This window comes from Candidatus Cloacimonadota bacterium, from assembly GCA_016932035.1.
GTDB lineage: Bacteria > Cloacimonadota > Cloacimonadia > JGIOTU-2 > JGIOTU-2 > Celaenobacter.
Map to the genome: position 1 here is coordinate 1 of JAFGDR010000059.1, position 54,442 is coordinate 54,442.

Genomic DNA, 54,442 nt, shown 5'->3' on the forward strand with positions numbered 1-54,442 from the left:
ATTTCATTTCTGGCAGAAGCATAACTGAAATCTTTTACAACACCGATAACCTGTCCGTATTGTGTTTTTTTTCCAATCGGATCTTTCCAGCCAAAGAGTTTTACAAGAGCTTCATTCACGATGAAATCGATTGAACCTTCCGGAGTTCGATCAATGATAAAATTTGTGCCAGCTACAATCGGGATACCCATTGTTTCCAGGAAATTTTTGTCAGCATAAAGCATTCGATTGGCATGAATTTCCATTTCTCCGTTTTCGGTTTCCCATTCGAAAGCCAGCCCGGAAAGTCCTCTGCCAATTGTTGAACCGGAAAATCCTGCGCTAACGACGTTATGATGGTCCAAAATTGCATCTCGGAAAGCGGGAAACTTCTGCATAAGTTCTTCATTAGATGAGTAGATCATCAGAACATTTTCCTTCTGGAAACCCAGATCGAGTCTTTGCATGAATTCGATCTGCTGTCGCATGAAAAGAGTTAGAATAACCGCAGCAATGGAAACTATGAATTGAAATGAGACCAGGGCATTACGGAAAAATTGACCAGCTTTGTCTTTCTTTAAACTACCTTTCAAAGATGAGATCGGTTTCAAATGAGAAAGATAGAAGGCCGGGTATAAACCGGAAAGAAATCCCACCAGAAGTGTGATGAGAATCGAACCTCCCAACAGGATCGGGTTATGTAAAAGATCAATCTGCAGATTTTTATTTATCAATTCATTGAATGGAGTTATCTTGAGTACAAGCTCCACTAAAATAAAGCCAATGATCAAAGCCAGGAAAGAAAGAATGATAGATTCACCCAGAAATTGGCTGATCAATTGTTTTTTCTCTGCGCCCAGAACCTTTTTCATGCCGATCTCGCGAGTTCTGTTGCCAGCTCTGGAAGTTGCCATGTTGACATAATTTATACATGCGAGGATCAGGATAAATAGACCTATCGAAGCAAAACCAAACAGGAATCTGCGATTGGCATCCGAAAATCTTTGATTGATGGTAGATTTGAGATAAATATCAGTGAGCGGCTCTACTACTGCAACATATTCGATTCTGTCAATATCGATCATTTCTCTCTGGTAGAAATTCTTAAATTTTTGAGAGAACTCCTCGGGAGTGAAGTTTTCTGCGAACAGAAAATAGGTAAAAAACGACATACCCCCGCCCAGAACGCGCGGTGAGTAGATCTCTTCCAGGTTCTTAGTATGCAAATATGAATTCAAAGAAATGAGTCCGGAAAATTTGAGATGAGAATTATCCGGTAAATTTTTGATGACCCCGGTAATTTCGTAGATTTCGTTATCAATTTCCATCTCTTTTCCTATCGGATTTTGTTTGCCAAAGTATTTACTGGCTAAATCTTCTGTGAGTACAATAGTATTAGGCCTTTCCAGAGCATCTGTGCTGTTGCCGTATAAGAAAGGATATGTAAATACACGGAACACACTGTTATCAATCATCAACAGGTTATCTTCATATAAGGTTTTTTCATTGGCTTTCACCAGCATATTCCCGGCATAAACACAGCGGACATACTCTTCAATTTCCTGCATTTCATGTTGAAAAAGCGGACCCACTGCTAAATTGCAGGTGGTTTGAGTGCTATTGATACCACCGATGGTCATGTTCACGCCATAACGATAGATCCTGTCAGCATTTTCGTGGTGTCTGTCGCAGGAAAGCTCATTTTGCACAAACAGCAAAACCAGAATACTGCAACACAAACCGAGTGCTAGGCCGGTAATGTTCAAAATAGAATGAAATTTGTCCTTCAATATGATCCTGATTGCCTGCTTTATATTTTGTTTGATCATGCATTCTCCTTATTCGTATTTTATAACTTCTGCTGGGTTCGTATGTGCTGCTCGTATTGTTTGGAAACTGACGGTGAGTAATGAGATAAGCAACGTTATCACCATAGTCAAAATAAAAGAAGATACACCGACATTAATTCTGTACGCAAAGTTCTGTAGCCACTTATTCATTACAAACCATGCAATGGGCCAGGCAATGACGTTTGCGATCAGTACCCAACGGGTAAATTGATTGAAAAGACGGAAAGTAATGTTGCTTACACTCGCCCCAAGTACTTTTCGTATTCCGATCTCTCTTATCTTCTGCTGAGCCGTAAATGTGGCAAGTCCGTACAACCCAAGGCAAGCAATGACGATCGCAAGGAAAGAGAATATCTTGAAAAGCATTCCTGAACGGATCTCAGTTTGATGAAGATTCTCGAAATGTTCATCCAGGAAAAAGTATTGGAATGGCTGATTTACTGCAAGCTCTTCCCAAAGGTTCTTGATTTGATCAATTGTTTGCTGGATGGTACCCGTTTTTGCCCTGACCACCATGAAATGACTGTAATGTGAGAATGGTGGAAGTAGTAAAATATTTGGTATTTCCTGCCTTAGAGAATTGAAATGATAGTCACCCACAACACCTATAACGGTTCGATACTCACTTTCTGCCACGTAATAAAGTTTTGTACCAATAGGTTTGTCAAGACCTAAATTCTTCACTGCAGACTCATTGATGACACAAGCTGCAGAATCTCCAAGAAAATCTCGTGTATAATACCTGCCCTCTTTCAACTGAATTCCCATTGCTTCCAGATACTCATAATCACCAGAAATTTGTCGAAAATGAACCATATCCTGTGGACCAGCACCTTCCTTTTGAAGAGTATTCCCACTTGAACCTGTTCCCGGAATATGGCTTGTTATTGATGCAGCTACAACACCGGGAAATTTTCCTACTTCTTCCTTGAATGTTCCAAGTTTATCCCACAGGCTATATACTCTTTTGATCACAAAAGTTTGTTCTTTATGAAATCCCAATTCTTTATTCTGGATATAATGAAGCTGATGTGAGATGACAAATGTGCAGATTATGATCATAATGGATATTGCAAACTGGAAAAGCACAAGTCCATTACGCAGCCATGATTTTTTTCCTTTCTGAAGAATATTTCCCTTCAGCACTATTATGACTTTAAAAGATGAGATTACAAGAGCTGAATAGATTCCTGAAATGAAACCCACAAGTAGAACGATAAGAAGTGAAAAGGGGATGATCGACAGTTGATTAAAGTAATGCTCAAGAGGAATGCTTGAAAGATGCGAGAAATATGGAAGAACAATTTCAATGATAATGAGAGCGAGTACCATAGAAAGGAAGCTATATACGATCGATTCAAACAGCAGTTGTCTGAATATCTGCAAGCGGTATGAGCCCACAACCTTTCGGAGCCCAATCTCTTTAGCACGAGTTGCTGCTCGTGCAGTTGTCAGGTTCATGAAATTGACGCAGGCGATCAGCAGGATGAATATTGCAACGATCATAAAAACGATCACATACGTCATGCTGCCCCGAGGACCGTCAGATTCAGTTGTTCTCGGTTGTAAATAGATATTTTTTACCGGATCAAGAATGTATCGGTAACGATTTCCTGTATTTTCCCATTCCTCAAATCCCATCCCAATTTCTTGCTCGACGATTGGACCTACATGTCTGTTTCTAAAATCAATGAGCTTTTTCTCGAAATCTTTCCAATCTGTTCCTTCTTTCAGAAGAATATATGTCGTAAGATTGTCATTGAGCCAGTAAGCATTACGAAAACTTCCAACTGCATCAGAACTTGTAATAAAATCATATTGCCAGTGAGAAGTTAGAGGTGCATCTTCTATAACACCAACTATTTCATAATCCCAGTGACCGTCATAATTCAGAATTTTTCCTATAGCAGATTCATTTCCGAAGTATCTTCGTGCAGTAGATTCAGTAATGAATAGGGTATAGGGACGTGACAGATTTTCACTTGGATCGCCGGTGATCACAGGAATAGTGAAAAGATCAAAAATTGTTGAATCTGCATAATATACTCGATCTTCAGTATGGTGCACATCACCTTCCACCCAGCTGACAAGTTTATTTATTCCCTTGTAGAAGCGTGCCATATTAAGTACTTCGGGATAGTCTTCAACCAATGCAGGTCCCATGAGCCCGGAAGTGCTTGATCCCTTTCCTTCTGTATCACCCATTTTTATGTCCAGGCCTAATCTGTAGAGATTTTCATAATGCTCATTATGTTTATCATAACTTGTTTCGTGATGTACCCAGAGCATGATGAGAATAAAGCATGCCATCCCGATTGCAAGTCCGGTAATATTCAGAAACGCATAAATCTTATGACGTTTAATATTACGCCAAGTGAGCAATAAGTATTGTTTAAACATTATCTCCCCTTTGTTTATTCATATTTTATGACATCCGAAGGATTAGTATTTGCAGCTCTAAAAGTTTGAAAACTTACTGTTAAAGTTGAGATGAGTAATGCAATCAATCCCGAAATAATAAATATCCAGACGTCGATCCCTGTTTTATACGCAAATCCTTCTAGCCACTTTTTCATGACTAAATATGCAAGAGGACTTGCAATAATTACCGAAAGGAGCACCCATTTTAAAAAATTGCCTGAAAGCAGTATGATGATTTGATTGATGGATGAACCAAGGACTTTGCGAATACCGATCTCTCTTGTTCGCTGTTCAATCATAAACAATGAAAGACCAAACATGCCCATACAGGAAAGGATTATAGCGAGAATGGTAAAATATTCGAAGATCTTACCAAAACGCATTTCAGCCCTATAGAGTAATGCTAAGTCGTCTTCTAAAAAAGCAATAGAAAATGGTTCGTTTGGGACAAAGTCTTTGAAGGTTTTCTCAATAAATTCTAAAGTTTGTTCAATGTTATAGGGGGCTAATTTTACATTCACAATATGTGTTTCGAGAGGAGAGTTATGAACAACAATTGGTTCGATGCGATATTGCAGTTTTCTGAACGAGAAATCTTTCATGATACCTACAATTTCAAACCCTTCAAGTTCAAGTCCGATCGGATCGCGACCTTGCCAGTCCAGTTCACGGACTGCAGTCTCATTGATAAGAATTGCGTTTGAATCTGCAATACTGTGTTTCAAAAAATCTCTTCCGCGGACGATCTCAATGCCGTATGTGTCAACAAAATCCTCGTCAGCAGTGTAAAATTTGTAGGTTCCGATATCAAGACCATGCTGAAGGATCACATAGCCCAATTTTGTATAGGTATAAGAGACGGACCTAATATTGCTGTTTTTCAGGAGAGCATCTTTGAACACACCCTGCTTATCTTTTATTTCACCGGTTTGCTTAAAGGTCACGATAAAATCTTTATCAAATCCCAGGTCTTTATGGGAGATAAAATGCAGCTGCTTGTAGATAATAATAGTTCCGATAATGAGAAAAACTGCCACGACAAATTGTATGACGGTCAAAATTTTTCGTATCACAGCTCCTTTGCTGCCCTTGAGCTGTTCTCTTCGTAAAGCGCTGATTGGAAGTATGGAATTGTAGTATATCGCTGGATATAACCCTGCTAAGATACCGAGTAGAAAAACAAAAATAAAGTAGAGTAATATATTGATTGGAGTTACAATCGATGAGTGAATTTTAAACAAATTTTTCAGTCCGGGAAAGAGCAATGAAATTATTACTAATGCGAGCAACGATGCAATAAAACAAATGATAACCGATTCACCTAAAAACTGAAACAATATATTGCTTCTTCGCGCTCCAAGTGTTTTTCTCATCCCGATTTCTTTTGCTCTTTTCGTTGCTTTTGCTGTGGATAGGTTAACAAAATTGATACATGCGATAAGAATGATAAAGATTCCCGAAGCAAAGAAGATTTTTACTGTTTGTTCATTGCCATGAAGACTATAATCAAATTTGCTATCGTCAAAATAAATGTCTTTGAGCGGTGAAATAAAAAAGGTCGTGGTTCGTTGTCCTTCATCAATCCAGCTTGTATGTTCATCATTGAGAAAGAAGTTTTCCATTTTTTTTATCAACGTTGAATGATCCACGTGTTCATTTACCAACAGATAGGTCACGTAGTTGCTGAAATACCAGTTTTGATTATCCCATCCCCAGCTTTGGATTGTGAAATCGAAGGATATGATACCATCATTAAAAACCAGAGAACTCCTTGTGGGTAGATCTTTGATAATCGCTGTTACCGTAAGACCATATTCGTCTTCAATGTCCAGTATCTGCCCGATGGGATCGTCGTTGCCAAACAATTTCTTGCTGAATGATTCGGATAATACAATTGAGTTTGGATCAGACAATGCAGTTTGAAGATTGCCAGAAACAGGCTGAAGAGAGAAGATGTCGAAGATCGAGGGATCTGCAACACAGAATGTGCTGTTAATAGACTCATTATTATGAACGATATATGTTCTTAAGTAAGGGTAGAGTCGTGCAGTTGTTTCAATCTCAGGAATTTGTTCTTTGAGATATGCAGCAAGAGCAAGAGGTGTGACACCATATTTGTCGTTTACGTTTGGGCGATAGATTCGTTCGTAATTTTCATTGTATCTATCAGCATTCGTTTCGTACGAAACATAGAATATTATCAAAGAAAACACAGCGATTCCAACAGCTAATCCGATTATGTTTATGAGCGAGAAACTTTTGTGTTTCCAAATTGTACGCAGTGTCGTCTTAAGATAATTTATTAGCAGATTGACCACCTATTCATACTTCAAAGATTTCACCGGATTTGAGTTTGCCGCGTTGATCGTTTTAAAGCTAATCGTAAGAAGGGCAATAAGCAAACTAATAAAACCTGAGAAAATAAAGATCAATGGATTGATAGAGGTGCTATAAGCAAATCCTTGCAACCATTTGCTCATGAAATACCAGGAAGCAGGCCATGCGATAATATTTGCGATGATTATCCATCGAACGAACTGACGGGACAGCAACCATATGATACCAGTAACAGTGGATCCCATTGCTCTGCGGATTCCTATTTCGAGCTTTTTCTGTTCTGCAAGGAAAGATACAAGTCCAAAAAGTCCAAGACATGCAATAAAAATTCCAAGCCCTGCAAAGACGCGGAAAAGCACACCAGCTTTGATCTCCTCCTTGTATATTATGTTGAATGTTTCATCAAGAAATCTGTACTCAAAAGGAAAGTCGGGACATATATCATTCCAAACTTGCTTAATCGAATGAATTGCATTTTGTACATTGATATTTGATAGCTTTATAAGTGTAAAATAGAAATAATCTGGTATATTTACTACGATCAAGGGTTCGCGTTCATACGTTAAAGGAAGAGAATTGAAATTATTTATTACTCCAATTATTGTCCATCCTTCGTCACCAAATTTCAGTCCGATCGGATCCTCAATCTGCATCATTTCGAGCGCAGCTTGATTGATAAGTACTGCATTCTCATCAGTTTGCATATCGTCTGAAAAACCTCTGCCATCAAGAATTTTCAGGTCAAGCGTCTCTAAAATATTTTTATCTGCAGAAAGAAAAGCAAAGGCAGAACCCTCATCTGTTTGCTTACCCTCCCAGGTAATACCTCTCATGATAGACCACACTTCAGTGGGAATGCTGGAAACTCGTGAGACTTGATAAATTCCTGATATCTGTTTGCAGGATTGCGTGAATACATCAAACTTTTCTTCCAGATCTCGGTTCAATCTAAGATAGAGAAGGTTGTCTTTATCAAAACCAAGATCCTTATTTTTCATATAATCGAGTTGAGAGTAGATTATGCCTGTACCGATAATAAGGGCAACAGCAAGGGTGAACTGTACTACAACGATAACTGTGCGAAGTGAAATTCCTTTGATAAAGGATTTTGTACCGGATTTAAAGATCTTTGTCGGTGCAAAAGAGGAAAGAGCAAAAGCAGGATAGCTTCCGGCAATAATTCCCACTCCGAATAGAATAATTGCATAGAGCAGTAAGATATTTGAATTGAAAACAGAAAATACAATTTTCCTGCCTACGATCTGTTCAAAGACCGGTAGAGACAGCTCTATCAGAATAAACGATAACAAACAGGCAATGAACGTATAGAAAACTGACTCTCCAATGAATTGAAACATCAATGAACTTTTCTTTGCCCCTGAAATTTTCCTCACACCCACCTCACGCGCACGTTTTGTGGCTTGCGCAGTTGCAAGGTTCATGAAGTTTATGCATGCGATGATAAGAATCAACACAGCGATACTGATAAAAATATAAATATATTTCTGGGTTGTTGGTTTACCATCAACTGAGTACAAATGAATGTTTCTTAAAGATTGTAATCTTGCACCGGATTGCTCTTCAAGGTTGTCCTTGAAGAGCTGATCGATTTTTGTCTGCAAGGCATCAATGTCTGTTCCCGGTTCGACGAGAATAAAAGTTTCCATCCAATGGGAGTACCAATTATTATAATCTTCCGTTTCAGCAGCAGTATCCAGATGTACAATGAAATTGAAGTTATAATCAGAAAGCAGGGGAATATCTTCATACACTGCAGTGACCTGCATCTCGTCAGCATTGTTCAGGATCAAAATCTTGCCGATAGGGGCTTCATCACCGAAATACTTTTGTGCTGAGGATTGAGAAATTGCAATCGAATGAACATCTCTGATCGGTTGTATCTTGTCTCCATCTATGATATTGATCGTAAAGATACTAAATATAGAAGGTGAAGCTCTGCACACATGTCTTTCGCGAAATACTTTTTCACCATATTTTATGATTGCTGAAGATTCATACAGGTGCGTTGCCTGGATTACTTCGGGGAAACCCTCACGAATAGCTTGTTCAAGAGGATATGGGGTGGAATAATTAATATTCTCCTCACCATTCATTGTATATACTTTATTTATCCTGTAAATGTCATCGACAAGTTCATTGTGCGTATTGAAATTCTTCTCTTCCTGAGTTATCACAAAGATCATTACTGCACAGGCTATGCCGACAGCAAGTCCAAGAATATTTATCAGAGAATATGTTTTATATCGTTTTATGTTTCTTAGGGCTGTTTTGAGATAGTTTCTTAACATGAAGTTCCTTATTCATATTTCAAAGATTTTACTGGGTTTGAATTTGCAGCTTTGATGGTTTTAAAGCTGACTGTGAGGAAAGCAATAACAAGTGCTATCAAACCCGATAAAAGAAAGACACCAATTGTGATATTTGTTCTGTATGCAAAGGTCTGTAGCCATTTATTCATGGCATACCAGGCAAGAGGCCAGGCAACGATATTTGCTATGAGTACAAGTTTAGAAAAGTCTTTTGTGAGTAGGAATATGACCTGTCCTACTGAAGAGCCCATTACTTTACGTATACCAATCTCCTTGATGCGTCTTTCTGTTGCGTATGAGGCAAGCCCGAATAATCCCAAACAGGCAATGACAATCGCAAGAACAGTGAAATACATGAACGTTCGTGCAAGATTTCTCTCTGTCCTATGGATACGATCAAACTGAGCATCAAGGAAGAAATAATCATAAGGCATCGTGGGATTGATCTCTTTCCATTTTGTTTCAATTATGTCGATCATATGATAGATATTTCCAGGTTCCAGACGCATGCTTATATAGTTTCGATTGGGTGGATTGTAATACATGATCATTGGTTCGATTTTATCATGAAGGGGATTTACATGAAAATCTCCTACTACACCCACAACAGTAATTGGGATCATATCTTCTCCTTCAGTTATGAAGGGATCATGGAACGTTTTGCCAATGGGCTCATCCCAGCCAACATTTTTCACAAGTGTTTCGTTCACCAGTATGTTCATTGATTCATTTTCATATTCAGAACTGAAAGCTCTTCCTTGGGTTATATGTAATTTGAACGTTTCGATGAAGTCCTCATCAATATTGAATGTTTTCATAAGCCATGGTTGCCCTTCTGTATATCCTTCCGGAAAGAATCCATGACCTTGCGATGCTCCTGAGCCAGGGTAATTAGATGATACACACACATCAACTATGCCGGAAGTATTCTTAAGGTCTTCCTTGAGAACCAGTGCTTGCTCTCTTGCTTCATTGCTTCGTAGAGGAAGGATAAGAACATGCTCTTTATCAAAACCTAGCTTCTTTCGCTGAATATGTTGCAACTGTTTTATAATAATTCCAGTACTCCCAATAAGCGCAATGGAAATGATAAACTGAAATACCACAAGAATATTTCGCAATGTTGATCTCTTGGATTTTCCTACAAATCTGCCTTTAATGGTCTGTATGGGATCATTAGAAGAAAGGTGAAACGCAGGATAGATGCCAGATACTATTGCAAGTAAGAGTAAAACTAAGATACCGATAAAAATGTATGACCCCTGGGTTAAAAGTTGTAATTCTATCTCAAGACCACTTAATTGTTTAAAAACAGGCTGCAGGAGTTCAACGAGAATAAAGGAAATCAATGTTGCGATAATAGTTATCACAACTGATTCTATGAGGAACTGCGTAACAAGATTTTTCCTGCTTGCACCGATAACCTTACGCATACCTACTTCTTTAGCCCTGATCAGATAATGTGCTGTAGTAAGATTTACAAAATTGATGTACGCAATGACCAGAATAAAGAATGCGATTATCGAGAAAACATATACATAAGTGATATTGCCATCATTACCCAGATTGTATGAGTAGTGCGATCTGAGGTGAATATCTTTGATCGGTTCGAGGAAAAGGAGAAATTCCATGCCTGTTTCTTCCTTTGTGATACCCATCTTATCCATTGCGAGATTCTCAATCTTTTTTTGGAACGCATCAGGATCTGTTCCATTTTTAAGTCGTATATAATTATGAGCACTAAAAGAACCCCAGTATTGAGGAATATCATCGGTATATTCGACAGAAGTAAGGGCGTTCATATGGAGGTGTGAATTGGATGGAAAATCTTTGAATACACCCGTAACAGTATGGTCAGTTGTTTCATTGAGGGATATTGTTTCCCCAACCGGATCTGCATTCTCGAAGTACTTGTGTGCTAAAGATTCGGAAAGTACAATTGAATTTGGCTGCTCGAGAACGGTCTCCTTATCTCCCCTGATAAGCTCATAATCAAACACTTTGAAAAAACTTTTCGTAGCACCAGATATATTTGTCTCATAAAAACTTCTATCATCGTACGTTACTAACTGTTTTGATGGATGAGAAAAAACACTCGCAGCAGCTTCTACTTCAGGAAATTCATCTTCTAACACAATTGGTAAAGGTACCATGGATACTGCATATTCAATAGGTTGCGTTGCGATTTCTCCTTTTATTGTAATCCTGAATAAATCCTCTGGATTGTTATGAAACGTATCGAAACTCAGTTCATGAATTATGAACAGTGCAATAAGGAAACACACTGCGATACTCACTGAAAGACCAAGTATGTTTATCAACGAGAGGGACTTGTTCTTCCATAAATTTCTAAATGCTATTTTAAGATAATTAAGTAACATATATTCCTACTTTCATAAACTATACATTTAATATTTTGGAATTGCCTGCATAATTTTCTCACCGAGTGTGATTTGATAGCCATGCATACAGCAATTTGATAACAATATAACACCTGTTTTGGTTGCGTTGTTAAATGCCAAATATGACGAATGCCCTGCTGTATCACCACCCGTCCATATGATTTGTTGCCCATCATCCAGTTCAAGAATGTACCAGGCAATTCCCACATCGCTCGGAGACCCCTGTATTATTGGTTGATGTGCAAGTTCCATTGCCGGATATAATTGCGTGTCATACAATCCCATATTTGCTTTAAGATAGATGAGTAAATCATTAAGGCAGGATTTAATAAAACCGCACCCATGGAAGATATCATGTGCAGTATAATAGGGAACTTGTTCGAACTGTGATGAATATCCAAGAGAATAATTAGTCATTTGTTCATCAGTTAGAAACAGTGAACTTCTGCTCATATTGAGTTCGTTAAAAATAGTACTTTCGAGTACTGTCTGGTAGGATGTTCCATCGACTAATCCAATGATATGTCCAAGCAATCCATATCCTGTATTTGAGTAACTGTATCCGCCACCAGGTTTAAATTCAAGAACACAGTAGTTCGTAAGATAATCATACACGTCTTCAGTTGTATAGATCCAATATGGATTTAAAGGATCGAAGCCACTGGGAATTGGATAAGACTGACCGTCTTCATGAGGAGTGCGAGGTAATCCGGATGTGTGTGTAGCAAGATCACCAATGGTTATCTCAGTTCCTTTGAATGTGGGTAATGTAACATCTTCTGGGAGATAATGACTTACTGTGTCATCAATAAAGGTTCCCTGGAGATAGGTGTTCGCAAGCAATGTAGCCGTGAATGTTTTAGTCATCGATCCGATATCAAATATTGTGTTGATATCTGGAGCATCTTTTGATTCGAGAGATTTTACTCCATAAGCATAGACTATTTCATTTTGTTCTGCATCGATTATTCCGATGATCATACCGACTTCAAGGTGTGGTTCTACTATAGAATCCACCTCTTCATGTAATGTGTTAATTTCAGGAATGGTTACTTTGGAGCTATCACAACTACAAAGCACTATTAATAAAGAAATGATGATTAAAGCCAAAGAGATGTTTTTTTTATTCATATTTTATGACCTCCGATGGATTTGTGTGAGCGGTTCTCAATGTTTGAAAACTCAGTACAATTAATGATAGTAATATGGTAATCACGCCTGATAGAAGGAAGATCAAAGGATCGATGCTGCTTCTATATGCGAAATTTAAGAGCCATTTTTGTATGATATAATACGAAATGGGCCAGGCAATGGCATTCGCGATGATGACCCAGAGCAAGAAATTTTTATTTAGCAATGTTATTAAAGTAGTTACTGAAGCACCCAGGACTTTCCTGATACCGATCTCTTTTGTTCGAAGCTGGAATATGAATAATGAAATACCAATCAATCCTGAACAGGCAATGAATATTGCGAGGATGCTGAAGTATCGCATGAGAGTTATTGCTTTCATTTCATTTTGATATTTTTCATTGAATGCTTCATCAACAAAGAAGTATTCTATTGGGATATGAGGGAAATTTTTCTGCCATACATTATTGATCTCATTTATGACTTGTGACAGGTTGTTCGATTGGATATTCAAAGTAAGATACTGGAAGTATCCGGGGAAAAACTCAAAGAATAATGGCTCGATCTCGACATGCAGACTTTCATAATTGAAGTCCTTGAATATGCCAATGATCTTGCCAGTTCTTCCTCCATGACCAGTTACTATCTCCTGTCCTATAGCTTCTTGGACTGAATTCCAACCCATATGTTTTATTCCGCTTTCACTCATCATAAATACGCGGTCAGGTTCTGTATCAATTACCTGATCAAAATTCCTTCCTTCAATAACGTGAATATCATATTGAGGTAGAAAATCTTGATCGATGCTGAAGCAGTACATAGTGGTTTGAACCTTATGCCCATTATTCTCACTTTCAATTGAAAAACTTGGGTAATTTCTACCCGGAAGCTGACCCGAAGCAGTTACACCCTGCACACCGGGAATTGCTACAAATATATCCTTATATGTTTCATATTTATCCGGGAACTCTGTTTCTCTTCTCATCGTAAGTACAAGTTTGTGGTTAGCATCATATCCAAGATCTTTGTTTTGCATATAGGCAACTTGCTGTTTCATGCTCAACATCACGATAATGATCACAATAGAAATAGCAAACTGCATAATGATTAGCCCCGGTCTGAGTATTTTATTCGTAAATTGAACTTTTTTCTGACCAAGTGAATGAGATGTTGTTCTGGAAGATGCATAGATTGCCGGATAGATACTCGCGGCAATGCCTGCACTAAGAATCAGAATGGTAAAGAATACGATTTGAGCGATTGGTAATTCACTGAGATACAAAGTTGGAATTCCAGTAAAGTTCAGGAAAGAGGGAAGTACAAGTTCGATTGCAACCACAGAAACAAGAATAGACAGAATGACTGTGATCATACTCTCAACAAGAAATTGATGTACAAGCTGACTCTTACCTGCTCCAAGCACTTTTCGGATACCAACTTCTTTCGTTCGTTTGAAATAGAGAGCAAGGGTGAGATTTATAAAATTTAGACATGCAAGAAACAGTACAAATATTCCCAGGAATCTGAAGATCACAATATTTCGTGCAGAGGATGAAACGACTATTCCACTATCGGTTAGTCTTTGCTTGCTGATCATTGATATCGGCTGTAACAAAAAAGTATAGTCAAGACCGGAATCCTTGAATTGCTGAATAGCTTGTTCGTTTGAAAGGTATTTTACCTTTTCCTGGACGAGTTTAATGTTCGCTTCGGGACGTAGTTTGACAAAGGTCTCTATGGCATGCCATAACCAGGCAGAATTATGAAATGCAGGATCGTCGATAGTATAGATTGTTCTGAGAATATCATATTGAAGATAAGAATATGATGGGGGATTCTCGATCACTGCTCCAACAGTAAAATCCTTATCCCGTATTGTCAGTGTTTGCCCGATTATGTCTGTTGTGCCAAAATATCGTTCTGCAATCCGACGTGTTACAACAATATTGTCTGGATTATCAATGACTTCCATTGGTTGTCCCTGCAGTACTGGAATTGAAAACATACTGAAGAAAGAAGGATCGACATAACGGTAGTGATCTTCGTAGGCTGTATGGTTTGGTCCTGCAACAAGACGACTACTCATTTCAAGATACCGGCAGGTAGATTCGATATCAGGAATAGTTGATTCAATTTCGAGTGCTAAAGGAGGAGCTGTTGCTTCACTTATCGATTCGTTCCCAAGAGACATCTCTTTCTGGCAGACTCGAAATATCCTCTCATGATCCGGATAGAAGGTATCATAAGACATCTCGTGATTGGTGAATACAAATACAAGAAAAAGCCCAGTTATGCCAATTGAGAGTCCTATTACGTTGATGAATGTGATGATCTTGTTTTTCAGTAGGTTTTTTATAGAACTTCGAATATAATTCTTTAGCAAGAAGACCTCCTATTCATACTTTATAACCTCTGCTGGATTTGTTCTTGCTGCTTTGATCGTTTGATAGCTTACTGTAATAATTGATAATATCATCACAGCAAAAGATGAAAGCAAGAAAATCCAGGCTGGCTGTTCTGTACGATATGCAAAACCCTGAAGCCATTTGTTCATGACTATATAAGCGAGCGGGGATGCAATGAACATCGAAATAAAGATCAAACGAATGAAGTCACCTGATAATCTGATCGTTATACCGCTTACAGAAGCTCCCATAACTTTTCGAATGCCTATTTCCTTTGTCCTCTTGTGTACAAGAAAAGTAGTGAGACCAAACAGACCAAGGATCGCCAGCAAGATTGCCAGCAAGCAGAAGTACAAAGCCATCTTTCCAACTTGTTTATCGGATGTATATTGATTGTGAAGGACATCATCGAGGAAATAATATTTGAACATGAAGTTTGGATTAAAAGCCTGTATCTTCTTCTTAATGATGCTTAGCGTTTCTTCAGTTGGTTTAGTATATGTCTTAATGATGAGAAAATTTGTTTTATCCGGTTGATTATATATGATAAGAGGTTCAATTTTATCATGGAGTGAGGATGAATGAAAATCATTCAGGACACCAATAACATTCAGTTTTTCCAGCTCTTCATTTTTACCTCTAAACAAGAAGGTTTTTCCCAGAGGTTCTTTCCATCCAAAGGTTTTGGCTGCAGTTTCATTGATTATCACACTTTCGGTTGGATCAGAGGGATAATTTTGTGAAAAATTTCTGCCATATACAAAGCGCATCCCCAGGGCATCCAGAAAACCTTCATCAACGAAGAGTTTTTGTCCCATCTGCGGCTGATCCATGGGAAATCCTTCAGGATACATGATTGCTTTCTGTGTTCCGAATCCGGGCACTAATGATGAAAATCCAATCTCTTTGATGTGTGGAATTTCAGAAAGCTGTTCCTTGAGAACCTCAGCAGAACTATTATGTAAAAGGAGCCTTGTATTAGGAACAATAATCAGATTTTCCTGCGAGAAGCCAGGATCTTTGTCCTGCATAAAATTTATCTGATTAAATATCGTGAGAGTCGAAATGATAAGAATAAGAGAAATCGTGAACTGCAGAATCACCAGTATATTTCTTAGATGTGCTTTGCTTGATGTTTGTAAAAATCCTGAACGAAGAATTGCAACTGGTTTGAAGCGGGAAAGATAAAATGCGGGATAGCTTCCAGCTATTACGCCCAGAAGAACTGGAAACAGAAGAATGAATCCAGTTGCCGTCACAGGATTGAGATAGCCGAGATCGATATGAACACTGAAAATATTCTGCAAACTCGGTCTTGAAAGATCGATAATGACGAGTGTGAGCAGCATAGCAATAAAACAAAGTATAATGGACTCAGTAAGAAATTGTGCTACAAGTTGTCTCTTTTTTGAGCCGATTGCTTTACGCAGTCCAATCTCACGTGCACGTACTCCAGCATTAGCAGTCGAAAGATTGATAAAGTTAATGCAGGCAATAATCAAAATAAAAATAGCAATGGAGAAGAAAATATATAGTGTTTGTATGTTTGATTGTTTTGCAATGTCTCCTGCCAACTCAGATCGAAGGTGTATGTCCTTAAGAGGTTGCAAGAAGAATGTAAGTTGAGCTCCAGCTGAATGAAGCAACTCACCCATATGTGCATCGACAAATGAAACCAGTTTTGCTTCGAAATCTTCGATCGAGGTATCCTCTTTGAGGAGAAGGTAAGTAAAAAATTGGATATGAAACCAGTTACTCATCGCATCACTATTTTGTGAGAAGAGTGTTTCAAATGATCCCATTATACTAAGTCTGAAATGAGAATTGTACGGGATGTCCTCAATAATTCCGGTAATACGATAGGGTGTATTATTTATCTCAACCGTTTCTCCGATTGGATTGCTTTCACCAAAATATTTCTGTGCAATAGAATGAGTAAGAACTACAGTAAAAGGTTCTATGAGTGCTATTTGCTTGTCACCACTCTTGAAGGGAAAAGTAAATACCTCAAAAATCGAATTATCCCCATGACAGAAACCTTCTTCGGTAAAGGTTTTTTCACCGATCTTAACTGTAGCTCTTCGAGGACTTTCAAGTCTTGCTGCGTGCATAACTTCCGGGAAATCCTCTACTAATTGTGGACCCGCATTTGGCATGGTCATGGGGTAGATCATATGATTTCCAGCTTCAAAATCTACACAGAGTCGAAATATCTGATCTTTGTTTTCATTGAAGCTGTCATAACTCATTTCGTAACCTATCCATATCATGATCAGCACGAACGAGGTTATGCCTACGATCAATCCGATAAGATTGATAACACTGAACACCTTGTGATGCTTCATATTCCGTAAACTAAGGGTAAGATAGTTCTTAAGCATCCTGAGACCTATTCATATTTATTATCCTGAGTTTTAAATTATATATAATAATAAAGCATTTTTCGTGCCAAAAATTAAAACACGAGAGAAGTTGTATTATATGGTAATTGTTATGTTTCTGGAATAAATCTACTGTTCGCTGATGGAACACTAGTGTACGAGAGTGAACACTTTTTATTGTAAGTAAGAGCTATGGGATTATTAGCTTTTGGGAGGATCTATCTATTACTCAAGATAAACCGCAATCTGACAGACGTCATCTCCATTCATTATTGATTTGAGTATTTTAATTTTTACTTCTTTCTGAAGGATATACTCCCAGATGTCTTTGTAGAAGCCAGCCCCGCAGTAGCAGTATTTCGGGTCAATTAATCTGTTTTCTAATATTGATGTACGTATCCGGGGACAGTGGCAATAATAGTATTGCTTTTTTTTCTTATCTTTTTCTGAAAAATAGTTGTGAAATTCTTTTGGGATTTTAGTCGCATAAATAACCTTTCCATTAAGTTTGCCAGCCATTCCCCAACCGTTTTTCCTGAGAAAATCAATCTGCTCATTGTCGAGTTTCTTATATCCGCGTATAAAAGATTCAAACTGCTGTTGCAGAAGGTTATGTACATGCTGAATATCCTTTGTGCGGGTATATTCCTCTTGAATGTGCTTCAGATTATCCTTTGGAGTCAGGCATGCACATGAGATCATCACTTCTTTAATTTCAGATTCTGATAGATTTTCAGAAAGAAAGGCCATAAGGTTTTGTGTCCAGTTGATCAGATTGGTTTCTGTAATAAATTTTCTAATATCATTAAATAAATATGATTTGTTTATTTTTTCTAATCCAAGTTGGAGTTTTGTTAACCATTGGGTTTCGAAGTTATCATTATTTTTCATAAGCTTACTCATATTTTAAGGTTTCTACAGTATTTATTCGAGCTGTTTTTAAACAACGTAATGAAACAATGATTGTTGATATTCCAAGTACGATCATACTTGAGATGACAAAGGGAACTGGATTTATCGAAATTCTATATGCAAAGTCCTGGAGCCATAAAGTAATGATTTTCCAGCTTAGAGGGACAGCTATGATAACGGACAAAAGTATAAGCTTGATGTAACGGAATGAAAAAAGACTCACAATCTCAGACAATTTACTCCCAAGCACCTTCCTAATGCCAATTTCTCTGGTTTTTTGTATAATGAAGAATGAAACAAGCCCGAACAATCCTATTGCAGCTATGACCATTCCGAGTATCGCAACGAGTCCCACTACAAATCCAACCTGCGATTCATGTTTATAAAGTCTGTTGAAATCCTCATCAAGGAACGAAAAAGAGAATGGAGTATCCGGGAAAAGGGTATTATAAGCATCCGTTATATTCTTTATTGTTTTGGGCAGATTTCCCTGCATAACTGAAAGAGTAAGTGTTGAATACAGCGAGTTTTCGACATCCATGACAAGTGGTTGAACTTCTTGCTGCATACCTTTATAATGGAAATCAGATACAATTCCTGTAATTGGTTTTGTCAAGCCATGATAATGAGCATTTAACTCAACACCAAGTGCTTCATCAGGATGGGTAAAACCTAGCAGCTTTATGCCAGTTTCGTTTATGATGTAACCATTTACAACGTCTGGTTCGAAGTCATGTCCGGCAATTAGATCTAGTTTATACTCATTGATAAAATCTGTATCAGATGTAAGAACCTGGAAGAAATTGGATTCTGCATTAGGAATATCAATCCTTTTCATATAATAGCCGCCAGACATACTTCCGGGAACTCCAGATGAAACAGTTGCTCCAACTATTTCAGGATATTTTGTGAAAGCTGATTTGATGTTTTCGTAGTCTGTACGTAATCTTCCAAGATGAGTTTTAAAAGGAATCACTATCTTCTGCTCTTTATCAAACCCAAGATTGCTCCCGCGCATATATTCTAACTGTTTATAAATATACATTGAGAATGTTAAAAAAGATAGAATGACAGTAAATTGTGTCACGACTAAGATTTTTTGAGTAACTGAACCATGCCCTTTTGATGAAAGCTTTCCTTTGAGGATATTGAAGGATTTGTCTTTTGTGAGAACAATGGCATTGTAACTACCGGAAAGCAGTACAATAAGTAACAATAGACCTATTGTGGCTAGAATCACTGTACTATTGATAAGTGTTGATATGGTGAGGAGATGACCTGTGAGTTGATTAAACACAGGTAGTAGTATTTCCAGTAGTATCAGAGCTATGATAAATGAAAGTATTGCATAGATCGCTGCATGGAGGAAACACTGAGAAATAAGATGCCATCGGTTTGCACCAACCACCTTTCGTATTCCCATCTGCTTGATGCTCTTCATGCCAAGAGCAGCAGAAATATTGATAAAGTTAAGACAACCGATCAGAAGAACAACAAAGGCTATAAAAGAATAGATTTTTATGTAATACCAATTACCTGCTGGAACAATTTTATATCGTACATTTTGATCCATGTGGATGTTCTTGATCGGTTGCAGATAATAGTAATTGCTTATCCATTCGCGTCCAGTGATCTGTTTGTACACCTCATGATTCGTTGTTGCTAGTTCTTTTAGATGCGGTTCTAGATCACGAATATCAGCATTGGGTACAATTTTAACATAAGTATATTTTCTGTGGGCATCACCCCAGTATTCATCGATCCAGGGTAGGTGAGTTCGGAGAGAATTCATACTTAGTAGCATTGTTATTGGCACATGTGTGTTGGAAGGTGTGTCCTTTACTACAGCAGTAATTGTAAAATCATCTCTCGCAACTGGGCAGTAGTAGTCATAATCAATCTCAATGTTCAGCGTTTTTCCTGTGCAGTTTTGATTTCCAAAGTATTTTTCTGCCATTGATTCCGTAATGATGAGTGAAAATGGTTCATCGAGTGCAGTTTCTTTATTCCCTGCGAGGAATTCGAATTTGAGTATATCTTTGATCTCTGGATCTGCAAAATAAATGTCTGTTTCGAAGAAACGGAGATCCTCTTTTTCAACCAAAACATTCTTATGATTTTCGAATGGACGGATCAAACGAGCTTGTTTTTCTATTAAAGGGGAAGATTCTGTTAGCGATGGTCCAACGGGTCCAGCGACAGAATTATTATAGAACTCACCAACATACGAATCACGATATGATTCAATCCTGAATATTCTTTCGAAGTCATCGTGGTAGGTGTCATAGTTTAATTCATGTTGCACATAACCAAATATGAGAACAGAACAAGCAATACCAAGACTCAAGCCAAGAATATTTATCAGAGCATATGCTTTATGTTTTCTGATATTTCTTAACGATAGGATAAGTAGATTTTTAAACATATCTATCACTCATATTTTATTACTTCAGCTGGATTCGTATGTGCAGCCCGGATTGTGTAAAAGCTGATCGTAAGTAATGCAACTGCAATTGCAGACACTCCTGCCAGAATAAATAAACCAATGTTTATCGGAGCCCTATATGCAAAGCCCTGAAGCCATTTACTCATAGCAAAATAAGCAACAGGCCAAGCAATAACATTAGCGATAAGTGTCCATTGTGTAAGTTCGCGGGAGAGCTTGAGCGTGATATTACCGACAGTAGCGCCGAGTACTTTCCTGATACCTACTTCTTTTCTGCGCTGTTCTGCAATAAAGGTCGAGAGACCAAAAAGACCAAGGCATGCGATCAAAACCGCGATAAAGGTAACATAGATAATCGTTTTACTCTGGCGTTGTTCTCTGATATATTGTTGTGCAATGCGGTCATCAAGGAAATGATAAGTGAACGGACGGTTTGGAGAAAGTGAGCCCCACTCCTTTTCTATTGCACTGATTGTTTTGGACATATTTTCGGGTCGTACTTTTACTACGAGCTCATTCATTTCAGATCCACCCAAATGGATAAGTACCGGCCGTATCATATCATGAAGTGATTCGAAGTGATAATTATTGATCACTCCAATTATTTTGTAGGTTAAATCTACCATTGTATTTTCATCGAGACCCGCATTTGGATCTTCCACTGTCGACCAATATACTTCCTTACCGATCGGCTGATCATAACCAAGCTGTGTTACAAGCGCTTGATTAACGATAAATGCTTCGTCGTCAGTCTGCATGTCTTCAGAAAAATTCCGTCCTTCAACAAATTCAATTCCAAGAGTATTGAAGTAATCATAGTCAACTTCTTCATACTTCATGATCATCGGTTGTTGGTCTTCCAAGCCCTCAAAACTGAATAGGTATTCCATATCTCCAGTGTCCCCGGGATAATTTGATGAAAGACTGGCGGACTGAACACCTTCAATGGCAAGCACATTTGCCTTGAATACATCCATATTTGAGCGGATATCACTTCCCCTGAGTGGAACGATAAGTATGTGATCTTTATTGAAACCAAGAGGTTTGTTCTTCATATATGATATCTGGTGAAGCATCGTAAAGGTGCAGATGATCAAAGCAATTGAGATCACGAACTGGAACACAACCAGAACATCTCGGAAAATTCTATTTCCTGATCCTGCTTTAAGTGTGCCTTTAAGAACTTTAACCGGCTTAAAGGACGAAAGGAAAAATGCTGGATAGATACCAGCGACACATCCGACAACAAGACTTATTCCGAGCAGACCAAATGATATTTGCCAATTTTTGACGATGCTATAAGTTAATTTCACATTTATCAACGTATTGAAAACAGGAAGGAGAAACTCAATCAGTACAAGGGCAATGATCAAACCCAATAAACTCATGAAGATGGATTCGCCAAGAAACTGTCTGATCAATCTCGAGCGCTCTGCACCAATCACTTTTCTCATACCCACTTCTCGTGCGCGGGATGCTGAACGGGCTGTGGAAAGGTTCATAAAATTAATGCATGCAATTAAGAGGATGAACAGCGCTACGGCTGAGTATATGTAAATGAATGCAGTATCTCCGCTGTTATCATCATCAAAAGTGAAGTGTGAGTGTAAATGGATATCCTTAAGCGGTTGAAGAAGGAGCTCGGCTTTCATTCCATATTGAATTGCGATGGGGTGACTTTCTGCTTTCTCTTTAATGATCTCTCTGAATTTTGGAGCTATATCATCCGGCGTGATGCCGTCTTGTAATTCGACATAGGTTGTGTAAGAATTCATTAGCCAGATATTCATCATCTCCTCACCCCTGAGTTTATACATTGTTGAAAATGAAGCGAGCATTTCAAAAGACAGGTGTGAATTAGAGGACATTTCTTCTACAACTCCTGTTACGGTGTATTCGTTACTATTATTGAATGTAAAAACCTTTCCTATTGGGTTTTCATCGCCGAAATATTTTTTTGCAGTCTCCTCAGTGATAATGACTGAAAACGGATTTTCAAAGCAGGTTTCCGGATCACCTTTCAGGAATTTGATCGTAAATATATCGAAGAGTTCAGGATCAGCGTAATAGAGACCAGTCTGCTCATAGAGTTTGTTATCGTAGGTTATGATTGGGTGATTTTCCTGTGACATACGAGCTGCGTGTTTGATGTCTGGATATTCTTCATTAAGATAAGGTGCGAGTGGTGCCATTGTAATCGGACCAGATATTTTATTTCCCATTGCTTCGAGATCCATGGTTACGCGATAGATATTCTCATAATTTTCATTGAATCTATCATACGTAAGTTCATTCACTACATACATAAGGATCATCGAACTGATCGCAAGTCCGAGAGCAAGTCCGGTGATGTTTATAAATGAGAAAATCTTACTTCTTTTAAGATTTCTTATTGCTACAATAAAATAATTCTTTAACATAGTATTTCTCCTTATTCGTATTTTAATGTTTCGACCGGATTAGACCGGATGACAGTTATCATTCTTAAAGAAATTGTAAAAATTGAAATGATGAGCGCGGCAATGCCGGCAAGAAGAAAGGGTATGATTGAAAATGGTGCTTTATACGCAAAACCACTCAACCATTCGCGCATCAATAAAAATGCTGCTGGCCAGGCTATGATGTTTGCAAAGACCACCCATTGAGAAAATTCTTTTGAGAGAAGATATATTATTTGGGGAACGGTTGAACCAAGCACCTTTCGGATTGCAAGTTCCTTTTGGCGAACTTCTATGGCATATGATGCAAGCCCGAAAAGTCCCAGGCAGGCTATAATAATTGCTAGTCCAGCAAAAACTGCGATACCAAATGCAAAACCTCTATCTTCATTAAACTGGAAGGAAAAGATCTCATCGAATGGGAAACTCCTAAATTCTCGATCCGGATAGAGTTCTGTGTATATTTCTTCAATATTTTCAATTGTTGTTTCGGTATCAGTGTTTTCAAGACGAATGAATGCAAGTCCTGCAGCTGCAGGATTTAGCATGAGGAGCATTGGTTCAACAGGACGATTTGCAAGACCAAAGTGTATATCTTTAAAGACACCAATCACTTGGAATGGCTCATCAATCATGCTTGCTCCACGATTAATGATCTTTTTGCCCTCCAGATCCTTCCAGCCGGACATTCTATAGGCTGTTTCATTGATTAATACGGCTAATGTGTCAGACGCAAAATCACGAGAGAAATTTCTTCCCCTTACAATGCTAATTTCCAAAGACGGTATAAAGTCATGATCGATCCAGAAATGCTCAAACATATTACTTTCACCTTCTTTACGGTAATCGAAACACACTTCAGTGGTCGGTAGTGTTCTGCCTGGTGCGAGTGATGCCCGGCCAAATGAGATGATTCCAGGTATTTGTACCGCTCGATCTTTAAAAATATCACTATCCAAACTCAAATTCTGATCTCCTGCAGGTATTATTATAACATGATCACGATTATATCCAAAATCGCGATGCTCCAAAAATCGTATCTGTTGAAGGACGATTAAAACTCCTGCAATAAGACCTATTGAGATGCTGAACTGTCCGATAATAAGTATTTTTCTTAGACCCAGACCCGTTCTTGTTTTGTTTAACTTTGCTTTAAGAACTTTTGCCGGTTTGAAGGATGAAAGAATGACCGCAGGGTAGAACCCGGAAGCTAGTCCTAAAACGATAGCAAGGGTTATAAAGAGTAACAGTGTTAAGGGGTGTTGGAGGAAATTAAGTGAAAGGGTTTTGTTCAGGAATGTTTGTAAATATGGGAGACTGATCTCAGCGGCACAGACTGCAATGATCATTGCGAGTACTGTGAGTATTATGGATTCAAGGATGAATTGTGTTCCTAATTGTCTTCTGTTTGCCCCGACTACTTTTCTCATTCCCACTTCTCGAGCTCGTTTTACCGATCGGGCAATAGAAAGATTAACGAAATTAATTGAAGCAACGAATATAACAAGAATTGCGATTAGAATAAGTGCATATACAGCTGATCTGTTATTCTTATTCATGTTAAATGCATCGTAGCGGATATCCTGGGAACCCAGGTGCATATCGAGAATCGGTTGTAACTGAGGAGTAAATACTTCAGAGAATCCTCCTTCCCGAGATGATGCGACAATTTTTGGTTCTACTTCTTTTGGATCGACTCCTTCATGAAGAAGTACATAGCCAGTTAGAGAAAGGTTTTCCCAGCTATCCCACCACGCGAGATTTCGATTAATGTCCATAAATTGAACTACGTCGAACTGCATATGAGAAGTAGTTGGAGGAGTCTCAATAATTCCAGCTACGTAAGCATGTTCATTCGAGCGGATATTTATTGGTTTCCCAACAGGATTTTCATCTGGAAAGATTGCATCAACAACATCTTGTGAAATATATATTCCGTTCGGATCTTCAAATGGATTCTCCTTCTCTCCTTCAAGTATCTCAAAATCAAATACTTTAAAAAATCCAGGACCAGTTACTATTCCGCGCCTGAAGATTGCCAGAGAGTCAGATGCGGGATCAATTGTTCCGGGCTGTAATCTGAAAAATGCAGGACTAATACGAGTAGAAGCTTCAATTTCTGGAATATCTTGGCCAAACTTCAACAACATTGGTCCTGAAGTAACTGCAGAAACCCAATCGCGAGTATTATCAAAAGAGACGACTCTATATATCCTGTCAGCGTTTGTATGATATCGATCAAAGGAAAGGTCATCCACAACATACAAACCTATTATTATACATACATAAATGCCAAGTGCTAAACCGAAAATATTGATAAATGAGAAGATCTTACTTCTCTTAATATTTCTAAAAGTTACCAGAAGATAATTTTTTAGCATAGAATTTCCTTATTCATAACTTAATATTTTAGCTGGATTCGTTGTTACAACCTTGTATGATTGGGAGGCGATCGCAAGAAAAGCAATACCAAAGGTCAGTACAAAAATCCCTATGTAGGTGAAAACACTGATCTGACTGATGAACATCATTCCTGTCTGCATGACTTTAGTCCATAGGAAATGGATCAAGATTACACCAAGAATATTTGCAATAGTAACCAGCACTAAGTAGTTTTTACTTATTGTCCAGAAGATGCTCTTTCTGGAAGCTCCTAGTACTTTGCGTATACTCATCTCCTTTAAACGCATCTCAACGAGTATGGAAGTAAGTCCAAGAAGCCCGAGACACGAAAAGAAAATTGCTAACAATCCTAGAACGCTAAAGAAGTTACCAACCTTCACGACCATGCCGATCGTATCAGTAAAAAATGCATCAAGCGAAGTAATATTCATGGATTGGTCGGGGAATATCCCATTCCAAATCGATTTTATTTCGGCAGTAAAATAAGCGAAATCAGTTCCTTCTCTATAACGAACAAGTAAGTAGTTCAAACTGTTTGTATCAAGATGAAGAGCGGTTGCAGGTATTTCGAAACCAACGTCTCCTAAGATAAAATCATCTGATATGCCGATAACTGATCCTTCTTTCTCGCCGATCTTTATCAGTTGACCTAGAGGATCGACAAGATTGAGTTTTTGAGCAGTCTTGGAGTTAATAATAAATGAATGTTCATCTCCATGACCAATCTGAAAACTTCTTCCTGCTTTCATATGGATTTCCATGAGTTCAGCGAAATTATAATCTACACCATAGGATTCTACAGAGACCTTAATTGGGTCGGTCTCTGCAGCTATCGCGGCAGCTTGTGGTGATTCCCACAAAACGGGAAGCTGTTCGGAGGCGGAAACGCCCAATACATCTGATCTTGACTGTATCTCATTCTCAAGGATTTCCCGTTGCGATTTATCGAGGTCTTTTATAAAAATACCAGCAACATTATTTCTGTTGTACCCATAATCAGCTGTTACCACTTTATTCAATTGATCCTTTGTAATTGTTGCTGAAGTGATCAAAAGCACAGCGAGGAAGAATTGTAATATGATAAGAATTTTATTTCCTTTTCTTCGATTTTTACCTTTTTGGATATGTCCTTTCAAAATCTTGAGAGGGGAAAAACCTGATTGATAAATAGCTGGATAGAGTCCAGAGATAAATCCTACGACAAGTGAAGTATAGAAAAAATATTTAATGATAAAGGGATAATGCCAGATTGATGTTCCTGCGCTGTTCATAAGTTCCGGCATCGATTGTCCGATGAAGGATTTGAGTAAAATTGGATATCCTATCTCGAATATTACTAGAGATAATGGAAGTGCGATCAAAGAGATCAGAATGGACTCACCAAGAAATTGGAGGATAAGCTGGAAGCGGGAAGCTCCGATGATCTTGCGAATACCGATCTCCTTCACGCGTTTTATATATCGAGCAACCGAAAGGTTAATAAAATTGATACTCACTACGAACAGCATGAGAGCAGAAATGATAAATAATATTATGATGCCCCTAAAAGAACTGCTTGAAATCCATGACTGAATGTGTTCGGATTTCAGTCTGAAATCAACAAGGGGGAAAAGATACATAGTTGTTGGGGTATTCTCACCATCCGCATAGAGTTTCTGATGCACTTCCGTTAACTTATCGTTTACACGAGATAGTGAACTCGTGTTCTTCAATTGCACAAATGATGTAATCTGATGTTCGTTGAATGAATCAAGAGCAGGCAAGAATTCATTAAGACTTGAATAAGATATAAGAGCATTATATCTGATCGCTGAAGTTCGTGGAGTGTCGTCTATGACACCAGTAATATTCATCAATGTATTGTTTACATAAAGTTCTTTACCTATTGGATTTTTCTCTCCAAAGAATCTCTCTGCATTATATCTTGAAAGGATTATCGAATTTGGTTTTGATAAAGCTGTTTCAGGATCACCTGCAATAAGTTTGAAAGAGAACATCTCGAAGAATTCAGGTTCTGTAAAGAGTATTTTGTCCTCAAAGAAAACATGATCATTGGACTTTATGGTCATTGGGGGAGCATTATAAATTCTGGTGACTTTTTCAATATCAGGGATCTCATTAATAAGAATATTCTTAAGAGGTGAAGGTGCATACGTAGCATGAACTTCATTACTCTCTTTATCCTGAAATGTTTGAACAACAGCAAATATATTCTCAGCATTTTTGTGGAACTTGTCCGATTTTAGCTTTATTCCAGCAGATGTAGAGAAAATTCCGAAGATAACCATGCCAACTGCAAGACCAACCACGTTTATTGCAGTAAAAACACGGTGATGAAAAAGGTTTCTAAGAGCAGTTAAAAGGTAATTTTTAATCATATTATTCGTACCTGATGTTTTTTGCCGGATTGGTATGAGCAGCTTTAAGTGTCTGAAAACTGACTGTAAGGATAGATGCAAGTATAGATATAAGCACTGCAACGATAAACGTAACAACGTTCATGTTGATGCGATAGGCAAAACCTTGCAACCACTGTTTTGAAGCGAACCATGCAAGCGGAATCGCGATGACGTTTGCAATGATCACCAATTTAAGGAAATTGAAAGCAAGTAATCCCGTAATACTACTCGAACTAGCACCCAGAACTCTTCGTATGCTGATCTCTTTCATTTTTTGCGATATCGAGAAGCTGGCGAGTCCAAAGAGACCGAGACACGCAACGAAGATCGCAAGTGCAGAAAAGATATTTACAACAACACCTGTTCTGACATCCTGATCATAGAGTATTTGAAGAGATTCATCAAGGAAAGTATATTTAATAGGATTGTCCGGAAAAAGGTCTTTCCAGGTTTGCTTGATATAACTCATTGCGTTATGAACATTACCTTGTTTGATCTTTGCAACGACAAATGCACCTGTCGAATCAGGAAGCCGAAAGATCACAATCGGTTCGACGGGCTGGTGTAAACCATCTGTATGGAAGTCTTTTACAACACCAATAACTTCTGAGCCGAGACTGTCCGCATCACCAAAATATAATTTCCTTCCCACTGCTGCATCCCAACCGACCTGCCGTGCAGCAGTTTGATTTATTAAAACTCGATTATCCTGATTTACATCGAGATCAGGACTGAAGTTTCTTCCTTCCACGATCTTCATATCCATGGCAGGAATGAATTCATCATTGATCCCGAAATTTCTCCAGATGTAAATATCATCCTCTGATGTCCCTTCAGGAGTTAAGCCAGTTCTTCCAAATGTATTACCCGGTAGATTTGTAGAACGACCAACCGCTTCTATTCCTGTATGTTCCAATAGTTTTGAAATATAAGCTTCAGAATTCGGAGAAACATCTGGATGGTTCATAATGAACGATACGATCTGATCTTTATTATATCCCAGATCTTTGGAATTGATGTAATGCATCTGCTGCTGAATAATGATGCTGAGCCCGATTAGTGCGACTGATAATGTGAATTGGAAAATCACAAGTATTTTTCTTAAAATCACACCACCTTTGCTTTTCTGATATGCTCCTTTAAGAATAGTTGATGGCTTAAAACTCGAAAGGATGAAGGCAGGATACAGTCCGGCAACGATCCCGATGAAGATCCATATAAGTGCTATCGGAAGGATGAGTATGCCGAGTTCAGACACATTGAACTGGATCGATGTTCCGGCTATGTTGTTCAGCAGTGGTGTAGAAATATCCACAATCGGGATTGCGAGAAGAATTGCAACAAAAGATGTAAAGAGAGATTCACCTATAAACTGGATTCGGAGTTGATTCAAACTTGAACCTACCACCTTTCTCATTCCAACTTCTTTTGCGCGCTGAATGCTTCTGGCAGTTGACAGATTCATGTAATTCACTGCAGCAATAACGAGGATGAGAAAAACGATCGCTGAAAAGATATATATATTCTTAACATCACCCTTTTTTCCAATCGGGTCGAAGATTATATCCGAAGAATGAAGATGAACATCATTGAGTGGTTGGAGGGTAATTTCAAAATTTTCGTCAACATCATTTTCTCTGCATAATGCGGTAAGTTTTTCTGCAAGACCCTCGACGGATGTGCCTTCTTTCAGGAGCATATACGTTGGCATTGCAACCAGCCCCCAACTCTCTAACCAGATTGGTTGTGTTGAATTTTCAGGTTGGTTTGCACGAGCAAGAGATTCGAACGTGGCAAGGGATACAAGTGCGTCAAAAGTAAAATGTGTGTTATCGGGAAGATCTTCAATAATTCCAGTTACTGTGAATTCCAGTCCTTGGGCAGTTATTGTTTGATCAAATCCAGAATCTTCTTTGTAGAGTTTATCTGCGAGGGATTTTGTGAGAACAATTGTATACGGTTCAGTTAGAGCTGTTGTGGGATCTCCTTCAATGAAGGAATAGTCAAAAAATGTGAAGAAATTTCCGCTTGCTGATCTTGCATTTTCACTGAAGATACCCTCTTCACCTTCTCTTTGCATGAGGGTTTGTCTGCCCCCGGAAATTCTGACAGCGTCTTCAACTTCAGGTAAGTTTTCCACCATTGCAGGACCAAGAGCCGGCATGGTTATCCCTACTCGTTGCTTATTGGTTCCCAGTGCACTATCAATAGTAAGTACACGATAAATTCTATCTCTCTTTGCATGCATATCTTCAAAGGAATATTCATATTTGATAAAAAGAACGATCAACAAACATGCTGTAACACCTATTGTAAGACCAAGTATATTGATAATGGAATATCCTTTATGCCTGAGGATATTTCTTAATGCGATCTTAAGATAATTTTTGATCATGCAATTATCCTTTATTCATATTTTATGGAATCAACCGGATTAAGTTTTGCTGCTCTAATGGTTTGGACGCTTATGGTTATTAATGAAGTCAGCAGAGCGATACAGCCTGTGACGATGAATATATAGATGCTGATAGATGTCTTGAATGCGAAATTCTGAAGCCACTTATCCATGATAAAGTAGGCAATGGGAAGAGCAATTATATTTGCAAGAATGATCCACTTAATGAACTGGGTAGAAAGTTGTTGTATGATCCCGGAAACCGATGAACCGAGTACTTTGCGCAGTCCGATCTCTTTTGTTCTTTGCTGTATCATATAGGATGATAATCCAAGTAGTCCAAGGCATGATATGATAATTGCAAAGAGTGAAAAGTAATTGAAGAGTTTACCTAGTCGGATTTCTGATTGATACATACCATCAAACTCGCTATCAAGAAAACTATACTCAAAGAGAAATTCGGGAGCAATTTTTTTGCTTACTTCTTCAATATACTTGATGGTCTTTTCTATGTTATATCCGGATATTTTAATGGCAACATAATTGTCCCATTCTGGAACAGTTACCAGGGCAAGAGGATCAATATTATTATGTAGAGAACTGAAATTGAAATCCTTTATCACACCTTTTATCGTGCCGTTGTGGAATGACTTGCCGATTGGATCTTCTATGCCAGCGGTTTTGACTGCAGTTTCGTTCAGTATGAATTCAAAACCACCTTTCTGACTATAGAAATCTTCAGTATAAAACTCACCTGCCACTAATTCTAATCCAAATGTTTCTAGGAAATCACTGTCGCAAGAAATGAGAGGTAGCGTGAGTGTTGATTCTCCATTTTTGCCTTCCCAATTTTCTATGGTCATACTCCATTTTGGTCCAAGACCTAACTTGCTGGATGTTCTAGTTACATTCAGGATGTTTGGATCCTTAAGCAGTTCCTCTTTTAAAGCATCTGAATGTTCATAAAAATCATTATTAAGAGGTAAATATACAACATTCTGCCTGTTAAATCCTAAGTTCTGATTCTGTATAAATTTTATCTGCTTTGCCACAACAATTGTTGAGAAAATGAGAATCGTGGAAAGGGTGAACTGTAGTACAACAAGACATTTTCTGAGTGTATTTGAGTCTCCTCTTGGATTTCCCTTCAAAACCTTAACCGGCTTGAACGAGGAAAGGAGGAATGCTGGATACAGTCCGGAAAGCAGTCCGGTGACAAGGGTGATAAAAAGAAGAGAAAGCGAAATACTGCTGTTGAAAATATCAAAAGATAATGCTTTCCCGGTCAGAGTATTGAAGATCGGCATAAGAAGTTCTACCATTAGAATGGCAACAAGAAGAGCAATCATAGAAAGCATAACGGATTCACAGATAAATTGAACTCTCAGCTGATGACGAACTGCACCGACAACCTTTCGTATACCAATCTCCCGAGCTCTCTGCATTGATCGCACCGTTGAAAGGTTCATGAAATTTATGCATGCTATGATGAGGATGAAAAGAGCAATAGAGGAAAAGATATAGACGTATAATATTCTTCCTGAATGGCCATCCAGATTATAGAGGTGCATTTTCTTTAAGGGCTGCAAATAGAATTTTCTGCCTAATTCTGGGAGGATCTCATCTACACACATGTTGATGTTCTTCTCGGTCTGGTCGATCGAAGCAGATTTATTGAGCAGAATAAACGTGTTGAATCCGAAATCACCCCACTCATCTTCACCGCCATATCCCATAATATCCGGAAGATGCTTGAAAGACATCAAGAGATCGAATACCAAATGGCTTCCGGCTGGCAACGGTTCGAGAACACCGTCAACCATAAGATCTAGTTGGTTATTTATTGAAATAGTTTTTCCAATCGGATTTTCATCCGGAAAGAATGTGTCAGCCATTTTTTGAGATATAACCGCTGAAGAAGGATCTACTAAAGCAGTCGTTTGATCTCCCTGAGCAAAAGGAAGGGTGAAGATGTTAAAGAGAGAATTGTCAGTATATCCTGCTATAAGCTTAAGTTTTTTATTATCAACACTTACAAGAACCTGTCCTTCATTATGAAACCTCGCTGCATCTTCAATTTCAGGATATTTCTTTTTAATCGTACGAGCCATTGGAGGGGGGGTTCGCCAGTGATGCTTTGTCTCATTATTTGAGAGGTATGAGAAATTTATTCGATAGATACTATCAGCCTTCGCATTGAATCTGTCATAATTATATTCATCTCGAACCCATAACAGAATGAGGATACAAACTGCCATTCCCGTCGCAAGACCGATTATGTTTATGAACGAGAACCCTTTTCTTCGAAGAATATTTCTTAATGCTACTTTTATATAGTTTTTTATCATAGGTTTTTACCTATTCATACTTAATAGATTTGACCGGATTAAGATTTGCTGCCCTGATTGTCTGAAAACTCACTGCAAAAGTTGCGATCAGAACAACAATAATACCCGAAAGAACAAATATAATTGGATTGATCGAGGAACGATAGACGAATCCATCGATCCACTTGCTCATGGCATACCAGGTTATAGGAATTGCTAGAACGTTAGCGATGAGAACCCATTTGAGGAAACTTTTGGTGAGAAGAAATGCTATTTTTTTTGAAGTAGCTCCCATCACTTTTCTGATACCGATCTCTTTTGTTCGCTGCTCAGTCATGAAAGCAGAAAGACCGAGTAATCCCATGCATGAGATGATGATTGCAATAATAGAGAATATTCGAATCTGGTCAGAGAAATTACGCTCTCTATAAAATTGATATGAAAACTGCTGGTCGAAAGTCTCGACATGAAGATCACCATCTGGAACCAATTCCAGGTGTGCCGATGTGATTTTTTCAAGTGTTTCCTCATCATTACGTCCATCGAGTTTCACCATTGTTTGGTACATTCGATCATCATATACGATGAACATAGGATTGATCTCTCTTTTGACAGTTGTAAAATTGAAATCCTTAACAATGCCGATCACCTCTCTCTCTTCAGTTGTCTCGTCTTCGTTGAACAACTTTACGGTCTTACCGATCGGATCATCCCAACCGGCATATTTTACTGCGGTTTCATTTAAAATGATAGATCTCAAGGTGTCGGTACTTAAAGACCGGGAGAAATTTCTTCCCTTTATGATTCTCATATTCAGCGCAGGAATAAGATTATCATCAACGATTAAGCGATCATACATACCGTCCTTTTCACCTGATTCTGCAAACGTTTTTATCTGGTATTTTTGCAGCGTCCCGCCCGGAAGACTTCCTATTGATGCGACATATTCAACACCTGGAATTGAGCGTATCTTATCATTAAAAACTTCCCTGTTTTCAGGAATATTAATATTCGAGATCAGATATACATTTTCTCTATTATAACCAAGATCTACTTTTTGTAGGAATTTCATGTGCTGCCCCGCAATAAGAAGTGCAGATATAAGAGAAATCGTGATCGTGAATTGTCCCACCACAAGGATCTTTCGTAAAGCAAGTCCTTTTTTTGTTTTGGAAAAAGCGCCTTTGAGGACAATGATCGGCTTGAAGTTAGACATGATCAATGCTGGATAAAGACCGGCACAGATGCCTATAACAAGAGGAATAATCAGCGTTCCGATGAGCAGATAATTTACAGCAAGCAGTTCGAAAATTCCCTTGAAAGGGAGTTCGAGAATAGGGATAAATATCTCGAGAAGAACCAGGGCAAAAAGTGTTGATATATATGTTATTACGATTGATTCTCCAAGAAACTGCCTCATGACCTGGCTACGTTGTCCACCGATTACTTTACGCACTCCAACTTCTCGAGCTCTTCTCATTGCTTTTGCCGTTGTCAGGTTGACATAGTTAAAAGAAGCGATAAGCAGAACGAGGAAAGCGATCAAAAGGGAAGTATACACACTTGCAGAATCTTTATGCCCCACATTCATAAGATTGAAACTGAGGTGTTCGGATTTCAGGTGCATATCCTTCATAGGTATAAATTCTGCAGTCCAGATCTTGGCAAATCCGTTCTCATGGCTGTGAACATTAATCTTATCCTTCAACTCTTGCATGTTGACGTTATCGATAACTTTTATATATCCGGAAAGTGCAGCATTTGTCCAGGAATCCCACCAAATAGGATTTAATTCAAGATCAATCGGATAGACAACGCTGAACCTAATTTGTGTATTCAGAGGAAGATCTTTTATGACGCCTGCAACGAATTTGTCTTCATATCCTATAAAATAGATGGGTTTTCCTATTGGATTTTCTTCACCAAATAATTTTTCCGAGAATTCCTCGGTAATATATACTCCGTGAGGATCGACAAGCGGATTTTCGTTATTACCTTGAATGATCGGGAAATTGAAGATTTCAAAGAAATCTGGATCAGCACCAATTAAAAAAGCTCGGATCTCTTCGGGAGGTGAATCATCATTGCTAATTTCTCTTGTGAATGAAGAACCCATTGAAGCTATGCGGACGGAATGAGATACTTCCGGGAAATCCTCTTTCAAGCTCTTTACAAGCGGACCAGATGTGATTCCATAAACGATCTGATTGTCACCTTCAGAATCTTCTCGAGTGGTTACACGGTAGATGTTTTTGATATCTTTGTGAAAGGTGTCGTATGTAAGATCTATGATCACCAGTGAGGATATGAGAATGAAGATAGCAAGCCCGATCGAGAAACCCAATATTGTAATAATAGAGAATATCTTCTGCCTGATAAGATTACGGAAAGTGACCGATATAAAATTCTTAAACATAACTTCTCCTACTGCAAATAGGAAGTGTTAAAATAGAATCTGTCACCCGGGAAAATCTGGTAGTACATTAGAGGAGTGGCACCATCTTCATATGCTTGTTCCACAAATTCCATATAATCCGGAGAATAATCCCCGGCATGCATAGGGAAGAAGACGGTTGGTTCGAGAATCTCAAAGGTTTTATGAACGCCGAGTCGTACTGCTTCATTATCTCCAAAGTTACATCCGCTTATCGGCATGAAGGCAATATCAATAGGCTTGTTCAGAGATTGCAAATAGTAAATTTCATCGAGGTAGTCACCAGAAAAATCTCTCTCTCGATTTGCATGATCACCGGGATGGAGTATGGTCACACCATCTGCTTCGACCATGAAACCTACTCCAGTATCGTTTGAATAGATAGCAGTTATATCCACTCCGTTTACATTAACTGAAGTACGTGGTTGCATAACAATATACTCTTCATTTGCAACGTGCGGATCAAATCCCATGACGTAGGTGATGTTTGGTATAGAATCATTCCATGTGAAGATCTCAGGACTATAATGGTCTTGATGTACATGCGAAACCAATACGATCACATCGAGATTTTTTATTTCATTAAAAGTGAACATTCCATTGGCGATTGATGGATTATCCGGGGGTCTGTTTTGTCTCCAATAGTCAAAGACTAACAAGTGATCCTTTGTTCGGGCAAACCAGCCACTGTGCGTTACAAACCAGATATAAATTTCACTCTCTTGAAGGGATGCCTGTAAGAGTTCCTCGGGTTTTGCATCTTCAATAGTTTCATTACCTAAAAGCATTTTTGCGATCCCAAGATTTCCATGTTCAAGAGCTAAGTCAGCTGCAGTTTTACCATTGATATCTTTTATACTCTCATCACATCCGCTCTCGATGAGTAATGCAACAATATCACCATATCCCATCGCTGCTGCAAGATGAAGCGGTGTTTGTTTGAATTCTTCATTTTTAATATTTACATCAGCACCATGGTCAATAAGAATACCCATGAAGTCAGCAGCCCCTCTTCTTGAAGCAAGATGCAGTGGGGAAGATTCATAAGTCTGACAGCCAGTTTCACATTCTGCATCGATGATTTCGATTGTTGCACCTTTTTCAAGTAAAAGTTCCATCATCGAAGTGTCTTCACTCCACAGCGAAAATTTAAGTGGTGTCCAACCGTGTTCGTTTATCTTATTAACATCAGCCCCATGCTCGATCAGATATGTGGCAACTTCAGTATTGCCTCTTTGAGCAGCAATATGTAACGGTGTCGTTCCAGAAGAATCCTCAACATTCGTATCAGCGCCATTCTCGATCATATAGGTAACAGCTTCCATCGGGGACTTGCCGGCTGAAAAAAACATGGTAGCTCCGTGTTCGTTACGATCGTTATAGCTTAATCCCTTATCCATTAAGAGCTCCGCAATGTCAAAATGCATTCTAATCGTAGCCCATACTAATGCAGTTTCTCCATTATTCGAAATAGCTGTAACATCTGCACCATTCTCCAGGAGAAATTCAACAACGTCTTTATTTCCGACAATCGAAGCATACATGAGCGGTGTTACACCCCATTGATTTGGATGATTAACCGAGAATCCTTTATCTATAAAAAAATCAACGATCTCAATATTGCCTGCGAAGGCACTGTTTAGAATGACATTTGTGCCATTAATACTTTCTGCTTCAAGGTCAGCCCCTTTATCGAGGAGGAATTTGATAAGGTCGAAATTATTATGTGAAGAAGCAAAGAGAAGCGCAGTATTTCCATTTGCATCTTCTGCATTAATGTCGAATCCCTGATCAAGTAGATATTGTACAACTTCGAGATGACCATTTGCGGCAGCATTATGAAGAAGATTACTTCCTTCACGATCAATCGTGTTGATATCTGCCCCCTGTGAAATGAGATATTTCATGATATCCAGATTGCCGGCAATTGCTGCTACAGTAAGGGGATCACAGTATTGTTCATCCCGCTCGTTCAGAATATCTGGATTGTCTGTTACAAACGTTGTTACTTCATCGATATTGTTGTTTTGAATTGCTTCAAATATTGTTGCACTTATCGCTTGTGATGAAATGATAAGTAAAGTAGAAAGGATTATTAGAAATATTTTCATTAAGACTCCTAATGCTTAATTATTAACCAAGCTCCCCTTGCATGTTGGAGTTTAGTTATTTAAACGATCCTGCCATCAAGCAGATTGATTATTCTATTTCCGTATGATGCTTTTTCTTTTGAATGAGTTACCTGTATGATCGTGGTGCCTTCCCTGTTCAGTTTTGCAAAAAGATCCATGATCTCAGTGCCCTGTTCAGAGTTCAGGTTACCTGTTGGTTCATCTGCGAGAATGAGTGTGGGTTCTCCGGCAATTGCTCGTGCGATACCAACCAACTGCTGCTGACCTCCTGAAAGCTGGAAGGGAAAAAGATCCTTTTTTCCCACGATCCTGAATCGATCAAGCAGATCACATACTCTGGATTTTCTTTCTTTCCCGGGTTTCTTTTGATAAAGAAGAGGTAATTCGATATTTTCATACACCGTAAGATCGTCGATCAGATGATATTGCTGGAAAACAAATCCGATTTCTGTTCTGTGCAGATTGGTCCTCTGCTTTTCATTAAGTGTATGCACTGGCTGCTCTCTATAAAAGTATTCACCATCGCTGAGCGTATCGAGCATGCCGAGTATGTAGAGCATTGTAGATTTTCCTGCACCGGAAGGACCCATTACCGTGACGAATTCTCCCTTTTCGACATCAAGACTGATGTCATTCAAGACATACGTTTTTACATAGTTGTTCGAGAAGTATTTGAAGGCACCTTGCAACCGTAACATTGTTACTCCTTAAAGTTTTCTTACCACGAAAACTCGAAAATTACCAAAGGAACTTTCTTCAATATTACTTATTTGAAGATTGCTGATCGATTTTCGAATAATTCGCAGCTTTGCATTTTAAATGATTATTACTGACGCATTATTCAATATGTTCCTTTGAATATACTGATAGAACATACCGATTTGATTAATTTGTGACTGAGCTAGGTTGATGATCGCTTCATCTCCGTTACAATGAGCGGTGATCATCACTTCGTGAGCATGGATAATACGTTTTAGGAAATCGTTATTTACAAAGAATGAGTTTGTGTGATTTGATGGATCGTTAAGGATAAGTTCAGATTCTATCTGGATTGCTTTTTCTTTTGAAGACGGCTTGTTGTAATTATCAAGTTCAAGTTTAATTGATTTGAGTTCAGTCCAGGTTGGCTGTACCTGTGAACAGTCGATGGTCATATACCATCTGTAGGTTGAACCTATTTTTTTGAATTCAAGAAAGAGATCGGCAACGGTTGTTTCACTGTCATGAAAGATCGTTACCTGCATCGGTGAGCAGTGGTAATGAATAGCATTTTTTTCCCCAAGTTCATCGCTCTTATCAATGATCTTAAGATTCGTTGATGCGCAAGAGGTGAAGAACAAAATAACGAGTAGGATAATGAGCATAACTGCCAGAATGGATACTAATGTTTTCATGAGACCTCCTCATGTTGTTTAGCATATTGCTTCCTGAGTACCGTCAGGATATATTGCTTTTTTCTTTCTAAACATGATCGGGATCTTATCTTTGTCCGGAGCGCCGATCTGGATAAGTTCCCAATCTTTGTCATAATCGTGAATTACTTTTCGAAGGACACCGACAATTTCTTCTGAGCTTGCATTCGGATCATCCCATTCAACAAGCTCGACACGGTAGCACAGCGTTTTTTTCTTACCGTTAATACGAACTTCAATTTCAAGGTTTTGCTGCGCTTCAAGGGTTGGGATATTTAAAACTATTTCACGCATATAAACCTCCCTGTTCATGCGAATATTGTAATTTTGTGAGTATTTTATCTGATCCCTCCGGGAACCAGCTCTTTTCATATATCTCCTGCTTTAAAAAGGAATAGGTGGCGAAGATGTTTTGATCAGATGAAGAACGTAATATACTTGTTACCTTGCTGGTTACTACCAAGTCGAGGGGATCATCATAATCAACAAGATCACCACCCTTATGTGAAGCAATGGAGATTATGGATTTGAGAGCTGGTATGTCCTGGAGGAGACGGTTATTGGAAAAATTATATTTTTTAGATTTATTATTACTATACCTATAATACGATTCATTATTTTTGTTACATTCGTGAGACGTGTCTTCTAAAATGGGTGCAAGCGCATAAGGAATCGTTTGGTTACCATATTCTTCGTTATAATGTGATAGACCTTCTTGAATAATACGGTATGTGGATTCCCCTTTTATATGGAACCGATCGAAGCTTACCTTGTCTTGCACCCATAATAGAAGGAGGATGCATACGGTCATTTCTATGACCTGTCCTAATATGTTGAAGGAGGATTGTCCCTTTTGTTGTTTAAAGTTTTTAAGAGCTTTTCTGAAATCTTTATACATCTTATTCATACCTCATTGAATCAGATGGATTGCGTAGCGCTGCTCGTATTGTTTGGAAACTAATAGTGATTATTGCTATAAATATGCTAAGAAGTCCTGCAAGGATAAAAAATGTTAATGACATTGTTGTTCTATAAACAAATGTTTTAAGCCATTTTGATAAAGCAAGATATGCAATGGGCCATGCAATGATATTTGCAATGAAAACCCATTTGATAGATTCTTCAGTCAACAGGACGACAATATTCCGAACAGATGCACCCATCACTTTACGGATGCCTATTTCCCGTGTTCTTCGAGTCGTCATATAAGATATTAGACCAAAGAGACCAAGTGATGAGATAAGGATCGCCATAATGGTGAAATATTTGAAAATAGTAAGCATTCTCTGTTCTGCCCGATACAGTCTGTCATAGTTTTCATCGAGGAATGAGTATTCAAATGGAATTGATAGATTGACTTCTTCCCAAACATTTTTGATCTGCGCCAGTGTATTTTCGATATCTTCAGTATTCAGTTTTATGAAACAATATGACGACTGAGGTGACAGGGTAATAAAAAGAGGTTCGATCTCCGTCTGTAATTTCTTAAAATGGAAGTCTTTTACAACACCGATAATATGATATGGCTTGTTATTCTGATAATGATCTGTTACCTGCTCTGAAAGAGGATCATCAAAACCCAGTAATGCAACAGCAGTTTCATTCAGGATAATTGCAGATGAATCAGTTGGCATGTCCGGTGAGAATTCTCGCCCTTGTACGAATTCCATGTCCAGTGTTTGGAAGAAATCATATTCTACGTTCAGGTAGTGGATGAGTACCCGCTCATCATCTGGTTTTGTACGCCAGTCATAGCCATATCCTGAATTTACAATACGATGAGGATATGCTGAAGCAGTAGTAACGTTTTGAATTTGGGGGAGTTTGAGTATTTCAGACTTGAGAGTTTCGTAATTTCCAACTGTCTGGCTTCTGAGAACAAACGTTAATATTTGTTCCTTTGAATAGCCAAGTTCTTTATTATGTATAAATTGAACTTGCTTAAAGACAACCAACGTTCCAATAATCAAAATGATCGTAATGGAAAATTGAATAATAACCAAGACACGTCTAAAGATGACACCCTTCTTTCCTGATTTCATAGTACCCTTCAATACATTGATCGGCTTGAAACTTGAGAGAACGAATGCTGGATAGCTTCCAGAAACCAATCCTGTAATGACTGCTACAAGAACCAGAAAGATATAGATGAACGCATCCTGCCCGGAGAAGAAATTAAGTTCCTTGCCTGAGATATTATTGAATAAAGGTAATAATAATTCTACTAAAATTACTGCAAAGAGTAGTGAAATGAGAGAAAGAATGAGTGCTTCACCAATGAATTGTCTGATCAGTGTTCTTCTTTGTGAACCGACCACTTTCTTGATGCCAACTTCTAGGGCTCTCGTTTCTGCACGTGCAGTTGAGAGATTCATAAAATTGATGCATGCGATTACGAGCACGAATATCGCAATGAGAGAGAAAAGCCGCACATAAAGAATGTCCCCATGTCCGCCAATATCTGCCACATAGTGTGAATGCAAATGAATAGCTGTGAGCGGTTGCAGATTCAGTTTAACTGGATAACCGACATCATGATCTGCAAGATATCCTTCAATTTTAGCATCAAATTCAACCCAATCAGCATTTTTTTCTAGTTGGATGTATGTATAGTAAGAATTTGAGCCCCAGGATTCTAAATCTCCACCAAACAATTTGAGTACTTCGAAAGGTACGATGTACTCGAAGTCCAGATGTGAATTATCTGCTATGCTCTGGAATACACCCGTTACAGTAAGGTTTATCGATGAGTTAACTTCGAGAGTTTTTCCAATAGGATCTTCATCACCAAAGAATTTATAAGCTGTTTCTTCCGAGATAACGACATTGTATAGATCATCGAACATAACTTCTTTATTGCCAGCAATAATCGGGAATGTGAACATCTCAAAGAACGATGGATCTGCCAAAGTGATATTTGCCTTGTATTTTTCTTCTCCACTGCTAATGTAACCAAAACCATAGGTTTGAAATCTCGTGAAATTGATCACTTCAGGAAAATCCTGCAACATACCTGGTCCCAAAGCAGCAGGTGTGACGGCAACTGGAAACGGTTCGCCTGATTGTTCCTGCATTTCTACAACGCGAAAAATTCTCTCAGCGTTTTCATGAAAACGATCAAAACTTAGCTCATGATGAACCCAGAGAAAGATCAAAATACAACAGGTCAGTCCAATAGAAAGACCCAGTATGTTTATAAATCCGTGTCCTTTATGACGTTTGATGTTCCTGAATGCAGTGAGTAGTGATTTTCTAAACATGAACTCTCCTATTCATATTTAAGAGTTATTGAAGGATTAGTGCGTGATGCTTTAAGAGATTGATAGAGAACCGTTAGAATTGCAATCGCAAGTGCAATCAGCCCCGAAAGAATAAAAGTAAGTACCGAGAGTTGCGTTCTGTAGGCGAAGTTTTCAAGCCAGCTTTTCAGTGCGAAATAAGCAACTGGCCAGGCGATGATATTTGCAAGAAGCACCCATTTTGTGAAAGTCTTCGAGAGCAGCATAACAATTGTCTGTGAAGTAGCTCCGAGCACTTTACGAATACCGATCTCCCGGGTGCGCTGCTCTGTCGTATATGATGCTAATCCAAACAGACCAAGACATGCAATCAGAATGCTGATGAACGCAAAGATCGTGAATATCTTTGCAAGTTTCTGTTCCGGAATATAGAATTCATTAAGAACATCATCGAGGAACTCATATTCAAAGGGGAATTCCGGCATGAAATCCTGCCAGGTTTCTCGGACATATGTAAGGACATCCTGGATATTCTCAGGATTATATTTGATCACAACACTTGTTTTCGGGAAGTCGGTAGTAAAGATGGTAATTGGTGCAACTTTGTTATGAAGTGATTGATAGTTGAAATCTTTAACAACACCAACTACCTCTCCGCTAAAGAATGCAGTGCCATCATCGCGAAGTCCGAGATAAATGCGTTTACCGAGAGCTCCATCTGACCAATTCATTTCTTTGGCTGCTGCTTCATTAATGATCACGGCTTTTTCTCTATCAGTGGCAAGGCTGTCCGAGAAATTTCTGCCTTCGACGATCTCCATTCCCATCAGATCGATAAATTTTGTATCAGTAACAAATAGGTTGAGCGGTTTTTCGGTAAAACCATCTTCAGCTTCAACTCTCATGATGAGTTTGCCGGTCATTCTTCCTGGAACACTTGTTGTAATAGCGCTAGACAGAATGTCAGGATGGTTGCCCATCGCATCACGAACAGCTTCCATATTCCGTACTGCTGAAGTGTCCTGAAGTGTAAGAACGAGTACATCTTCTTTATCGAAACCTAAGTCTTTTTTCTGAATATAACTCAGTTGATTTGATACAGCAAAGGTGCCGATCAGCATAATGATCGTGATCGAGAATTGGATAAGAACGAGAACTTTACGTAGACCTCCGCTTCCTTTCCCGCTCTTAAGTTTTCCTTTGAGAACCGTTACAGGTTTGAAAGATGACAGGTAGAATGATGGATAACTACCTGAGATAAGTCCTACAATAATTGTTGCGATCAGTATGTAGATGAGGAGAAGAGGGTTTTGTCCAATATTGAAAGAAATATCTACACCCGAAATATGGCTGAAAGTTGGAATGAGAATGTATGCAGCGATGACTGCAATAATCAGTGAGATAAATGACAGAAAGACCGACTCCGAAAGGAATTGACGGATAAGCAGACCTTTAGGTGCTCCTGCGACTTTTCGAATACCGACTTCACGTGCACGATTCATTGACCGAGCAGTTGCAAGGTTCATGTAATTTATACAAGCGATCAGCAATATGAACATTGCAACAAAGATGAAGATCAAGGTGTAGGACGTATTTCCAGTTGGGAAATCATACTGCAGGTCACCGATGAAATGTGTATCCCTTACTGGTGTTAGACGGATCGTCATGCTTGTATTGATGCGATCACCCAACTCCTTCATGTACTTATCATAAAATTGCTGGAATTTATCCATAACTGCCTGCGGATTTGTCTTATCATTTAATCTGATATAGGAATATACGCTTATATTCCAGAAGCCATTCGTTGCAGTAGAATTGTATTGTTCTGCACCGATAAGCTCTCTTAGGGTGGTCATGGAAGTGAGAAGCTGGAATTGAACATGAGAGTTGTCCGGTATGTCTTCAATTACTCCGGTGACTTGGAACGTTAGTCCATTACCACCGACGATCGTCTCACCGATGGGATGAATATCTCCAAACAGTTTATCGGCAAAACTCTCTGTTAGAACTGCGGTAAACGGTTCTGAGAGTGCAGTCTTCGGATCTCCATGGATGAACTCATATGAGAAAATATCGAAGAATGTGGAATCCGCCAAGTAGGCATCATCTTCGTATATTTTGTTTTCTCCGTGCTTGAAGAGCCGATTCTGCATGAATTGCAGGCGGGTGGCTTCCTCGATTTCAGGGATTTCAGCCTTCATCGTATGAACAAGTGGGAATGCAGTTAAAGCGAACTTATCGAGTTTTCCCTGAACCGTGAACATTGATTCAACACGGTAGATCCTGTCTGAATCCTTATGAAAGGAATCATAGGAATACTGGTGCTGAACATAAAGCCCGATGAGCAATGCACAGGTAATACCGATTGCCAGCCCGATAATATTGATGGCTGAGTAGAACTTATTCCGAGCAATGTGTCTGTACGCTATCTTCAGGTAATTTTTTAGCATCCTGTCTCCTTCAAAATGCACTTTTGTGGATGCATACTCTACAGAAGCTTACGGATATTCTCAGTAACGATATGACCGTCGAATAGCTGGATGATCCTGTGACTGTATTCTGCATCTGAAGGTGAGTGTGTTACCATTACGATCGTCGTTCCTTCTTCATTAAGCTGGGTCAGAAGATCCATGACTTCTTCTCCATTAGCAGAGTCAAGATTACCAGTGGGCTCGTCAGCAAGGATTAGTCGAGGATTTGTTACCACTGCTCTGGCTACTGCAACGCGCTGTTGCTGACCACCAGAAAGTTGCTGTGGGAAGTGATTCTTTCGATGCATGATCTTCATGCGGTCGAGTACTTCTTCCACCTTTTTCTTTCTAATTGATGATGACATCTTGAGGTAAAGAAGGGGAAGTTCTACGTTTTCGTAAACGGTGAGTTCGTCAATCAGATTGAAGCTCTGAAAGATGAAGCCAATGTTGCCTTTTCTTAGATTCGTTCGGCGACGTTCTGTGTATCCCGAGACCTCCTCGCCCATGAATTCAAAGGTGCCTTCCGAAGGATTATCAAGTAATCCAAGTATGTTGAGCAATGTCGACTTACCACATCCTGAAGGACCCATGACAGCTACGAACTCCCCTTCTTTAATATCAAGATTTACCTTGTTCAAAGCTGTTGTTTCGACTTCGTCAGTTCTGTAGACTTTAACGAGATCATTTGTTTTAATCATTGTTTCTCCTTATATGATTTCTAATCATTCTTTTTTAATATGAGCACATCAACATCACCAAAGGTGTCATAGCTTGAGACGATAACCTGTTCGCCTTCCTGTACACCATCGATGACTTCATAATATTTAGGGTTGTATCTATTTAATCTGATATCTCTCTTATACGCATTATTGCCGGCTTCGTCAACTACGAAGACCCATTGTCCACCGGTGCTTTGATAGAATCCACCACGGGGTATAAGCAGCGATTCCTTTGGTTCTCCAAGCTCAAGTTTGATGCGGAAGGTCTGCCCAATGCGCATATTCTCAGGCAGATCACCGATGAATTCCATGTCTATCGAGAACTGACCGTTGCGAACTTCTGGATATATCTTTGTGACTTCAAGCATAAATGTTTTGTTTGTGTACTCAAACTCTCCGACCAATCCTCTCTGCACGCGGGAAATATAATGCTCGTCGATCTGAGCATTGATCTTGTATGAATCCAGCACATTGATCTGACCAAGGCGCTGACCTGCACCTTTGGATTCACCTATCTCAGCATTCAGTGATGCAAGCTGTCCGTTTACCGGTGCTTTCACTTCAAGACTTTCCAGCTTCTTTTGAACGAGATCGAGATTTTGCTGCATGCGGTTTACCGATTCCTCAAGCTGACTTATCTGAACATCACGGAAGACCGAGTCCTGCTTTTGAGATTCAATAAGAAGATCTTTTTTATTTACCAGATAATAATAATAATCTTCAGATGTTTGGAATTCATCATCAGAGAGTAAGTTTTTATTCATCTCATAGATCTCTTTGTTGATCTCATAATCACGTTTTGCCTTACCGATCGCATAATTAATCTCGATCAGCTGACTCTTGAGATCGAGTTTGTTCTGTTCCATCAAAAGCCGTGTATTGCGAAGGTTGTTGATCTGCTCAGCAAGACTTGCCTCACGGTTCATAATATTAAGATGAAGATTTGTATTGCTGAGACGAAGTATCACATCTCCTTCTTTTACCATACTTCCTTCTTCAATTAAGATCTCTTCGACCTGACCACCTTCAAGTGCGTCGATAAAGACTGTTCGTATCGGTTCCACAGTTCCAGGAATAGTAATATAATCCTGGAAATATCCTTTCTCGACAGTAGCAATGGTCAGCCTTTCGGTTTGCACTCGCAGCTTCGAGCTCTTATCTGCAAAAATTATGTAATACAGAATGAGCAATACGAAGATACTGGCGAGTGATATCCAAAGGATTTTCTTTGGCGTCCATGTCTTCTTTTCAATGATTCTGTCCATGTATGCACCTCTCTTACAAATTACCTATGCATTTTTTGTGCCAAAAAAACGAATATTCGGGAAATTGTGTTTTTTCGGGTATTTGCTGGAAATAATCGAAACAATGACTGTACGGTGACAGGACAGCCATGTACGATATCGTACACTTTTTTAGAAATAGTTTGACAACCCTAATCCTGAAAAACAGTAATCTGTTGTTTGTTTATAAGACCCTAATATTTTTTTTAAATAATTTTTCAGGTTTGGTATGTTCTTTGCATAAATGAGAGAAAAAGCGGAGATCCAATATGAGTCAAAAATTTGGTAAGATACTTGTTGTCGATGATAAGGAAGATATCCTTTTTGCGCTGAAGCTACTTCTTAAAAAACACGTAGAAAAGATCCATACAGAGCAGGATCCGAGTAATATTCCTGAGCTACTGAAGAATGAGTCTTATGATCTGGTCCTTCTGGATATGAATTTCACTGCGGATATGAGTGGAGGGCAGGAAGGCTACTACTGGATGCAGCGCATCAAGGAGATCGATCCCGCGATTCTTGTGATATTCATAACTGCGTATGGAGATGTGGAAAAAGCTGTGAAAGCGATCAAAGCTGGAGCTACAGATTTTGTGCTTAAGCCATGGCAGAACGAGAAGCTTCTCACAACCATAAATACTGCTCTTAAACTCCGACAGTCACAAACAGAAGCAACCAATCTCAGGATGAAACAGAAGGAATTGAGTGCTGCGCTCGATCAGCCGTTCAGTGATTTTATCGGCGTGTCCGTAGAAATGAAGAAAGTTTTCGCAACCATTCACAAGGTTGCAGCAACCGATGCCAGCGTGCTTATTCTTGGTGAGAATGGTACAGGAAAAGAGCTGGTAGCGCGTGCTCTTCATAGGAACTCCAATCGAAAAGATGAGGTTTTCATAAGTGTCGATCTCGGTTCTATTAACGAAAATCTTTTTGAAAGTGAGTTGTTTGGTCATGTGAAAGGGGCTTTTACCGATGCTAAGAGTGACAGAACCGGTCGTTTCGAAGTGGCTTCAGGTGGTACTCTCTTCCTTGATGAGATTGGGAACCTGTCCATGCCGATGCAGGCAAAACTGCTTACAACTCTTGAAAAGATGCAGATTACACGTGTTGGTTCCAATAAGATCATACCCATCAATGTGAGAATGATCTGCGCAACCAATATGCCGATCCATGCCATGACTCAGGAGAATACTTTCCGTCAGGACTTACTCTATAGGGTAAACACTGTTGAAATTTACCTGCCGCCCTTGAGAGAAAGGATTGAAGACATTCCCCTTCTTGCTGAACATTTCCTGAAAATCTATGCGAAAAAGTACAACAAAGTAATTGAATCGATAGGGGAAAGAGCAATTAAAAAACTGGAACTCTATCCGTGGCCCGGGAACATAAGAGAGTTGCAGCATGCTATTGAAAGAGCTGTGATCCTTAGCGATTCTCCTGTTTTATATCCCGAAGATTTTCTCCTTTGCGTGAAGGGTGATGAGTCTGATCAGGCAGGTTTTGATACCTATAACCTTGAAGATGTAGAAAAGTCGGTCATTCAAAAAGTGATACGTAAACATCACGGAAATATATCTCTTGCCGCAAAAGAGCTCGGGCTTACAAGGACTTCATTATACAGAAGAATGGAAAAATATGATCTATAAAAATTTTAAGATAAATGTGCTTTTCCGTGTGTTCCTGCTTCTTATTACACTCTTTCTCCTCGTATTTGTTTATTTCAGAACCAGTTTTCACATCACGTTGATATTTATAGGTGCATTAGTTGTTCTCGAGGTCTATTCTTTGATCTATTATATTGATAGAACCAACCGAGACCTAACAAATCTTCTCGACTCGATACAGTATTCTGATTTCAGCCGGACGTTTACGATCGAAAAGGAGAGTTCAAGCTACAAAGAATTTAAAAGCGCATTTAATAAAGTGATCACTAAGTTCAAGACTGTACGGGAGGAAAAAGAAGAGCAATACCATTACCTGCAGAATGTACTTCATCATGTTGGTATTGCTCTAATAGCATTCAGAAAGAACGGCAAAGTGGAGATGATCAATAATTTTGCAAAAAAGCTCTTCAGGATCAATAATCTCAGGAACATTCTGTTACTTGAAGATTTTAATAAAGAGCTAGTCGATACCATCCTGAAGCTGAAGTCCGGCGAACATGCTCTTGTTAAAGTGTATGATAATGATGAACTTCTCCAGCTTGCGATCTTCGCAACCGAGTTTACCTTGAATGAAAGGATTATAAAATTAGTCTCTATTCAGAATATTCAGCACGAACTGGAAGAAAAGGAAATGGAGGCATGGCAGAAACTCATTCGTGTTCTTACTCATGAGATCATGAATTCTATCACACCAATAGCTTCGATTTCTTCAACGATCAACTCCATGCTTCAGGAAATAGAGAGTGATGCTGATGTGAAGGACGCAGGAGATGTAGATCCGGAGACAATCGAAGATATAAGAGAAGCTTTAACAACGATCCATAAACGAAGTACAGGACTCCTTCACTTTGTAGAGACATATAGAAATCTTACCCGTATCCCCAAACCGAACTTTCAAATATTCCAGATTAAGAATATTTTCAACCATGTGGATGTGCTTCTTGAAGAGGAATTTAAATCAAAGAATATTGCTTTTTCTTACTCGATCTATCCACAGAGTCTTGAGTTGACAGCTGATGAGGATCTTGTACAGCAGGTTGTGATCAATTTGCTTAGAAATGCAATCCACGGAGTTGAGCTTAACGAGAAACCTTTGATAGAATTAAAGGCGTATGTCAGCGAGAGAGGGCGTGTTGTTATTCAGGTGGTCGATAATGGGACGGGCATACCAGCGGATTCGATTGAGAAGATTTTTATTCCATTTTATACGACTAAGAAGGAGGGATCTGGTATCGGGCTGAGTTTATCACGCCAGATCATGCGACTGCATGGGGGAACGATCACGGTGAATTCCGAGCCAAATGTTAAGACTGAGTTTACGTTAAGGTTTTAGAATTTCCAATAACCAATATTCAATAATCAGAATACATGTCATCATTGGACATTTCTTGCTTATCGTGGTGTAGCGAAGTAAAGACGGATTGATTATTAGTTATTCTTTCGATCTAATCCAGATTTGTATTTATCTATTTTGTGTTGTCAGCGAATGAACAAATTCCTGTGTTGTTCTGACTACCCGTTTGGCAAGAGAATCATTCAGAGAAGCGCAGATCTTAGCGCAGATTGCCATATCACTTTTTAGAAAGTTGAGAAGGTCCTCATAGGGAAATCGAATGATCACAAGCTCTTCAAGCGCTTTGACATATGCAGTTCGCTGAACCGGTATGATAAAATTTATCTCTCCGAATGTTTCACCATTGTACAATGTTGTGATGTGTTGTTCTCTGTTATTTTTATCAACAAAACAGATGGAGACTGAACCTTTTTGAATGACAAAAATGTCCCTGTTTTTATCGCTTTCCTCAAGAATATATGAGCCCGTCTTAAACGTTTCTTTTTTTGTGATCTTCAGAACCGAAGCTAACTCTTTGTCATTGAGATACTTAAGAAGTTCATTGTCGTTCTCACGGGTGAAAATGTTCATGAGAGTAAAAATGAGGGGATTGAGAATGATCTCAATCCCCGAAAATCTTATTGGAAACTCACCATAATGTGCGCGGCGAGTTTGTTTAATTCCTGAACCTGAAGTTTTGAATAGGTTTGGTCTTCTGAAGAATAGATTATGTCTTTTATTTTGCTAACATCTAGGATGGCATTCTGGTAATACTGCTCCTCAAGAAGATCTTGATCGGATATATTTGGCAGGTCATGCAAAAGAGCATTGACCACAGACTTGTTTGCAAGGATCGAGGTGATCTCAGGATCTTTGTAATTTTCCATGATAAGGTATGAAGCATTCTCAAGACCCCGTGTCCATCCACCGAACTGGATAAGAATGACGGAGTCAAAATTCTCTAGATTATATAATTCGTCTGTAACATCGCTTTCATACTCTTCGATCTTGGTTTCAACTTTTTCCCAGTCATTATCATCGAGCATGATCTTCAGGGAGTCTGATAGCTTGAGAAATTCATCACTCACATTAAGTATCTCGGCAAAGTTCACGAGCTCTTTTGTTATATCCAGCAAAATGTCTTTATTCTTAGCTTTTACTGCCATAAGTGCATCTGCAACATCTGCACCGAGATCAAAAGCAACCTGTGGAAGTGTTTTGGGATCCGGCTTGACCCTCATTTTCAAAACGCTGTTGAAATTTACACCAGAAAGTTTTGTCAGATCATCCAGGATCATTGAGAAAGGAACATGCTGGGTGTGATAGATCTTCACGATCACTTCACCTTCAGACACATCCTGCTTGGGTGCTTTTTCTTTTTTGGCGCAGCCAAGTATTGCAACAAGTACAATGAGCACTAAACAAATAAATCTTTTCATTCGTCCTCCGCAATCATACAATAAATCATAACTTCTTTTTATAAAAACAAACTATTAAAAAAATGCTGTCAACAAATCTATGGAAATGCATGAATTATTTAAACTTGAATCGTATGACAAAATAAGTGATTACGTTAATGAAAAATCCATAAATAAGGGCTATCAGTACATTTGAGTTATAGGTATTATACGTCTTACCAAAAAAGATTTTTTTACTGCTCAGGAAATGGTTCTTGGGATCGTTCAGGAACCTGCCGTCGATCCTTGAAACTGCAATATTGATGTCTTCATTCACAAATCTATCCGGGTCGTTATTCATCAGGAGTTTTGCTTTTTTGTTACGAATCATCTTAATAACTGCATTGAATTCAGAGAGGGGTATTTCATTTCTGGACTTCATATCAAAGAGCACGTCCTCTTGAATGTTGAGGTCGTTTAATTTCCGTTTATAGAAGTTTAGCTTCGCTTGTGCAGTGAACAAGCCTTCAAAAAGCCATCTCGATGGCATGATATGGCAGAACTCAGGTATGACTGATTCGGGATTTACTTTAACAACACGGTTCATTTTCTCGAACTCGATAACTGCACCGGCGAAGATCATCTGGGGAATAAGAACAAGCGGTAGGATGTTTATCATTGCTTTTCTGTCCTTAATAAGTGCAGATGCTAAAAGTCCAATCGAAAATCCGATAAAAGCAGAAAGGAGCAGGTAGCCGACATACACGAAGAAGACACCTCTTATTTCAAGGATAAATCCCGCAATAATACAATAAATTGCTGCCTGAACGAACGCAAAGATAGCGAGGGTAATATTTTTTACGATCAAATACAAACTGCTGCGAATACGAAGTTTCTTCTCACGCATGAGGATTCGCTTCTCGGAAAATATCTCATCAAGACTATTTGATAAACCAAGAAAGATGAACACAATAATCGATATGAAAATGAAGATCTTCATGTTTATATTCTGGGCAAACGAATAAGATTCTCCAGCTGGAGCATAGCGAAGCACAACCGAGATGAGAATCGCTAAAACCGGAGCTGCCATGAAGGTCACAATAAGATTGGTTCTGTTCTTAAGTTTATTGAGGATGTTCCGTATAAACAGGTAGTAGAATTGTGAGAAATATTCTCTCAAAGAAGTTTTTTTATGTGAGATGGTTTTTTTATTTAATTTTTCCTCAACCTCATCATCAGGAATATTTTTAGTCTTTCTCTTCATGAGTTCAAAAAGCTGATATTTTTCAAACTTAGCTTTCCAGTGTTGCGGAGGAAATTTTCTTAACTCCTCACGTGCACCTTCGATCGAATAAGATTTCTTATATACAGGATTGCCTTCAGAATCCAGGAGCGGGAATTGTATGATGTCAAAGAGATATTCTGCCATCTTTAATTCCTTTTTTCTGAGAAGACTACCCAAGCCATAACTTATCTGATCAAGCTCTTCGTTAAAATACGCAAAAACCTCTTCTGTACCACCGAAGAATATTTCAGTTCCTCTTTGATCGATCAAGAGCACTTTATCAAATTTCTGGAAAATATCGGGATTTGGCTGATGGATCGTGGCAATAACGATCTTTCCCTGATCTTTTAACTCGTTCAGAATATCTGTAATTTTCTCAGAATCCTTTGATGATAATCCAGAGGTCGGTTCATCAAGAATGATGATCAGTGGTTCGGCAAGAAGTTCGAGGGCAATATTCAAACGTTTGCGTTCCCCGCCACTGAGTTTTTTATCCATGATCGAGCCGACGATAAGATCCTTTTTATCAATGAGCCCTATCTGAACAAGGATATTATCGATTCTCTTTCTGAGCTCTTTGGAGTCGCGAATATGAGGTAGCCGTAACTTGCCGCAATAGAAGAGGTTTTCATAAACCGTCAGATTGTTGAAAAGCAGGTCATCCTGGGGCACATACCCAATATATTTCTGGAAATATGTATAATTTTTAAACAAATCAAAGTCATTGATAAAGATGGAGGCAGTATCCGGTATAATCTCACCGATCAGGCACTTGAGAAGCGTGGTCTTTCCACTTCCACTCGCACCCATTATGGAGAGGAACTCACCGCGCTTTGCATAAAAGTTTATCTCATCAAGAGCGACCTTATTATCATCCTTGAATGTGTATCGAAGGTTGTGAACTTCCATCTTGGTCACTTCGAGTTCAACCTTGAGGATGTCGAAGAACTTATTGAATCGGATCGTTGTTTTGCCTATGCTCACGACATCCTTGGCTAATTCGAATTCATGCTCTTTTTCGAGCGGTTGATGATTAAGATATATCTGCGGTGATTTGACGAGTGGATAGATGAAATAATCCTCATCCTTTTGCGAGATTTTAATAAGCGCATGAGCAGATTTATGTTCATTCATGCGGAAGAAATCTTCATAGCTTTCAAGGAAAAGCGTATCAAACCTGCGTTCATCTCGAGTAAAGGTGAGTTTTTCTGTGAGGATGTCAAGGGGGGCAAGTTCGATCACATCATTGATGATGAATCGGTCGGTGATCATAACTTCATGGGTTTTTCCATTTGAAAGCACAGTCTTGTTTTGCACGATCTTACCGTCAAAAATCTCGATCTTGAGCCGATTTCTATCTTGAAGAAAGTCAACGTCAAAACTCTCTTTTGTATATTTGATGACTTTCTCGATATCATCGGTCTTGTTGTGATAAAGTCTCATCACATCATCGTACGTTACTTCCACAGCATTTTCTGCAATATGATCTTTAAGGATAATTGCTTCATCCTTATGAAGTTTGAAAAGTGTATTCCGCTTAAGTGACTGCGAACCGATGCGGTACATGTCATCAACATAGGTTCCCACGAGGATAAGGTCTTCAATTGTCAGGATTATGAGTTTGTATGGTGTATGATTCTCGTCCCTTAAAAGGATATCGCAATGATGACTTTCTCCGAGGATGAGTGAGTTTATGAAGAGATTCTCATCGATATCCACAAGGAAATCCTGTAAATTGATCTCTAATGCGTCATTTTCCCCTTCGATAACATCGATGATCTGCGAGTAAAGACGGATATCAACCTCAAGTAATTCTACAACTTCGAGAATGTCCAATCTGTCCATGACGGAGAAATCGTCATTAATATGTGCAATAAGCAGAAGGTTGATGAGCAGCGTGATCTTGTCTGGGAAGCGCAGGTCGTTCTTGATGATGCTTATTGCTTGCTTCAGAGGTAATGGATTCTCAATAAGTAGCTGTATGTGATGGATGTGAATCTCTTCCTGACGGAATGTGGTTTTTATGATACGGTAGATCTTTTCCACATCATTTTTGGAAAGGTCTTTTTTGTTGAACCGGATCAGCGTGAGGTAAAGGGCTACAACCGCATTGATGATATCATCGATATTTTTGACCGGTGTTTTTTTGGTCATCGGGGATCCTTTGGAACGGAAGAGATATTTTCTTTCACATCTGTTTGGTAAAGAAGAGGGTAATTCATGTCAAATTTTTCGGAAATACAGATTTTTTATGAATTGGAATGCAGGACTGGATTATTGGAGATTTGTATCATTTGCATGTGAACGCGAGACCAGCAAGTTGATTTTTCCATATCTTTCAATCGGATGTGATCACAGTTTTAAAATTGGTAAAAATTCCTTTTTCAGGATATCGGGTGATTGGGGTATAAGATTTCTTGGCGGTAATGTAACCTTATCGTTGATATTTTGAACAAATTCATAAATTACTTGATTAAAAATTTATACCTTCCAAATCTGTAACAAATTAATAAA

At 38.7% G+C, this 54,442-nt stretch carries 30 protein-coding genes; 2 read left to right on the top strand and 28 right to left on the bottom strand.

Features of this window, described 5'->3' with window-relative positions; all coding sequences use genetic code 11:
- From JW794_09765 to JW794_09885, 25 genes are all read right to left on the bottom strand, one after another.
- The coding region (locus JW794_09765) for an ABC transporter permease (protein ID MBN2018396.1) at window positions 1-1,808 on the bottom strand (1,808 nt) is incomplete at its 3' end.
- Between the two features lie 9 nt (window positions 1,809-1,817).
- Window positions 1,818-4,229, bottom strand: coding sequence for an ABC transporter permease (locus JW794_09770; protein ID MBN2018397.1), 2,412 nt, complete (start codon window positions 4,227-4,229; stop codon window positions 1,818-1,820).
- Between the two features lie 14 nt (window positions 4,230-4,243).
- Window positions 4,244-6,568, bottom strand: a complete 2,325-nt coding sequence (locus JW794_09775) for an ABC transporter permease (GenBank protein MBN2018398.1) — start codon at window positions 6,566-6,568, stop codon at window positions 4,244-4,246.
- Complete coding sequence (locus JW794_09780; protein MBN2018399.1) at window positions 6,569-8,896, bottom strand: ABC transporter permease; 2,328 nt, start codon at window positions 8,894-8,896, stop codon at window positions 6,569-6,571. It abuts the gene before it with no gap.
- A gap of 8 nt (window positions 8,897-8,904) precedes the next feature.
- Entirely contained in the window at window positions 8,905-11,298 is a 2,394-nt protein-coding gene (locus JW794_09785; GenBank protein MBN2018400.1) for an ABC transporter permease, read from the bottom strand.
- A gap of 27 nt (window positions 11,299-11,325) precedes the next feature.
- Entirely contained in the window at window positions 11,326-12,450 is a 1,125-nt protein-coding gene (locus tag JW794_09790) for a beta-lactamase family protein (GenBank protein MBN2018401.1), read from the bottom strand.
- Window positions 12,443-14,833 (bottom strand): ABC transporter permease, encoded by a 2,391-nt coding sequence (locus JW794_09795; protein MBN2018402.1) that lies wholly within the window; start codon window positions 14,831-14,833, stop codon window positions 12,443-12,445. The genes JW794_09790 and JW794_09795 overlap by 8 nt, the downstream gene beginning before the upstream one ends.
- Window positions 14,834-14,842: 9 nt before the next feature.
- On the bottom strand, window positions 14,843-17,236 hold the full coding sequence (locus tag JW794_09800; protein ID MBN2018403.1) for an ABC transporter permease: 2,394 nt from the start codon (window positions 17,234-17,236) through the stop codon (window positions 14,843-14,845).
- Window positions 17,237-17,461: 225 nt separating this feature from the next.
- Complete coding sequence (locus JW794_09805; protein MBN2018404.1) at window positions 17,462-18,127, bottom strand: hypothetical protein; 666 nt, start codon at window positions 18,125-18,127, stop codon at window positions 17,462-17,464.
- A 4-nt stretch (window positions 18,128-18,131) separates the two neighbouring features.
- Window positions 18,132-20,573 (bottom strand): ABC transporter permease, encoded by a 2,442-nt coding sequence (locus tag JW794_09810; protein ID MBN2018405.1) that lies wholly within the window; start codon window positions 20,571-20,573, stop codon window positions 18,132-18,134.
- 5 nt (window positions 20,574-20,578) lie between these two features.
- The gene (locus JW794_09815) at window positions 20,579-23,014 is read right to left on the bottom strand and encodes an ABC transporter permease (GenBank protein MBN2018406.1); all 2,436 of its coding nucleotides are present in this window, start codon (window positions 23,012-23,014) and stop codon (window positions 20,579-20,581) included.
- Window positions 23,015-23,025: 11 nt separating this feature from the next.
- Complete coding sequence (locus tag JW794_09820) at window positions 23,026-25,413, bottom strand: ABC transporter permease (GenBank protein ID MBN2018407.1); 2,388 nt, start codon at window positions 25,411-25,413, stop codon at window positions 23,026-23,028.
- A 9-nt stretch (window positions 25,414-25,422) separates the two neighbouring features.
- The gene (locus JW794_09825; protein ID MBN2018408.1) at window positions 25,423-27,813 is read right to left on the bottom strand and encodes an ABC transporter permease; all 2,391 of its coding nucleotides are present in this window, start codon (window positions 27,811-27,813) and stop codon (window positions 25,423-25,425) included.
- Window position 27,814: 1 nt separating this feature from the next.
- Window positions 27,815-30,229, bottom strand: a complete 2,415-nt coding sequence (locus tag JW794_09830; protein ID MBN2018409.1) for an ABC transporter permease — start codon at window positions 30,227-30,229, stop codon at window positions 27,815-27,817.
- Between the two features lie 11 nt (window positions 30,230-30,240).
- On the bottom strand, window positions 30,241-32,577 hold the full coding sequence (locus JW794_09835) for an ABC transporter permease (protein MBN2018410.1): 2,337 nt from the start codon (window positions 32,575-32,577) through the stop codon (window positions 30,241-30,243).
- 10 nt (window positions 32,578-32,587) lie between these two features.
- Complete coding sequence (locus tag JW794_09840; GenBank protein MBN2018411.1) at window positions 32,588-34,972, bottom strand: ABC transporter permease; 2,385 nt, start codon at window positions 34,970-34,972, stop codon at window positions 32,588-32,590.
- An 8-nt stretch (window positions 34,973-34,980) separates the two neighbouring features.
- The gene (locus JW794_09845) at window positions 34,981-37,101 is read right to left on the bottom strand and encodes an ankyrin repeat domain-containing protein (GenBank protein ID MBN2018412.1); all 2,121 of its coding nucleotides are present in this window, start codon (window positions 37,099-37,101) and stop codon (window positions 34,981-34,983) included.
- Between the two features lie 59 nt (window positions 37,102-37,160).
- Window positions 37,161-37,820, bottom strand: coding sequence for an ABC transporter ATP-binding protein (locus tag JW794_09850; protein MBN2018413.1), 660 nt, complete (start codon window positions 37,818-37,820; stop codon window positions 37,161-37,163).
- A gap of 117 nt (window positions 37,821-37,937) precedes the next feature.
- Window positions 37,938-38,516: a hypothetical protein gene (locus JW794_09855; GenBank protein ID MBN2018414.1), complete on the bottom strand. Its 579-nt coding sequence runs from the start codon at window positions 38,514-38,516 to the stop codon at window positions 37,938-37,940.
- An 18-nt stretch (window positions 38,517-38,534) separates the two neighbouring features.
- A complete protein-coding gene (locus JW794_09860) occupies window positions 38,535-38,828 on the bottom strand; it encodes a hypothetical protein (GenBank protein ID MBN2018415.1) in 294 nt (97 codons plus the stop codon).
- Window positions 38,821-39,441, bottom strand: a complete 621-nt coding sequence (locus JW794_09865; protein MBN2018416.1) for a hypothetical protein — start codon at window positions 39,439-39,441, stop codon at window positions 38,821-38,823. The genes JW794_09860 and JW794_09865 overlap by 8 nt, the downstream gene beginning before the upstream one ends.
- Window positions 39,434-41,794, bottom strand: coding sequence for an ABC transporter permease (locus JW794_09870; GenBank protein ID MBN2018417.1), 2,361 nt, complete (start codon window positions 41,792-41,794; stop codon window positions 39,434-39,436). Before JW794_09870 ends, JW794_09865 begins: the two co-directional genes overlap by 8 nt.
- A gap of 8 nt (window positions 41,795-41,802) precedes the next feature.
- Window positions 41,803-44,223 (bottom strand): ABC transporter permease, encoded by a 2,421-nt coding sequence (locus tag JW794_09875; GenBank protein MBN2018418.1) that lies wholly within the window; start codon window positions 44,221-44,223, stop codon window positions 41,803-41,805.
- A 38-nt stretch (window positions 44,224-44,261) separates the two neighbouring features.
- Window positions 44,262-44,945, bottom strand: coding sequence for an ABC transporter ATP-binding protein (locus JW794_09880; GenBank protein MBN2018419.1), 684 nt, complete (start codon window positions 44,943-44,945; stop codon window positions 44,262-44,264).
- Window positions 44,946-44,965: 20 nt separating this feature from the next.
- Window positions 44,966-46,231, bottom strand: a complete 1,266-nt coding sequence (locus JW794_09885; GenBank protein MBN2018420.1) for an HlyD family efflux transporter periplasmic adaptor subunit — start codon at window positions 46,229-46,231, stop codon at window positions 44,966-44,968.
- Window positions 46,232-46,518: 287 nt separating this feature from the next.
- On the opposite strand from JW794_09885, the gene JW794_09890 reads away from it, so the two are divergent.
- On the top strand, window positions 46,519-47,895 hold the full coding sequence (locus JW794_09890) for a sigma-54-dependent Fis family transcriptional regulator (GenBank protein MBN2018421.1): 1,377 nt from the start codon (window positions 46,519-46,521) through the stop codon (window positions 47,893-47,895).
- On the top strand, window positions 47,885-49,246 hold the full coding sequence (locus JW794_09895) for a GHKL domain-containing protein (protein ID MBN2018422.1): 1,362 nt from the start codon (window positions 47,885-47,887) through the stop codon (window positions 49,244-49,246). Before JW794_09890 ends, JW794_09895 begins: the two co-directional genes overlap by 11 nt.
- 129 nt (window positions 49,247-49,375) lie before the next feature.
- Here JW794_09895 and JW794_09900 read toward each other — a convergent pair whose 3' ends face one another.
- The 3 genes from JW794_09900 to JW794_09910 all read right to left on the bottom strand — a co-directional run bounded on the left by JW794_09900 (window position 49,376) and on the right by JW794_09910 (window position 54,082).
- Entirely contained in the window at window positions 49,376-49,837 is a 462-nt protein-coding gene (locus JW794_09900; protein ID MBN2018423.1) for a cyclic nucleotide-binding domain-containing protein, read from the bottom strand.
- A 47-nt stretch (window positions 49,838-49,884) separates the two neighbouring features.
- Window positions 49,885-50,685: a hypothetical protein gene (locus JW794_09905; protein MBN2018424.1), complete on the bottom strand. Its 801-nt coding sequence runs from the start codon at window positions 50,683-50,685 to the stop codon at window positions 49,885-49,887.
- Between the two features lie 94 nt (window positions 50,686-50,779).
- Entirely contained in the window at window positions 50,780-54,082 is a 3,303-nt protein-coding gene (locus JW794_09910; GenBank protein ID MBN2018425.1) for an ATP-binding cassette domain-containing protein, read from the bottom strand.
- Window positions 54,083-54,442: the final 360 nt, after the last annotated feature.

Bases quoted from the DNA above. Each gene is read 5' to 3' on its own strand.
- JW794_09770 (MBN2018397.1), bottom strand. From the start codon at position 4,229: ATGTTTAAACAATACTTATTGCTCACTTGGCGTAATATTAAACGTCAT.
- JW794_09780 (MBN2018399.1), bottom strand. From the start codon at position 8,896: ATGTTAAGAAACTATCTCAAAACAGCCCTAAGAAACATAAAACGATAT.
- JW794_09785 (MBN2018400.1), bottom strand. From the start codon at position 11,298: ATGTTACTTAATTATCTTAAAATAGCATTTAGAAATTTATGGAAGAAC.
- JW794_09790 (MBN2018401.1), bottom strand. From the start codon at position 12,450: ATGAATAAAAAAAACATCTCTTTGGCTTTAATCATCATTTCTTTATTA.
- JW794_09800 (MBN2018403.1), bottom strand. From the start codon at position 17,236: ATGCTTAAGAACTATCTTACCCTTAGTTTACGGAATATGAAGCATCAC.
- JW794_09805 (MBN2018404.1), bottom strand. From the start codon at position 18,127: ATGAAAAATAATGATAACTTCGAAACCCAATGGTTAACAAAACTCCAA.
- JW794_09810 (MBN2018405.1), bottom strand. From the start codon at position 20,573: ATGTTTAAAAATCTACTTATCCTATCGTTAAGAAATATCAGAAAACAT.
- JW794_09815 (MBN2018406.1), bottom strand. From the start codon at position 23,014: ATGTTAAAGAATTATTTTATTGTAGCAATAAGAAATCTTAAAAGAAGT.
- JW794_09820 (MBN2018407.1), bottom strand. From the start codon at position 25,413: ATGCTAAAAAATTATCTTCTGGTAACTTTTAGAAATATTAAGAGAAGT.
- JW794_09825 (MBN2018408.1), bottom strand. From the start codon at position 27,813: ATGATTAAAAATTACCTTTTAACTGCTCTTAGAAACCTTTTTCATCAC.
- JW794_09830 (MBN2018409.1), bottom strand. From the start codon at position 30,229: ATGATCAAAAATTATCTTAAGATCGCATTAAGAAATATCCTCAGGCAT.
- JW794_09835 (MBN2018410.1), bottom strand. From the start codon at position 32,577: ATGATAAAAAACTATATAAAAGTAGCATTAAGAAATATTCTTCGAAGA.
- JW794_09840 (MBN2018411.1), bottom strand. From the start codon at position 34,972: ATGTTTAAGAATTTTATATCGGTCACTTTCCGTAATCTTATCAGGCAG.
- JW794_09845 (MBN2018412.1), bottom strand. From the start codon at position 37,101: ATGAAAATATTTCTAATAATCCTTTCTACTTTACTTATCATTTCATCA.
- JW794_09850 (MBN2018413.1), bottom strand. From the start codon at position 37,820: ATGTTACGGTTGCAAGGTGCCTTCAAATACTTCTCGAACAACTATGTA.
- JW794_09855 (MBN2018414.1), bottom strand. From the start codon at position 38,516: ATGAAAACATTAGTATCCATTCTGGCAGTTATGCTCATTATCCTACTC.
- JW794_09860 (MBN2018415.1), bottom strand. From the start codon at position 38,828: ATGCGTGAAATAGTTTTAAATATCCCAACCCTTGAAGCGCAGCAAAAC.
- JW794_09865 (MBN2018416.1), bottom strand. From the start codon at position 39,441: ATGAATAAGATGTATAAAGATTTCAGAAAAGCTCTTAAAAACTTTAAA.
- JW794_09870 (MBN2018417.1), bottom strand. From the start codon at position 41,794: ATGTTTAGAAAATCACTACTCACTGCATTCAGGAACATCAAACGTCAT.
- JW794_09875 (MBN2018418.1), bottom strand. From the start codon at position 44,223: ATGCTAAAAAATTACCTGAAGATAGCGTACAGACACATTGCTCGGAAT.
- JW794_09880 (MBN2018419.1), bottom strand. From the start codon at position 44,945: ATGATTAAAACAAATGATCTCGTTAAAGTCTACAGAACTGACGAAGTC.
- JW794_09885 (MBN2018420.1), bottom strand. From the start codon at position 46,231: ATGGACAGAATCATTGAAAAGAAGACATGGACGCCAAAGAAAATCCTT.
- JW794_09890 (MBN2018421.1), top strand. From the start codon at position 46,519: ATGAGTCAAAAATTTGGTAAGATACTTGTTGTCGATGATAAGGAAGAT.
- JW794_09895 (MBN2018422.1), top strand. From the start codon at position 47,885: ATGATCTATAAAAATTTTAAGATAAATGTGCTTTTCCGTGTGTTCCTG.
- JW794_09900 (MBN2018423.1), bottom strand. From the start codon at position 49,837: ATGAACATTTTCACCCGTGAGAACGACAATGAACTTCTTAAGTATCTC.
- JW794_09905 (MBN2018424.1), bottom strand. From the start codon at position 50,685: ATGAAAAGATTTATTTGTTTAGTGCTCATTGTACTTGTTGCAATACTT.
- JW794_09910 (MBN2018425.1), bottom strand. From the start codon at position 54,082: ATGACCAAAAAAACACCGGTCAAAAATATCGATGATATCATCAATGCG.